Origin of the sequence: Novosphingobium subterraneum, assembly GCF_000807925.1 — a bacterium.
GTDB classification, from domain to species: Bacteria; Pseudomonadota; Alphaproteobacteria; order Sphingomonadales; family Sphingomonadaceae; genus Novosphingobium; species Novosphingobium subterraneum.
In genome coordinates this window covers 1-53,461 of the sequence record NZ_JRVC01000017.1, presented here as the reverse complement: position 1 = coordinate 53,461, position 53,461 = coordinate 1, and the positions used below count along the sequence as shown (strand labels likewise).

General features: G+C 65.4%; 59 protein-coding genes, 1 tRNA gene and 1 other RNA gene (1 of these 61 cut by a window edge). 24 read left to right on the top strand and 37 right to left on the bottom strand.

The features are described 5' to 3' along the window. The 9 genes in view from NJ75_RS15815 to NJ75_RS15775 are tightly spaced (at most 30 nt apart) and all read right to left on the bottom strand, a layout consistent with a single transcriptional unit that may run on beyond the window. On the bottom strand, positions 1-560 hold the 5' portion of the coding sequence (locus tag NJ75_RS15815; protein ID WP_039336187.1) for a flagellar basal body-associated FliL family protein. It extends 40 nt beyond the left edge of the window; the window shows 560 of its 600 coding nt (coding positions 1-560); the start codon lies at positions 558-560; its stop codon lies off the left edge, out of view. A gap of 30 nt (positions 561-590) precedes the next feature. Beyond that, positions 591-1,844 carry a hypothetical protein gene (locus NJ75_RS15810; RefSeq protein ID WP_169745732.1) on the bottom strand — a complete coding sequence of 418 codons (1,254 nt, stop codon included), beginning with the start codon at positions 1,842-1,844 and terminating at the stop codon, positions 591-593. A gap of 27 nt (positions 1,845-1,871) precedes the next feature. Next, complete coding sequence (locus NJ75_RS15805) at positions 1,872-2,303, bottom strand: hypothetical protein (RefSeq protein ID WP_039336183.1); 432 nt, start codon at positions 2,301-2,303, stop codon at positions 1,872-1,874. Beyond that, positions 2,300-3,637: a FliI/YscN family ATPase gene (locus NJ75_RS15800; RefSeq protein ID WP_174544611.1), complete on the bottom strand. Its 1,338-nt coding sequence runs from the start codon at positions 3,635-3,637 to the stop codon at positions 2,300-2,302. The genes NJ75_RS15805 and NJ75_RS15800 overlap by 4 nt, the downstream gene beginning before the upstream one ends. After that, entirely contained in the window at positions 3,631-4,245 is a 615-nt protein-coding gene (locus NJ75_RS15795) for a FliH/SctL family protein (protein WP_039336182.1), read from the bottom strand. The genes NJ75_RS15800 and NJ75_RS15795 overlap by 7 nt, the downstream gene beginning before the upstream one ends. Further along, positions 4,238-5,257 (bottom strand): flagellar motor switch protein FliG, encoded by a 1,020-nt coding sequence (gene fliG, locus NJ75_RS15790; RefSeq protein ID WP_052242569.1) that lies wholly within the window; start codon positions 5,255-5,257, stop codon positions 4,238-4,240. The genes NJ75_RS15795 and fliG overlap by 8 nt, the downstream gene beginning before the upstream one ends. Further along, positions 5,254-6,975, bottom strand: coding sequence for a flagellar basal-body MS-ring/collar protein FliF (gene fliF, locus NJ75_RS15785; RefSeq protein ID WP_039336181.1), 1,722 nt, complete (start codon positions 6,973-6,975; stop codon positions 5,254-5,256). The genes fliG and fliF overlap by 4 nt, the downstream gene beginning before the upstream one ends. A gap of 4 nt (positions 6,976-6,979) precedes the next feature. Beyond that, positions 6,980-7,354: a flagellar hook-basal body complex protein FliE gene (fliE, locus tag NJ75_RS15780; protein WP_039336180.1), complete on the bottom strand. Its 375-nt coding sequence runs from the start codon at positions 7,352-7,354 to the stop codon at positions 6,980-6,982. Next, on the bottom strand, positions 7,351-8,634 hold the full coding sequence (locus tag NJ75_RS15775) for a sigma-54 interaction domain-containing protein (RefSeq protein WP_039336178.1): 1,284 nt from the start codon (positions 8,632-8,634) through the stop codon (positions 7,351-7,353). The genes fliE and NJ75_RS15775 overlap by 4 nt, the downstream gene beginning before the upstream one ends. Before the next feature lie 238 nt (positions 8,635-8,872). Here NJ75_RS15775 and NJ75_RS15770 point away from each other — a divergent pair, with 238 nt between their 5' ends. Continuing rightward, entirely contained in the window at positions 8,873-9,700 is an 828-nt protein-coding gene (locus tag NJ75_RS15770) for a flagellin N-terminal helical domain-containing protein (RefSeq protein WP_039336176.1), read from the top strand. 145 nt (positions 9,701-9,845) lie between these two features. On the opposite strand, the gene NJ75_RS15765 is transcribed toward NJ75_RS15770, so the two are convergent. From NJ75_RS15765 to flgB, 14 genes are all read right to left on the bottom strand, one after another. After that, positions 9,846-11,072 carry a S8 family serine peptidase gene (locus tag NJ75_RS15765; RefSeq protein ID WP_082013425.1) on the bottom strand — a complete coding sequence of 409 codons (1,227 nt, stop codon included), beginning with the start codon at positions 11,070-11,072 and terminating at the stop codon, positions 9,846-9,848. Positions 11,073-11,219: 147 nt separating this feature from the next. Next, entirely contained in the window at positions 11,220-12,059 is an 840-nt protein-coding gene (locus NJ75_RS15760) for a flagellar motor protein MotB (RefSeq protein WP_039336174.1), read from the bottom strand. A gap of 12 nt (positions 12,060-12,071) precedes the next feature. Next, a complete protein-coding gene (gene motA / locus NJ75_RS15755; RefSeq protein WP_039336172.1) occupies positions 12,072-12,935 on the bottom strand; it encodes a flagellar motor stator protein MotA in 864 nt (287 codons plus the stop codon). A gap of 28 nt (positions 12,936-12,963) precedes the next feature. Beyond that, positions 12,964-13,884 (bottom strand): flagellin N-terminal helical domain-containing protein, encoded by a 921-nt coding sequence (locus tag NJ75_RS15750; protein WP_039336170.1) that lies wholly within the window; start codon positions 13,882-13,884, stop codon positions 12,964-12,966. A 6-nt stretch (positions 13,885-13,890) separates the two neighbouring features. Continuing rightward, on the bottom strand, positions 13,891-15,234 hold the full coding sequence (gene flgK, locus NJ75_RS15745; protein WP_039336168.1) for a flagellar hook-associated protein FlgK: 1,344 nt from the start codon (positions 15,232-15,234) through the stop codon (positions 13,891-13,893). A gap of 3 nt (positions 15,235-15,237) precedes the next feature. Then, a complete protein-coding gene (locus NJ75_RS15740; protein WP_039336165.1) occupies positions 15,238-15,549 on the bottom strand; it encodes a hypothetical protein in 312 nt (103 codons plus the stop codon). After that, positions 15,546-16,646, bottom strand: a complete 1,101-nt coding sequence (locus NJ75_RS15735; RefSeq protein WP_039336163.1) for a flagellar basal body P-ring protein FlgI — start codon at positions 16,644-16,646, stop codon at positions 15,546-15,548. Before NJ75_RS15735 ends, NJ75_RS15740 begins: the two co-directional genes overlap by 4 nt. An 11-nt stretch (positions 16,647-16,657) precedes the next feature. Beyond that, entirely contained in the window at positions 16,658-17,398 is a 741-nt protein-coding gene (locus NJ75_RS15730; protein WP_052242568.1) for a flagellar basal body L-ring protein FlgH, read from the bottom strand. A gap of 5 nt (positions 17,399-17,403) precedes the next feature. Next, positions 17,404-18,192 carry a flagellar basal-body rod protein FlgG gene (flgG, locus tag NJ75_RS15725; RefSeq protein WP_039336161.1) on the bottom strand — a complete coding sequence of 263 codons (789 nt, stop codon included), beginning with the start codon at positions 18,190-18,192 and terminating at the stop codon, positions 17,404-17,406. Positions 18,193-18,210: 18 nt separating this feature from the next. Next, positions 18,211-18,963, bottom strand: coding sequence for a flagellar basal body rod protein FlgF (locus tag NJ75_RS15720; protein ID WP_039336159.1), 753 nt, complete (start codon positions 18,961-18,963; stop codon positions 18,211-18,213). 26 nt (positions 18,964-18,989) lie between these two features. Next, positions 18,990-19,817, bottom strand: coding sequence for a flagellar hook-basal body complex protein (locus NJ75_RS15715; RefSeq protein ID WP_039336157.1), 828 nt, complete (start codon positions 19,815-19,817; stop codon positions 18,990-18,992). 18 nt (positions 19,818-19,835) lie between these two features. Further along, positions 19,836-20,180, bottom strand: a complete 345-nt coding sequence (locus NJ75_RS15710; RefSeq protein ID WP_039336156.1) for a flagellar hook assembly protein FlgD — start codon at positions 20,178-20,180, stop codon at positions 19,836-19,838. After that, the gene (gene flgC, locus NJ75_RS15705; RefSeq protein ID WP_039336154.1) at positions 20,180-20,590 is read right to left on the bottom strand and encodes a flagellar basal body rod protein FlgC; all 411 of its coding nucleotides are present in this window, start codon (positions 20,588-20,590) and stop codon (positions 20,180-20,182) included. The genes NJ75_RS15710 and flgC overlap by 1 nt, the downstream gene beginning before the upstream one ends. Positions 20,591-20,593: 3 nt before the next feature. Next, positions 20,594-20,941 carry a flagellar basal body rod protein FlgB gene (gene flgB, locus NJ75_RS15700; protein WP_039336152.1) on the bottom strand — a complete coding sequence of 116 codons (348 nt, stop codon included), beginning with the start codon at positions 20,939-20,941 and terminating at the stop codon, positions 20,594-20,596. Between flgB and NJ75_RS15695 the strand changes: the two genes are divergently transcribed. The 12 genes from NJ75_RS15695 to NJ75_RS15640 all read left to right on the top strand — a co-directional run bounded on the left by NJ75_RS15695 (position 20,940) and on the right by NJ75_RS15640 (position 30,122). After that, entirely contained in the window at positions 20,940-21,140 is a 201-nt protein-coding gene (locus NJ75_RS15695; RefSeq protein WP_039336150.1) for a hypothetical protein, read from the top strand. The two genes, flgB and NJ75_RS15695, sit on opposite strands and share 2 nt — an antisense overlap. Positions 21,141-21,157: 17 nt before the next feature. Continuing rightward, a complete protein-coding gene (locus tag NJ75_RS15690; RefSeq protein WP_082013424.1) occupies positions 21,158-21,880 on the top strand; it encodes a MotA/TolQ/ExbB proton channel family protein in 723 nt (240 codons plus the stop codon). Then, entirely contained in the window at positions 21,877-22,338 is a 462-nt protein-coding gene (locus tag NJ75_RS15685) for a hypothetical protein (RefSeq protein ID WP_052242567.1), read from the top strand. Before NJ75_RS15690 ends, NJ75_RS15685 begins: the two co-directional genes overlap by 4 nt. 54 nt (positions 22,339-22,392) lie before the next feature. Then, on the top strand, positions 22,393-22,917 hold the full coding sequence (locus NJ75_RS15680) for a flagella basal body P-ring formation protein FlgA (RefSeq protein ID WP_039336148.1): 525 nt from the start codon (positions 22,393-22,395) through the stop codon (positions 22,915-22,917). 108 nt (positions 22,918-23,025) lie between these two features. Further along, entirely contained in the window at positions 23,026-23,325 is a 300-nt protein-coding gene (flgM, locus tag NJ75_RS15675) for a flagellar biosynthesis anti-sigma factor FlgM (protein WP_039336146.1), read from the top strand. Continuing rightward, positions 23,325-23,672, top strand: a complete 348-nt coding sequence (locus NJ75_RS15670; RefSeq protein ID WP_052242566.1) for a hypothetical protein — start codon at positions 23,325-23,327, stop codon at positions 23,670-23,672. The genes flgM and NJ75_RS15670 overlap by 1 nt, the downstream gene beginning before the upstream one ends. A gap of 82 nt (positions 23,673-23,754) precedes the next feature. Then, positions 23,755-24,648 carry a lytic transglycosylase domain-containing protein gene (locus NJ75_RS15665; protein WP_231735589.1) on the top strand — a complete coding sequence of 298 codons (894 nt, stop codon included), beginning with the start codon at positions 23,755-23,757 and terminating at the stop codon, positions 24,646-24,648. A gap of 3 nt (positions 24,649-24,651) precedes the next feature. Continuing rightward, a complete protein-coding gene (locus NJ75_RS15660) occupies positions 24,652-26,760 on the top strand; it encodes a flagellar biosynthesis protein FlhA (protein ID WP_039336142.1) in 2,109 nt (702 codons plus the stop codon). Then, complete coding sequence (locus NJ75_RS15655; RefSeq protein ID WP_039336140.1) at positions 26,757-27,491, top strand: sigma-70 family RNA polymerase sigma factor; 735 nt, start codon at positions 26,757-26,759, stop codon at positions 27,489-27,491. Before NJ75_RS15660 ends, NJ75_RS15655 begins: the two co-directional genes overlap by 4 nt. Positions 27,492-27,557: 66 nt before the next feature. Further along, positions 27,558-28,538 carry an NAD(P)H-dependent flavin oxidoreductase gene (locus NJ75_RS15650; RefSeq protein WP_039336138.1) on the top strand — a complete coding sequence of 327 codons (981 nt, stop codon included), beginning with the start codon at positions 27,558-27,560 and terminating at the stop codon, positions 28,536-28,538. Next, positions 28,535-29,317 (top strand): SDR family oxidoreductase, encoded by a 783-nt coding sequence (locus NJ75_RS15645; RefSeq protein ID WP_039336136.1) that lies wholly within the window; start codon positions 28,535-28,537, stop codon positions 29,315-29,317. The genes NJ75_RS15650 and NJ75_RS15645 overlap by 4 nt, the downstream gene beginning before the upstream one ends. Before the next feature lie 10 nt (positions 29,318-29,327). Further along, positions 29,328-30,122 carry an SDR family oxidoreductase gene (locus NJ75_RS15640; RefSeq protein WP_039336134.1) on the top strand — a complete coding sequence of 265 codons (795 nt, stop codon included), beginning with the start codon at positions 29,328-29,330 and terminating at the stop codon, positions 30,120-30,122. A 45-nt stretch (positions 30,123-30,167) separates the two neighbouring features. On the opposite strand, the gene NJ75_RS15635 is transcribed toward NJ75_RS15640, so the two are convergent. From NJ75_RS15635 to NJ75_RS15625, 3 genes are all read right to left on the bottom strand, one after another. Beyond that, positions 30,168-30,851 (bottom strand): L,D-transpeptidase family protein, encoded by a 684-nt coding sequence (locus NJ75_RS15635; protein ID WP_039336132.1) that lies wholly within the window; start codon positions 30,849-30,851, stop codon positions 30,168-30,170. Positions 30,852-30,964: 113 nt separating this feature from the next. After that, positions 30,965-32,191: a DUF418 domain-containing protein gene (locus tag NJ75_RS15630; RefSeq protein ID WP_052242565.1), complete on the bottom strand. Its 1,227-nt coding sequence runs from the start codon at positions 32,189-32,191 to the stop codon at positions 30,965-30,967. 4 nt (positions 32,192-32,195) lie between these two features. Then, positions 32,196-33,329, bottom strand: a complete 1,134-nt coding sequence (locus NJ75_RS15625; RefSeq protein WP_039336130.1) for an SPOR domain-containing protein — start codon at positions 33,327-33,329, stop codon at positions 32,196-32,198. Between the two features lie 335 nt (positions 33,330-33,664). Between NJ75_RS15625 and NJ75_RS15620 the strand changes: the two genes are divergently transcribed. From NJ75_RS15620 to NJ75_RS15610, 3 genes are read left to right on the top strand one after another with little or no spacing between them, the layout of a single operon-like run. After that, positions 33,665-34,390: a ParA family protein gene (locus NJ75_RS15620; RefSeq protein ID WP_039336128.1), complete on the top strand. Its 726-nt coding sequence runs from the start codon at positions 33,665-33,667 to the stop codon at positions 34,388-34,390. A gap of 13 nt (positions 34,391-34,403) precedes the next feature. Continuing rightward, positions 34,404-34,928 (top strand): hypothetical protein, encoded by a 525-nt coding sequence (locus tag NJ75_RS15615; protein WP_039336296.1) that lies wholly within the window; start codon positions 34,404-34,406, stop codon positions 34,926-34,928. A gap of 20 nt (positions 34,929-34,948) precedes the next feature. Then, complete coding sequence (locus NJ75_RS15610) at positions 34,949-36,250, top strand: SPOR domain-containing protein (RefSeq protein WP_052242564.1); 1,302 nt, start codon at positions 34,949-34,951, stop codon at positions 36,248-36,250. 257 nt (positions 36,251-36,507) lie between these two features. Here NJ75_RS15610 and NJ75_RS15605 read toward each other — a convergent pair whose 3' ends face one another. Then, positions 36,508-37,737, bottom strand: a complete 1,230-nt coding sequence (locus NJ75_RS15605) for a dihydroorotase (RefSeq protein ID WP_039336127.1) — start codon at positions 37,735-37,737, stop codon at positions 36,508-36,510. Beyond that, complete coding sequence (locus tag NJ75_RS15600; RefSeq protein ID WP_039336125.1) at positions 37,734-38,759, bottom strand: aspartate carbamoyltransferase catalytic subunit; 1,026 nt, start codon at positions 38,757-38,759, stop codon at positions 37,734-37,736. Before NJ75_RS15600 ends, NJ75_RS15605 begins: the two co-directional genes overlap by 4 nt. A gap of 87 nt (positions 38,760-38,846) precedes the next feature. Between NJ75_RS15600 and sppA the strand changes: the two genes are divergently transcribed. Both sppA and NJ75_RS24420 read left to right on the top strand, forming a co-directional pair. Beyond that, positions 38,847-40,730 (top strand): signal peptide peptidase SppA, encoded by a 1,884-nt coding sequence (gene sppA / locus NJ75_RS15595; RefSeq protein ID WP_039336123.1) that lies wholly within the window; start codon positions 38,847-38,849, stop codon positions 40,728-40,730. An 18-nt stretch (positions 40,731-40,748) separates the two neighbouring features. Further along, on the top strand, positions 40,749-41,036 hold the full coding sequence (locus tag NJ75_RS24420; RefSeq protein ID WP_156135834.1) for a hypothetical protein: 288 nt from the start codon (positions 40,749-40,751) through the stop codon (positions 41,034-41,036). Positions 41,037-41,045: 9 nt separating this feature from the next. Here the strand turns inward: NJ75_RS24420 and NJ75_RS23825 are convergent, their stop codons facing one another. After that, a complete protein-coding gene (locus NJ75_RS23825) occupies positions 41,046-41,228 on the bottom strand; it encodes a hypothetical protein (protein ID WP_082013422.1) in 183 nt (60 codons plus the stop codon). Positions 41,229-41,360: 132 nt separating this feature from the next. Here NJ75_RS23825 and NJ75_RS15590 point away from each other — a divergent pair. Further along, positions 41,361-41,445: transfer RNA gene (locus tag NJ75_RS15590), tRNA-Leu, on the top strand. A gap of 69 nt (positions 41,446-41,514) precedes the next feature. Continuing rightward, a complete protein-coding gene (tig, locus tag NJ75_RS15585) occupies positions 41,515-43,083 on the top strand; it encodes a trigger factor (protein WP_039336121.1) in 1,569 nt (522 codons plus the stop codon). 383 nt (positions 43,084-43,466) lie between these two features. Here tig and NJ75_RS24415 read toward each other — a convergent pair whose 3' ends face one another. Next, on the bottom strand, positions 43,467-43,709 hold the full coding sequence (locus tag NJ75_RS24415; protein ID WP_156135833.1) for a hypothetical protein: 243 nt from the start codon (positions 43,707-43,709) through the stop codon (positions 43,467-43,469). On the opposite strand from NJ75_RS24415, the gene NJ75_RS24410 reads away from it, so the two are divergent. Further along, on the top strand, positions 43,708-44,061 hold the full coding sequence (locus NJ75_RS24410) for a hypothetical protein (protein ID WP_156135832.1): 354 nt from the start codon (positions 43,708-43,710) through the stop codon (positions 44,059-44,061). The two genes, NJ75_RS24415 and NJ75_RS24410, sit on opposite strands and share 2 nt — an antisense overlap. A gap of 46 nt (positions 44,062-44,107) precedes the next feature. Next, the gene (locus NJ75_RS15575) at positions 44,108-44,824 is read left to right on the top strand and encodes a thermonuclease family protein (protein WP_039336117.1); all 717 of its coding nucleotides are present in this window, start codon (positions 44,108-44,110) and stop codon (positions 44,822-44,824) included. 5 nt (positions 44,825-44,829) lie between these two features. Here the strand turns inward: NJ75_RS15575 and NJ75_RS15570 are convergent, their stop codons facing one another. After that, positions 44,830-46,293: an amidase gene (locus NJ75_RS15570; protein WP_039336116.1), complete on the bottom strand. Its 1,464-nt coding sequence runs from the start codon at positions 46,291-46,293 to the stop codon at positions 44,830-44,832. A gap of 199 nt (positions 46,294-46,492) precedes the next feature. Between NJ75_RS15570 and clpP the strand changes: the two genes are divergently transcribed. Both clpP and clpX read left to right on the top strand, forming a co-directional pair. Continuing rightward, positions 46,493-47,185, top strand: a complete 693-nt coding sequence (gene clpP / locus NJ75_RS15565) for an ATP-dependent Clp endopeptidase proteolytic subunit ClpP (RefSeq protein WP_039336292.1) — start codon at positions 46,493-46,495, stop codon at positions 47,183-47,185. Positions 47,186-47,335: 150 nt separating this feature from the next. Then, complete coding sequence (clpX, locus tag NJ75_RS15560; protein ID WP_039336115.1) at positions 47,336-48,592, top strand: ATP-dependent Clp protease ATP-binding subunit ClpX; 1,257 nt, start codon at positions 47,336-47,338, stop codon at positions 48,590-48,592. Positions 48,593-48,689: 97 nt separating this feature from the next. Here clpX and NJ75_RS15555 read toward each other — a convergent pair whose 3' ends face one another. From NJ75_RS15555 to NJ75_RS15535, 6 genes are all read right to left on the bottom strand, one after another. Beyond that, positions 48,690-49,265 carry a fasciclin domain-containing protein gene (locus tag NJ75_RS15555; RefSeq protein ID WP_039336114.1) on the bottom strand — a complete coding sequence of 192 codons (576 nt, stop codon included), beginning with the start codon at positions 49,263-49,265 and terminating at the stop codon, positions 48,690-48,692. 351 nt (positions 49,266-49,616) lie between these two features. Next, positions 49,617-50,576: a cation diffusion facilitator family transporter gene (locus NJ75_RS15550; RefSeq protein WP_039336112.1), complete on the bottom strand. Its 960-nt coding sequence runs from the start codon at positions 50,574-50,576 to the stop codon at positions 49,617-49,619. 42 nt (positions 50,577-50,618) lie between these two features. Beyond that, positions 50,619-51,029: RNase P RNA component class A (gene rnpB, locus NJ75_RS23420), an RNA gene on the bottom strand. Positions 51,030-51,036: 7 nt separating this feature from the next. Beyond that, positions 51,037-51,741 (bottom strand): N-acetylmuramoyl-L-alanine amidase, encoded by a 705-nt coding sequence (locus NJ75_RS15545; protein WP_039336291.1) that lies wholly within the window; start codon positions 51,739-51,741, stop codon positions 51,037-51,039. A 6-nt stretch (positions 51,742-51,747) separates the two neighbouring features. Beyond that, positions 51,748-52,395, bottom strand: coding sequence for a histidine phosphotransferase family protein (locus NJ75_RS15540; RefSeq protein ID WP_039336109.1), 648 nt, complete (start codon positions 52,393-52,395; stop codon positions 51,748-51,750). 79 nt (positions 52,396-52,474) lie between these two features. After that, complete coding sequence (locus NJ75_RS15535) at positions 52,475-52,885, bottom strand: M67 family metallopeptidase (RefSeq protein ID WP_039336107.1); 411 nt, start codon at positions 52,883-52,885, stop codon at positions 52,475-52,477. Between the last annotated feature and the right edge of the window lie 576 nt (positions 52,886-53,461).

The window sequence follows — 53,461 nt, the reverse complement described above, 5'->3', positions numbered from 1 at the left end:
CCGCCAAAGCCTTCGTTCTCGGTGAGGACCTTGTTGATCGCGGCAGTCAGGCGCTTCTGCAGGCGTGCCTTGCCTTCCGGGCTGATGACCTCTTCCTCGGGCGTATCGGCAATGGCGATGAGCAGCGCCGAGCGGATTGCCAGCTCGTGCTTCTTCATCCACAGCACCACGCGATAGTCGCGGCGAGTGGAGGCCGAGATGTTCACCTGCAGCAGCGCATCGGTGTTCTTCAGGTTCGAGGTGAAGTCTTCGGCGAAGTTGTAATAGACAGTGCGGAACTCGCTGCCGCCTTCACCATCGGTTTCGCCAGCCCCGCCTTCGCCTTCACCTTCCTTGGCGACCGGGGCGTAGGGGTCTTCCTCGCCCTTGCGCACCAGCTTGGGATTGTTGTCCACCTTGACGACTTCATGCGTGCCGCCGCCGATGATGCCGGCAGCAACCAGTCCGAACACGCCGCCCGCGCCGACGCCCAGCAGTGCGACAGCGCCGACGATCTTGATGATCATGCCACCGCCCTTTTTCTTCTTGGGCTTGTCTTCCTTGTCGCTCTTGTCGCTCATCGGGGTTCTCTCAGGAAATGGGGATCAGGATCAGGCGTAGATGCCGCGATCGTCGCTGCGGCGGCGGGGCGCTTCTTCCTCGCGGGACGAAGTGCCATTGCCGGAGAATGGGCGGGTCGGAGCCTGCTCGGCCTGGCGCGGCTGCTGGCGCTGGCTTTCGCCCTGGCCGCCCTGCGTGCGCGAATCGGCTTGCGGCTGATGGTTCTGGCCGGCGCTTTCGCCGGAGGCACGCGCTGCTTCGGCAGTGGCGCTGACCGCGCGCGCAAAGCCGGGATCGGCGCTGGTCATCGCCACCGACATGCCGCGATCCTCGCCCTGGTCGAAGCGCAGGGTGACCCGGCCGAACTCGGCGTGGTTGATCGACGCGGTCACGGCACGCGGCGAGGCTTCCTCGCGAGCGCGGGCCAGATTGTCGACCAGCGCGGCGAAATCGACGCGCTCACTGCGGGCTTCGTGGCGGACCGACGACGGGGCAGTGTTGTCTGGCGTTGGGAGGGAACGGTCCGCGAGCAGGCTCGTGGTACTGGTCGCTTCGACGCGCGGTGTTTCGGCCCGTTCGCTGTCCATAAGTGGCTTCGCACCGGCAACCAGGGCAGGCTGCGCCGATGCTTCGGATGTTTCACCTTCTGCGCCCGTTGACTTGTTCTGGCGAACCTGACGTGCGGCCATGATCTGCGCGGTCGGCGTGGCTGCGACCGCTTCGGGCTGGACCGGGGCAGCAGCCGTCTCCGGCTCTGTCGTCAGTTCGATCTGTGCCGTGCGGGCCAGCGCAATTGCTGTCTGAGCGGGGGATTGCGGTGCAGTCGGTGCTGGCGCCGCCGAGGCAACGGTTGCGCAAGGGACTTCAGTTGAAGGGCGGGCACCGGCACCCTCGGCCGGCACCAGCCGATCCGGCGCGGCGAAGAGCGCAGCGATAAGGGCCGAGTCGGGCAGGGTGCCGTCCGGCAGTTCCGGTGCATCCCGGAAGTCGTCTTCGGCCTGCTCGGCATCGGTGCGCGCTTTCGTCGGCTGCGGGCGCACCTGAACATCAGTCGGGCGCACTTGCGGCAAGGCGGCAAGCAGCTTTGCCGCATCCGGCAAGATCTTGCCGCTTTCCGGCAAGGGCGCGTCTGCCGGTTCTGCCGAGGCGAACTGCATGGCAAGGAGTGCATCGAAGGCAATACCAGGGGCAGCAGTGATGCCATCCGCCGATTCCGGCCCATTTCCGCCATTCTGCAACGGCGCAGCCTGCAGGGCAGGAGCGGCTGTCGGCTGGGAAAGGGCGGCAAGATCAAACATCAGCAAGGCTCCGTGGCGGTGCGTTAACCGTGTTTATTCAAGACCCGTGCCAGATTGCCTTTTGCCGGTAGTAGGTGTTGTTGCGGATGCCACCTTGCGCGCGATCAGACGCTCCTGCGCCTCGGCGCGCTCTTCCACGGCGGCGCGCCGACGTTCTGCGGCGGCGGCCTCCTGCGCCTTGGCATCGGCGATCCTGCGCGCAGCATCGGCATCGGCGCGTGTGCCCGACGTGATCCGGTCGAGTCCGGCCACGAACTGCCGCAATTGCTGCAACCCGTGCGCGTCGCGCGCATCGGTGCGGGCGGCGTACTCCGTCGAAAGACGTTGAGTCCTGTCTGCCAGCCCCTGCAACTGCGCCAGCGTGCCCTCGGCCTTGCCCGCTTCGGCGAGCGCGGTCTGGCGGGCGATGTCCCGGATGCGCTCAAGCCGTTTCAGGCGCGCCAGACGCTCGCGCTCAGCCTTCATGCACCGATCAGCTGGCTGAGCGCGGCGACGCTTGCCGCCATCGACACGACTTCACGCTGCGGCTGGCTGATGAACCCGGTCAGCGCCTCATGCATGGCGATGGCCCTGTCGAGCTGGGGATCGGCCCCGCTGCGATAGGCGCCCATCAGGACCAGATCGCGGTTGGCCTCGTAACTTGCCACAAGCGCACGGAAGGTGCGGGCGGCGCGCTGGTGCTCGGGTGCAGTGATGTCGTTCATCACGCGGCTCAAGGATGCCGCAATGTCGATGGCCGGGTATTGCCCACGCTGCGCCAGATCGCGCGAGAGCACGATGTGTCCGTCGAGGATCGAACGCGCGGTGTCGACCACCGGATCGTCCTGGTTGTCGCCATCGGCAAGGACCGTGTAGAGCCCCGTCACCGACCCGCCGCTTTCCGCCGAATTGCCGGCGCGTTCGACCAGCTTGGTGATCGTCGCGAGGGCCGAGGGCGGATAGCCGCGCGCCGCGCCCGGTTCGCCCAGCAGCAGCGCGATTTCACGGCCCGCGTGGGCCACACGCGTCAGGCTGTCCATGATCAGCAGCACGCGCTTGCCTTGGGCTCGAAAGTATTCGGCGAGCGCCGTCGCCATCATCGCGCCGCGTATGCGCAAGTTGGGCGCATGGTCGGCAGGGACCGCGACAACGACGGAGCGTTCGCGCTTGGAGCCCTGCATGTGCCGCTCGACGAAGTCGGAGACTTCTCGTGCACGTTCGCCAATCAGGCCGACGATGACGATCTCGGCCTCGGCGCCGTGCGCGATCATGTCGAGCAGCACCGACTTGCCGACGCCTGATCCCGCCATGATGCCGATACGCTGGCCGATGCCGAAGGTCGTCAGCGCATTGAGCGCGCGCACGCCGGTATCGAAGCTCTCGCGCACTGGCGAGCGGTCGAGCGCGGCGGCCCGAATGCCGCCTGCCGGCCATTCGCGGCGGTTGTGGATCGGCCCCTTGCCATCAATCGGCTTGCCCTCGCCATCGATCGCGCGGCCGAGAAAAGCCTCGCCTACCGGCACCATCCCGGGGCGGCCTTCGGGCCTTACCCTGGCGCCGGGGCGCAGCAACACCGGATCGCCCAGAAGCATCATCAAGGTACGACCATTGCGGAAGCCGATGGTCTCTGCCGTCAGCGATCCCGACCCATGAGCGATGCGGCATTGCGTGCCAATGGGGACCGACAGCCCCGACACTTCAAGCATTCCGCCATCACACGCGGCCAGCAAGCCATAGCGCGCAGGCGTGAAGTCGGGTTCGCACAGTGCCAGGGAATCCAGCGCCCGGTCGAGCACGGAGAAAGTGGGCCCCATCAGCATTGGCGGAGCGCCTCATGGATGGCCCGGCGCCATTGTTCAGGTCCATCCTCGACTCCGCCGGTCGCGCCTTCCACGCGCAGAGCGCCGCGTTCGAGCGAAGCGTCGGGTTCGAAGTGCCAGTCTTCCGGCAATCGCGCGGCAATCAGGGCAAGGTCTTCGGGATGGAGCCGTATCACGCGCTGGTCTTCGGCGCGGGCGAGCATGGTGGCGGCGGCCTCGACCCGGCGGGTCAGCGCGTCGGGGTCAAGGGCCGCAGGCGCAATGGCAGCCTCGCACAAGGCGATCACCGTCTCGCGCAGTCGGTCTTGCAGTTCGGTCTGCATCGCCACATCCAGCTTGCCGAGCGCGAATTCGATCTTCTGACGCGCTGCTTCCTGTTCGGCAATGAGCTGCGCAGCGGCTTCCTGCGCCTCGCCCAGACCCTTGGCATAGCCATCGGCCCACGCCTCCGCGATAGGGTCGTGCGGCTCGCGCTCGTCTTCCACCGGCACCATGACAGGTTCCGGTTCGGGCGCTGCAAATTCGCGGAAGAAGCGGCGATCACGCGCGAAACCTGTGGGCACTTGCCCAAGGTCCGCCAGCGAGATCGCCCGCAAGCTGTCAGACATAGTCGTCGTCGCCCGCGCCGAACACGATCACGCCTTCGGCCGAGAGACGGCGGGCTGCCGTGACCATGGCCTTTTGCGCCTCGATCACTCCGGCCATCTTCATCCGGCCACGCGCGGCAATCTCGTCGCGCACGCCGTCCGCAGCACGGCTCGACATGGCGCGGAAGAAGCATTCGCGCTGCTCTTCGGGAATGCCCTTGAGCGCGGCGATCAGCGCATCGCTGTCTACCTCGCGCAGCAGTGCTCCCATCGACTTGTCGTCGAGCGCGAAGAGGTGCTCGAACTTGAACATTTCGTTCTCGATCGCCTTGGCAAGCTGGCGATCCTGCTTGGCGATCTCGGGCATGACGCGCTTTTCGACCGCCCGGACGGAGGCGTTGATGATGTCGGCCGCTTCGCGCGGCCCGCCCATGGCAAAGGCGCCCTGGCCGTGCCGTTCGCCGATACGCTGGTGCAGCATTTCCTCGAGCATCGCGATGGCTTCGGGTGCAACCGGTCCGAGCGTGGCGATGCGGTGGACGACCTGCGGTTGCACCTCGTCGGGCAAGCCATGCAGGACAGCCGCGGCCACTTCCGGATCCAGCTGAACCAGCAGCACGGCAATCGCCTGGGGATGCTCGTCACGGATCAGAGGCACGATCACTTGCGGAGTCAGCCATCTGGCAAGCTCGATGCTGGGCGTGCGCGAGGGGTCGTCAGGCAGGATGCGCTGCATCAGGCTGTCTGCCTTTATCTCGCCCACGGCGCGAGTCATGAGCGAGCGCACTTGTCCGACGCGATCGTGCGCGATCAGGCCAAGCCGCTCGGTCTTCTCGACAAAGCCGGCAATCGCCTGTGCGATCGCAACCGGGCCGATCTCGCCCAGCGCACACATCTTTTCGCCCAGCAGGCGAAGTTCTGCGGGCTCCAGCTGCGCGAGGATCTGCGCGGCCTGATCGTCCTCCAGCAGCATGACCATGACGGCTGCGCGTTCGGGATCGGAAATGGCGGGGGCTTCCATGAGATCGCTCATGCGCTGGCACCTTCCTCTTCAGGCTCTTTCAGCATCTGCTTGAGGGCAACCAGCGCACTGTCGGGCTTTTCGACGACAAGCCGCTGGGCAAGGCTGACCTGCCGGGCCAGTGCCTCGGCATCGACGACGCCCGTTTCGGGATCTTGCGCGGGCTGGATTGCCTGTGCGACTTCATCAGCGGTGACAGCCTCGATCGCCCCTTCTTCGGCCTCTCTGGCGTCCTCGTCCTCGTCGCCCGTCGCTTCACCTTTCTTGCGCTTCTTTGCAACCTTCACTTCGGCCGGCGCGGGTTCCTTCTTCAGCGCCTTGATCAACGGACGGACGCCGAGCAGCAGGACAAGCAGGACCGCGATCAGCGCCACGGCATTGCGCAGGATCGTGGCGAACCACGGCGTTTCCCAGAACGGTGCGGGGGCAACGTCTGCGGGCTTGAAGGCACGGACGGCCACGGCAACCTGATCGCCGCGGGCGGGGTCGGCGCCGACCGCAGCGCTGACCAGCTGCTTGATCTGCTCGATGTCCTGCGGCTTGGCCTTGGCCATGGTCTCGGCGCTCAGCGCGACAGCGACGGACAGGCGCTTGATCTTGCCAGGGGTCTGGTTCGATACCGCAACCTCGCGGCCGAGTTCATAGGTGCGCGAGGAACTGGATTCGCCGTTGGCGCCGGGCGTTGCCGCAGCCGCGGGCGTTCCTTGCGGGGCGCCGGGCTGGGCAGTCGTGGCAGGGGGCGGCGTGTTGGCGGTGACGCCGGGCACGCCCTGGGCAGTGCCGGCGCCGGTCTGCTGCGAGGCGCTTTGCGTTTCCTGCCGGACGACGCCTTGCTTGTCATAGCTTTCGCGCGCCGACGTCACCTGGTCCATGTCGAGATCGAGCTGGATCTCGGACGAGAAGTTCCCTTCGCCCAGCATCGGCGTGAGCAGTTGCGCGACCTGCTGGCGAAGCTTCTCCTCCATGCGCTGCTGGAGCTCGAGCCGGTCGCCATCGGGGCCGGAAGGGTCGGAGAGCAATGCGCCGTGCTGGTCAACGACCCGCACCGCGTCTATCGAAAGCCCGGGCACGGAACCCGCGACCAGGTTGACGATCGCGCGGACCTGGCTTTCGGAAAGCTGCCGTCCGCGCTTCAATTTGACCATGACCGAGGCCGATGGCGGCAGGTTCTCGCGCACGAAGACCGACTTTTCCGGTTCGGCGAGATGGACGCGCACGGCCTCCACGCCGTCGATCTCCATGATCGTCAGCTCAAGCTCGCGCTCGCGCGCGGCCTGCAGGCGCTGGCCCTCAAGCCCCCGGCTCGCGCCCATCGGCAGCTTGTCGAGCATCTGCGTTCCGGTTTCGGGCGTGGCGATCGCGCCGTCCGATGCGGCGGCCATGCGCGCCCTGTATAGGTCGTCCTCGCCCACCGTGATCGCACCGGTTGCGTTGTCGATCTGGTAGGCGATATTGGCCTTTTCGAGGCTGGCGGTAACTTCGGACCGCTCGCTGTCGGAAAGCTGGCTGTAGAGCATGCGCTGCGGTGCGGGCGCCATGGTCAGCCACAGCACGCCGGTCAGGCCGGCTGCGGAAACGCCGGCGAACCACGGAAGGGTGCGCCTCACGGGCGGCTGCGCCAGAAACGCCTTGGCCCGCGTGCCGAAGCTTCCGGCTGCGGGATCGGTCAGGACGCCGAAAGTGGATGGAGCTGGCGTGGCAAGGCCAGAGGCGGGAACGAGGTCAGCCATTCAATCACACTCCCATCCGCATGATGTCCTGGTAGGCGTTCAGCAGCTTGTTGCGCACCTGCAGCGTGGCCTCGAAGGCAACGCCAGCTTCCTGCCGCGCCAGCATCACCTTGGCCACGTCGACCACTTCGCCTTTTTCATAGGCTTCGCTGATCGCACTTGCCTTCTGCTGGCTGGCGTTGACGTTATCGAGCGCACCCTTGAGGCTCTCGGTAAAGCTACCAGCCGGGCCGGTGCTGGCCTGTGGTCCTTGTGCACCCTGCGTCGCTTCGGGTGACTTGACCTGCTGGAGCAGCTGCGAGCGCTCCATGATCTGCTGGCGCAGCGCCATGATGTCCTGGATGCCGGAAGCCCGGCCGCCGATGCCGGAAACGCTCATCGCCTGCCACCGACGGCTCTACCGTCCACTGACCGGCCGTTCACTTCAATCCCGGCCTCACGGAAGCTGGCGAGGCGATAGCGCAAGGTGCGTTCCGAAATGCCGAGCTGGCGGGCAGCGGCAACGCGGCTGCCGTTGCAGGCCTCGAGCGTCGAAAGGATCGCGCGGGCTTCGGACATCTGCACGATGTTGGAAAGCTTGGCATCGGCCGCGGCAGGAACCGCAACCGGTTCGTTGATCAGGCGGGCAGGGCGATCGAACACGATGTGCGAAGCCTTGATGACGGAGGCGTTCCCTGCAAGCACCAGAGCGCGACGCATCACGTTCTCGAGTTCGCGCACGTTGCCGGGCCAGCTATGCGCCGCCAACATCGCTAGCGCTTCGTCGGAAATCCAGGGAGCGACCTGCGAATGGCGCATCGCCATCGCGAAGGCGAGCGGCGCGATATCGTCGGGCCGCTCACACAGAGCGCGCAGGGCCAGCGGGAAGACGTTTAGGCGGTAATAGAGATCGGCGCGGAAGCGGCCTTCCTCGACTTCCAGCGGCAGATCGCGGTTGGCGCAGGCGATTACCCGCACGTCCACCTTTACCGGCTGCGTTGCCCCCAGCGGCACCACTTCGCCTTCCTGCAGCGCGCGCAGCAGCTTGGCCTGCAGGGTCAGCGGCATCTCGGCGATCTCGTCGAGGAGCAGCGTGCCACCGTCAGCCGCGCGGAAGAAGCCTTCGCTGGCTGCATTCGCGCCGGTGAACGCGCCCTTCTGGTGGCCGAACAGCAGCGCCTCGAGCATGGCTTCGGGCATGGCGGCGCAATTGATGGCGATGAACGGCTTGTCGGCGCGGGCCGAGTGTTCGTGAATGAAGCGGCTCAGCACTTCCTTGCCAGTGCCGGTCGGGCCGTTGATCAGGACGGGGATGTCGGTGGCGGCGATGCGTTCGGCCAGGGCAAGGACAGACAGGCTTTCAGGATCGGCGGCAATGGGCGCGCCTGGCTTCGCGGCGCAGGCCAGCAGTGCCGACAGCGCAGCCTCGCCCGCCCCATCGGTGTATCGCAGGGTCGCCGTCCGGCTGCCGGGCTGGCGCTCGATCGCTGGCACAGCCGAACGCTCCAGCAGCACCACCTGTTTGCGCGGCGGGAGCTTCGCGTCCTCGAAGGCATCAGCCAGCATCGACTGTCCTTCCGCACCGTAGCTCGAAAGCACCGAAGCTGCGCGCTGGACAAGCGCTGCGTGGGCTTTCGCCGCCGCTTCGGTGAACTGCAGTGCCCCGCAATCGCGAATCATTTCAAGACCCCTGTTAACCATCCTGTCTGTGACCTTCTTTCGCGCGGGACCGACAAACAGGTTGAAACTTTAAGGGGACGGGTAACCCTAAGGGCGACTACCTAAGTCCGGCATTCTTTTGCCGGGCGGCAACTTAAAACCGGCTGCCATTTGCCGGTCTTAGTCCCGACAGCCGTGTCGATCCTCTGACCCGGCGGTCCTTTCGGGAACGACACACCACCCTACCGGAGAATGGAAAATGGCGGTTATCAATACAAACATCAGCGCCTTGAAGGCGACGAACTCCTCCAACACGGCCAACAAGATGCTTGGCCAGGCGATGGAGCGACTGTCGACCGGCAAGCGCATCAACGGCGCCAAGGACGACGCGGCCGGTCTGGCAATTGCCACCAGCATGACTGCCCAGATCAAGGGCATGAACCAGGGCGTTCGCAACTCGAACGACGGCATCTCGCTGGCACAGACCGCGGAAGGCGCGCTGAACGAAGTTTCGAACATGCTCCAGCGTGTCCGCGAACTGGCCGTGCAGTCGGCTTCGGGCACGTATCAGGACGCCACGGACCGTGCCTACATGCAGACGGAAGTTGACGAACTGACCGCGCAGATCGGCCAGATCATCGACAACACCAAGTTCAATGGCACTCAGCTGTTCGACGGCTCGCAAGCGACCGTGACCGTTCAGACTGGTGCGAACGGTTCTGACACCGTCGACCTGACCATGGCAGACCTCACCACCCTTTCGGCGAACGGCGGTGCTGCAGGGTCGTACGACGTGTCCAGCGCAACGGCGGCGAACACGCTCCTCGGCACGCTTGACACCGAGCTGGACTCGATTTCGAGCGCCCGTGCAACGCTCGGTGCCGGCATGAACCGCCTGGAATCGGTGGTGAACAACCTCAACGACAACATCACCAACCTGTCGGATGCCCGTTCGCGCATTCAGGACACCGACTACTCGACCGAAACGACGCAGATGGCCAAGGCCCAGATCCTTTCGCAGGCATCGACCGCGATGATCGCCCAGGCCAACCAGAGCCAGCAGAACGTGCTGTCGCTGCTGCGCTAAGCCATGACCTCCGCCTGTCTCCACCAGGCGTGATCACAAGCCCGGCGGCCCATCCCAGGCCGCCGGGCCTTCGTGCGTTCCCCGGTAAAGAAGAAGGGCGGCCCCTTGCGGGGCCGCCCTTCGACGTTTCAGCAAGGCACCCTGATCATTTCACGCCGATCGGGAACCTGACGCCATTCGGCGCTGCGGTGGACAGGCGCCCGTCGCTGCGCGGGCCACCGATGAGGACAAGACCGGCAAGGTGCGGTGTCGCCATGGATGTGCCGGAGATCGTGTTGTAGCCGCCGTTGAGCCACGTCGAGAGGATCGATACGCCCGGTTCGGCAAAGTCCACCGGATCGTTGATCACGGAGTAGTTCGAGAAGCTGGCAAATGTGTCCGAGCTGTTCACCGCCGCCACGGTGTAGATATACGGGCCATCGGCGCGCGCGGGCGAGTGATTGTTGGCATCATCGGTTTCGTTACCGGCGGCAAGGGCAAAGATGACCTTGCTGCTGTTGGAGGCGTTGATCACTGCCGTGTCGAGTGCGTCGGATACTGGTCCGCCAAGGCTCATGTTGGCGACGTCGCCCGCCTGGCCCACCGAGGCGACGTAATCGACTCCAGCGATGACATCGGAATAGGCACCGCTGCCACGGCGATCGAGCACGCGCACCGCGACGACCTTTGCCCCGGCTGCTACGCCGACGACGCCGGCGCCATTGAGCTTGGCGGCAATCGTACCGGCTACGTGCGTACCATGGCCGTTCAGGTCATTCGGCGAGGTTTCGCGCGCCACGAAGTTGCGGCTGAGGGCGGTGTCGACGTTCAGATCGGGATGCGTCAGGAAGATGCCGCTATCGATCACGAATGCCCGTCCGGAGCCGGCATAAGCCGCTCCACCACCAACTCGCGTGATGCCTGCGGGCGTCGTCTCGGTGGTTGAACCGCCGCCGCCGCCCGGCTTCGCCAACGCATTGATCGGGTCGATCACGGTGGCGACCTGGTCGGCCTCGCAATACTCGATGTTCGGGTTGTGCTTGGCGACGGCTGCGGCACCTTGCGCTGGCAGATTGATCGAGAAGCCCTGCAGTGCGTAACGGTAGACGTGCCCGATCTTGCCGCCAGCCTTGCCGGTGACCTTGCTGGCCTCGGCCTGCTCGGCACCCGGCGCGACGCTGCCCTTCTTGAAGACACAGATCCAGCTGTCGGGGATGGCCGATTCGGCGACTGCCGCTGCAGTGGGCCGGGCTGAAACTGCGGCAATAGAACCCGACGTTGCGGGCAGCAGCACCGCTCCCGAACCCGTGGCCTTCCCGCCCCCCGCGGCGGCAAAAACTATTCCGGCCAATGCCACCGCCGATACGGTGGCCAAAGCTGCAAACTTGCGCATCTGGATTGAACTCCCTGTCCCTTGGGTGTTGCGGTTCGTGGCTTGCGCACGACGCACCCCGCAATGACAGGAAGCTGCAGTGAAGCAGTTGCACTTGCAACCGGAACTTTCACCAATATTTCATGATAGTGTCAGTTTATTGCTTAATCAGCCGGTAATCAAAATCGACATACGCCGATTGCGCGGGTCGGCCGGATTGTTCTGCACCAGCGGTTCGCGGTCGGCAACGCCCTCGATCCGGCGGAAGCGGGGCTCGGCAATGCCCTGGCGCATCAAGGTCTGGCGTGTCGTTTCGGCGCGACCGGCTGACAGCGACCAGTTGTTGGCCACGCCGTTCTTCCACGGCAGGGAGTCCGTGTGGCCGCGGATCGTCAGCTGGGTCGGGTCGGGCGCGATGGCCTGGCCGATCGCGCGGAGAAGTTCGGCGGCGTCAGGCGTCAGCACGGTCGTGCCCAGCAGGAACATCGAGAAATCCGCATCGTCCACCAGATCCAGGCGGACGCCTTCGGGAGTCTCGGTCATGCGAACCTGCCGGGCCAGCTTCTTGAGCTTTTCGGATTGCGCGAGCTTCTGGGCGATACGTTCCTTCATCACCTGGGAGCGCTTGATCTTGCTGCCTCCCTCCTTGGGGCCGCCTGTGGCATCGCGGGGCACCGACAGGGTCTTGTTGCCGGTCTGGCCGGCGCGATGCGGATAGTCGTCGGCATCGGTCAGCGATGATCCGCCGAGTACGCCATACCCGCCGGCACTTCCCTGCCGCATCTTGACGAGTGTAGGAGTGAAGTAGTCGGCAATGCCCTTGCGCTGCTTTTCGGTCGTTGCGCCCAGCAGCCACATCAGCAGGAAGAACGCCATCATCGCGGTCACGAAGTCGGCATAGGCCACTTTCCAGGCGCCGCCGTGATGCCCACCGGCAACGATGGTGATCTTCTTGACGATGATGGGCTTCGGGGGTTCGTTCTTCCCCTTGGTCGGTGCCTTGGCCACGTGCAGGGCTCCTTAGCGGCCGCGCATCGCGTCGAGCAGTTCGGAAAGTCCCGGGCGGAAGGCATGCCCCAGACCGGAGCGCGCGCTTTCGACGACGAGGGGTTGCGGCCAGCCGTGGAGGCTGGCGATGATGACCTGCTTTACCGCCTGGAAAATCATCTCGTCCTGCTCGAGCACCTGCTTGAGCCGGCCTGCGATCGGGCCAACCATCCCGTAGGCGAGCAGAATGCCGAGGAACGTGCCGACGAGCGCCGAACCGATCATCGCGCCGAGAATGGCCGGCGGCTTGTCGATCGATCCCATGGTCTTCACCACGCCGAGTACTGCCGCGACGATGCCCAGCGCCGGCAGCGCATCCGCCAAGCCCTGGATGGCGTGCTGGGCTTCGTGCTCCTCATGGAAATGCGTCTTCATCGCATGATCCATCACCTCCTCCACCGCATGCACTTCCAGCGTGCCCGAAGATACGACGATCAAGGTCAGCGTGTCGCAGATCAGCGAAGTCAGGGCAGGGTTGGCCAGTAGGCGGGGATACTCGGCGAAGATCGGAGAGTTCTTCGGATCGGTGACATGGCTTTCAAGCGCGACCGGTCCATCGCTGCGCAAGATCTTCATCAGTTTGGTGCACAGCACGATAACGTCTACGTGATCCTGCTTGTTGTGCTTGGGGCCCTTGAAGGTCTTGGTGAAGCCAGCGCCGATGCCTTTGAGTTCGTGCATCGAGTTTCCAGTGACGAGCGCGCCGACGGCGGCCCCGCCGATGATGAGCATCTCGTGGGGAAGTGCATGCAGGACCGGTCCAAGGTCACCGCCAGTGATGGCGAAGCCGCCGAAAACCATGGCGAGCAGGATGACGATGCCGACAATCACGAACATGAAACAGGTTCCCGGTGAGCTTGCGCGCTCAGTTCAGCACGCTGAACAGCGAAAGGTTGGCGAGCTTGGCAAAGCTCGCCTGGCTGGCCTGCAGCACCAGCATGGTGTTCTGCAGGTGGGCGATGGATTCGGTCAGGTCCGCGCCGCCGACCTCGGTTTGTTCGGTGGTGCGCATCTCGGAAAGCGTGGTGCGGCGCTCGGTGTTGAGGTCGATCCAGTTGAGCCGCGATCCGACCACGGTCTGCGCCGTGGTGATTGCATTGAGGCCATCACCCAGGGCGGTGAGGGCGGCATTGGCCGTGGCCACGCCACCGGCACCGGATTTCAGGTCGTCCGCCAGGGCCTTGGTCATTGCCAGCAGGTCAACCGTTCCGCCTCCTGACTGGAACTGCAGGAACTCGGGTCCTGTCACCCCCCGCGCGACAGATTGACCGCCGCCGATAGAGATGGTCCCTGCCGCGCTGGTGCCGGCATACGTGGCGTTGCCCGAAGCATCGAGGGTGTAGGCATCGGCTGCACTTTCGCCACCGAACAGGGCGTTACCATTGCCATCCCGCGAATTGGCGAGTGCGACGAGGCTGTCCCGCAATTGCGCTATTTCCTCGCCGATGCCCGCGCGCTGGCTGTCGTTGACGGTCGAGTTCGCGGCCTGCGTCGTCAACTCCTGCAGGCGGGTGACGATGCTGGCGAACTGCGACAGTGCGGTGTCGGTCAGCGTCAGGTCAGTCGTGGCGCGGTTGGTCGCGGCGGTGTCGATGTCGTCGAAAACCCCTGCGCGGGCGAGCTGGCGCAGCCGCGAGGCGGCGACCGGGTCGTCGGAGGAGCGCTGCAGGCGTTCTCCGGTCGACATCTCGGCCTGCGTGTCCTCGGCCTGCTTGCGCAAGGCAGTAAGGTCCATGAGGGACCGCTCGAAGAACGCGGCTGTAGATGTGCCAAAGATCGTGCTCATGGCCGGTTACCTGATTCCCAGAAGGGTGTCGAAGATGTCGGATGATACCTGCATGACCTTGCCGGACGCCTGAAAGGCCTGCTGGAATCTTACTAGGTTGACCGCTTCCTGATCGAGATCGACGCCCGATTGCGCAGAGAGGGCAACTTTCGCGGTGTCGGCAATCGTCTGTAGCGCGCCCAACGTCACGTTGCGCCCGGCCAGCGTGCCTGAAACGTCGAACAGGATCGCATCCATCGTGCCCGACGGATTGACGCCCGCCAGCGCTGTGCGGATCGCGGTAAGGTTTGCCGCATCGCGGCTGCCCGGCGTCGTCTCGCTGGCAGGAGCGGTGGCGATCTTGCGGCCGTCCTCGACAGCGAGTGCCATCGTCGCGGCGCTCGTGCCCGAGAAGATTGCGACACCCATCGCGCCGTCGAGATCGCGACCCCCGGTCTGGGCCGTGTTGAAGGCATCAACGATGTCACCGGCAAGCGTGTCGAGATCGGTCTTGAGCTGTGCGCCCTTCGCCAATGCGAGTTGCTGGCCTGCCAGCGATCCGCCAGCGAGAGTCAGCGCCGTGCTGCCGACAGTGAAGCTGATGGTGCCGTCAGTTGGAGATGTGGTCATACCCAGGGTGGCGGCAGTGTTGCCCGTCACGAGGTCCGCCCCGCTGCTCCCGCCGATCTTGATCGCAACCTGCCCATCGGCGGAGAATTCGGTCGAGATGTTCGCAAAGCCGCTCAATTCCTCGAGCAATTGGTCGCGCTGATCGAGCAGGGCGGTCTTGTCGCTGCTGGCGTCGGACGCCCGGGCAAGGCGGGTGTTGGTGCGGGCAAGCTCCTGGGCAATGCGGTTGACCTGCGTCACCCCGTCCGAGGCCAGAAAGCGCAGACCGTCGGCCGCCGCGTCCAACTCCTGCGAGGCGATCTGGAACGTGCCGGCCATGGTGCGCGCCTTCTCGATCACCGAGGCGCGCAGGCTCGTATCCGTGGGGTTCTGCGTCAGTTGCTGGAGGGAGGACTCGAAGCCGACAATTGCGTCATAGACGCCCGACTGCTCGATCGCGGCTTCGATGTTCTCCAGCCCAGAAACTTCGGCACTGGCTCGCGCCACGTCCGAATTGGTACGGCGGACTTCGGCCTGGCGAAAAGCATCGGCATTGCGCACGATGCTGTTCAGCCGCACGCCTGAAAGGGAAAGATCGCCAATACGATAGGCGCCGCCAGTCGAAGCCACTTCGCTGAACGCGGCCGAACGCCGGACATAGCCGGTGGACGAGGCATTGGCGATGTTCTGCGCCGTGATGTCTAGGCCGATGCGGGCAGCCTGGACGCCGCTGCGAGCGATCGAGAGGAGATCGGATGCCATGGCTTAGGCGCCTCCCTCTGGCGTAGTGCCTTGGGGCAGGAGCGCGGCGAGGTGGTTCTCGATCTGCCGGGCAAAGCCGAGCGCGCCGGTTTGCGAGGCGATTTCGGCAAAGCGGTCGTCGCGCATCTGCACGAAAGTCTGGTCCATCTTTCCGAAGACGTCATCGTCCCCGAAGTTGCTGGCGCGCGCGGCGGACAGCATCTGGCGCACGAAGATCGCCTCGAACTGCTTCGCCGCGCCCGAAAGCTTTTCCCGCTCGGTCTGCGCCTTGGGCGTGAGCGAAAGGTTGGCGGCGGATGTGGAAATCGTGGTCATATCACCACCATCTCCGCCTTGAGCGCACCTGCCTGCTTGAGCGCTTCGAGGATTGCGACGAGGTCCGAAGGGCTGGTGCCGAGCTTGTTCAGCGCATCGACCAGTGACGAGAGCGAGGCACCCGGCTTGAACAAGGCAACCTTGGCCTCCTTCTCGACCGCGTCGATCTGGCTGTTGGGGACCACGGCCGTCTGGCCGCGGCTGAATGGAGCGGGCTGGGAGACCTGCGGCTTCTCGTCGATCTTCACCACCAGCTTGCCGTGGCTTATCGCTGCGGGAGAGAGACGCACCGCGCTGTTGATCACCACCGTGCCGGTGCGGCTGTTGACGATGACCTTGGCCGCGGTTTCGGCAGGCGTCACCTCGAGCATCTCGATCGCCGCCATCGTCGTCGCGCGGCTGTCGGCGCCTGCAGGCAGGCGCAGCGCCAGCGTTACGCCGTCCTCGATCGTCGCAGACTGGGGAAAGCGGGCGTTGATCGCGTCGCGCACGCGCTGGGCGGTCATGAAATCGGCGTCGAACAGGTTCCAGCGCAGCACTTCGCCACTGTCGAACCCGGTGGCGACGGCGCGCTCTACACTGGCCCCTTCGGCGATGCGGCCCACGGTCGGCACGTTGACGGTCAGCTGCGAGCCATCGCGGGCGGCAATGCCGAGGCCGCCGACGGCAAGGTTGCCCTGCGCCATCGCGTAGATCTGGCCGTCCGCACCATAGAGCGGTGCGAGGATCAGCGCACCCCCGCGCAGGGACTTGGCCTTGCCGATGGTCGAGACAGTCACGTCGATGCGCTGGCCGGGCTTGGCGAAGGCGGGAAGTTCTGCCGTCACCAGCACGGCGGCGGCGTTCTTGAGGCCGGGCGAGATGCCGGCGGGGAGCTGCACGCCCAACCGGCCTGCGGTGCCCTTCATCGCCTGGGTCAGGTATTCGAGATTGTCGTCGCCCGTTCCGGCAAGGCCAACCACCACGCCATAGCCGGTGAGCTGGTTTGCGCGCACGCCCTGGAACTCGCCAAGGTCGCGCACACGCTCGGCCAGGGCGGGCATGGGCAGGGCCGCCGCGAAGGCTGCAAGAACAGGGAGGATGTACCGGACCAGCATTGCATCAACCTTCAGAAGGGCGAAATCGCGTTGAAGAACTTCGAAAGCCAGCCTTCGCGGCTTGCCCGGCCGACCGACCCGTTGCCGGTGTATTCAACCCGCGCATCCGCGACCTGGCTGGAAAGAATGCGGTTCTCCTGATCGATGTCACCAAGTCGCACGATGCCCGAGAACTGCACCCATTCCTGTCCCTGGCTCAGCATCATGCGCTTTTCACCGCGTACCAGTGCCGTGCCATTGGACCTCACTTCCGCGATCGTCACCGCAACCTCGCCGGCAAGCGTGCTCGTCTGCGAGGCATTGCCCTGACCATTGAACGACGAACCGCCCGAAGCATTAAGGGCGCTGGGCTTGATGAACGACAGCGGGCCGGTGGTTGGCGGTGTCACGGAGAACTGGCCGGACTTCTGCGTCTTCGATCCGGCCGTCTTGGCGCTGGTCATGTTCTCGACCAGCATGACCGTGACCAGATCGCCCACCGCATGGGCACGGCGGCCCTCGACAAAGCCGGTGTAGCCGGCGCTGGCATTGAAGATCGAACCAGCGGTCGGTGCTGCGGTCTGGACCGGCAGAGGCGGCGCGACCACCGGCTCGAAGCCTTTCTTGGGCTTGGCGGCAGAGGCCGGCTCCATGCCGAAAACGACAGCAGCGGCCACCAGCGATCCCACCAGCAGCGCGCGCAGGGCGGTTCGGCGGCGGCGAGGGCTGCCGAAGCGTTCGGAGGTGAAATGGCGATCGAAGGGCGTTTGCATCGGTGTCACAGAGTCTGGTTCGCGTTCTGGAGCATGTCGTCGACGGCCGAGATCATCTTGGAATTGATCTCGTAGGCGCGCTGGCATTCGATCATGTCGACCAGTTCCTCGACCACGTTGACGTTCGAACCCTCAAGGTAGCCCTGGCGAATGTTGCCGCGTCCCAGTTCTCCCGGAACGCCCACCTGTGCCGCGCCCGAGGCTGCGGTTTCCTGCAGGAAGTTGTCACCCATCGACCTGAGGCCGCCCGGGTTGGCAAAGCTGGCGACGGTGATCTGGCCAAGCTGCGCGGGCTCGTTCTGCCCGGCAATGGTTGCAGATACGGTGCCGTCATTGGCGATGGTGATGGCGCTCGCGCCCTCGGGAATGGTGATCGCGGGGTTGAGCGGATAGCCCTGCGCGGTCACCAGCACGCCTTCCGCCGAGCGCGAGAAGTTTCCGGCGCGTGTGTAGGCCAGCTGTCCGCCCGGCATCGTCACCTGAAAGTAGCCGTCGCCATCGAGCGCAAGGTCGAGCGCGTTGCTGGTGCTTTGCAGCGTGCCCTGGCTGTCGATGCGGGTGGTCGCCTGCACGGCAACGCCGGTGCCGAGGTTGAGGCCCGTGGCATAGGCGGTCTCGTTCGACGATTGCTGACCGGCCACGCGCGCGTCCTGATAGGCAAGGGTGGCAAAGTTGGCGCGGTCGCGCTTGAAGCCGGTGGTGCCGACGTTGGCAAGATTGTTGGCAATCACGCGCATCCGCGTGTCCTGTGCCTCGAGACCGGTGCGGGCGACGTGAAGAGCGGAGCTGGGCATCGTGGGTTACCTTTGCGATCAGGAAATGCGCATCAGCGATGCGCTGGATTCGTCGACTTCCTTGGCCTGGGCGACGACCTTGGTGCGCATGTCGAACAGGCGCTGGGCTTCGACCATCTCGACAAGGATGCGGGTGGGATCGACATTGGACTGTTCAAGGCTGCCGACCATCAGCTTGGCCTCTTCGTCCTGCGGCAGGATGCCGGGCTGGCCATTCTGGCCGGGGACGCGGAACAGGCCATCAAGGCCTTTCTCGATCCTGCTGCCGGTGGTCGATGCGATCTTGATGCGCCCGACCAGCTGGGGGGGCTGGTCGGGCGTCTCGGGATTGGCGACGGAAACGCCGCCATCGGGGGAAATCGTGACCTTCGAGCCGAGCGGAACGGTGATCGGCCCGTTTTCGCCGATGACCGGTCGGCCATCGCCGTTTTCCAGAACGCCGCCCGCGCTGACCGCCAGATCGCCGCGCCGCGAATAGGCTTCGCTGCCATCTTCTGCCTGCAGTGCAAGCATGGTGTCGCCGGTGAGCGCAACGTCGAGCGGCTTGCCGGTGGAGATCAGCGTGCCCTGCGCCATCGACGATCCGCGCACTTCGCCTTCGGTCATTGCCCGCGCTTCGAGGCTGGGGCCCTTCAGTGTCATCGGCGTGGCGGTCAGCATCTCGGCGCGAAAGCCGATCGTCTGTGCGTTCGCCATGTTGCTGGCGATCACGCGCTGGCGCACGGTCGAACCGGTCATGCCGGAATAGGCGGTGTAGATCAGGCGGTCCATCGGTCAGGCTCCGGGAGCGTTCAGGATCAGCTTTGCAGCTGGATCACCGTCTGCGAGATCTGCGTTGCCGTATCGATCGCCTTTGCGTTGGCCTGGAAGTTGCGCTGCGCGGTGATCAGGCTGACCAGTTCTTCGGCGATGTCGACGTTCGAGCGTTCAAGAGCGCCCGAAAGCAACGAGCCGTACTGACCTGTGCTGGGCTGGCCAAACGTTGGGGCACCCGAGATGCCGGTCGTCACCCAGTTGGACGAGCCGACCTGCTTCAGCCCTTGCGGCGCGATGAAGCTGGCCAGAGCGACCTTGCCGATGATCACGTTGGAACCATCGGCGTACGAGGCGGTCACGGCCCCATCGTCGCCCACGGTGATGCCGGCGAACTCGATCGGATTGCCGTTGGCGTCGGTTCCGTTGGTCGCTGGGATCAGCGCATCGGCAGGGGTGGTCGAGGTGATCGTGCCCACCGCATCCGTCGGGAAAACCTGCAGCCGGTTGCCCGAGCCATCGCTGATGTATCCTGCGCCATCGACCGTCAGGCTGCCGTTGCGGGTAAACAAGGTCTGGCCGGTGACGACATTTTTCGTGGTAAAGAAGCCATCGCCGTTGATGGCAAGGTCGAGCGCCGAACCCGTCTGCTCGACCGGACCGAGCGCGAAGTTCTGGTTAATCGATTCCACCGCCGCGCCGATGCCGACGACCAGCTTCGGGTTGGTGAAGGCGCTGCCCACCACGATGTCGGCAAACTCGGTGCGGCTCTTCTTGAAGCCGGTGGTTTCGGCATTTGCGATGTTGTGGCTGATTACGCCAAGATCGGTCTGGGCATTCTTGAGGCCGTTGAGCGAGGTGTAGAAGGACATGCGCGTCTCCTGCGGGGCTTAGGCGTTAGTCGAGGTCGAAGTGGGCTGGCTGGCTAGCAGTTGCGCCACGGTGCTGTTCAGCGTGTCGAGCTTGGTCGCGATGGCGGAAAGCGTTTCGGACTGCCCGGTAATGGTGCCGAGCGAGTCCTTCATGTCGTTGAGGTTCGACAGCGACGAGAACTGCGCCAGCTGGGCCAGCATCTGGGTGTTGTCGACCGGCTCGGTCGGGTCCTGGTTCTGCAACTGCGTGGTCAGCAGCTTGACGAAGTCCTCCGCGCCCATTGCGCCCCAGCCTTGGCCGGCTTTCGAGGAGGTAGTGGCGCCGTTGACGCCGGTGCTGGAAGTGACGGAAGCGATCGACATTATTTCATCCTCATCGTTTCGAGCATGAGCTGCTTTGCGGTCTGCATCGCCTCGACCACGTTCTGGTACTGGCGCGAGCTTTCGAGCATCTCGACCATCTCGGCGTTCTCATCGACCGGTGCGGTCCAGACATCGCCATTGGCATCGGCGAGCGGGTGGCCCGGATCGTGCTGGCGAATGGGCGTGGCGTCCGAGCGCTGGACTGCGGCAACGCGCACGGTCGAAAGGCCATTGGCCTGATCGAGCTGCTCGGCAAAGACCGGACGCAGGGGGCGATAGGCCTCCTGTTCGGTCGTGGTGACGGTTCCGGCATTCGCGAGATTCGACGCGGCGGCGTTCATCCGCACGAGTTGCGCCGACATCGCCCGGCCGGTGACCTGGAACAGGGTAAGGGGAGTGCTGCCAGCCATGGCTTATTCTCCCTTGATCGCGCGGGTGATCGTCTCGACCCGGCCCTTGAGGAAGTTGAGCGTGGCCGAGTATCCCACGGCATTTTCGGCAAATGCCGTCTGTTCGGTCGCCATCTCCACCGTGTTGCCATCAAGGCTCGGCATTACCGGCACGCGGAAGCGCGTGGCCGAGGCGATCGCCTTGTCCTCGCTCATGCCGGCGTTGCGGGCCTTGAGCGCAGCTGCGAAGTCTATGTCCTTGGCCTTGAAGCCGGGCGTCGCGGCATTGGCGATGTTCGAGGTCAGCAGGCCCATGCGTTGCGAACGCAATTCCAGCGCCGCGCCGTGAATGCCGAAAAGGGAGTTGCTCATGGGGTTGCCTTCACTGGCTGTCAAAACTCTGCCGGTGTTTCAGCAAGGGGCGTGCCAATTGCCCGAAGGCGCCGGAAACCGGCACCATTCGAGGTACTGGCAGGCGATGACCGGCAAGGGCTTGCCGGATGGCGGCAGAAACGCGCCCGTCGCTTTGCAACAGACTGAAATTCCTGAAGGCGCGGCCGTTCTCTTGTGACAGGAGACGTTCCGCTCATGCCACCTGCCCTTCTTTTCGACGGCCTGTCATTGTCGATTGTCCTTGCCGGAACCGCGCTGGCCACCGTGCTGCGCTCGGGACGGCATGAACTGGTGGTCACTGCCCGGGCCATCGCCGGACTGTTTGCGAAGCGCTTCTCTGCGGTTCAGGCCAAGGCTGATCTTGCCGCACAGGTTTCGGCAATTCGCCGCGATGGGCTCCTGCGCGCCAGCACCAGCGCGATCGGCGACCGCGAGTTCGACGACGTGACCGACGTGCTGATCCGCTCGCGCTCGCTCGATGCCTTGATCGAACGACACCATGACCATCGCCGCAACAGGATCGCGGCAGCCAACGCGGCTGTCCGCACATTGGCCCAGGCCGCCGAACTCGGGCCGGTGTTCGGCATGGTCGGCACGCTGGTCTCGCTCAGCCGCCTGCCCGCGACCGGGCTTGAACAAGGCGCACTCAGCGGCGCGATCTCGATGGCCGTGCTGACCACGCTTTATGGCCTGCTGCTGGCCAATCTCGTGCTTGCGCCCCTTGCCCGGGCGGTTGAGCGGCGCTCCCAGGACGAGGAACGGCACCGACAGGAGGTGATCGACTGGCTCTCGGCGCAGATCGAACCGGCCTTGCCATCCTCGCTGCACCCAACATCGGTATCTCTGGTATCCGGCGCTTCGCATGGGCACGGCCATGGAATGCGCCCCCAGCACGGCCATGGCGGCACCGCCGCATGATCGTTCGCGCCGGAACTGGGTGGCAATACGCCCTTGCCGACCTTTCCCTGATCCTCTTTCTCGCCACTGCTTCCGCGCTTTCCCAGGCAGGTGACAAGGCTCACCAGTCGGCCACTGCCGTCCTGCCCGTTGCCGCTGTTTCCGAAAGCGAACCCGTTGCGGTCTGGAGCGCGGGCAGCAACGCGCCACCCTTGGACATATGGTTGGACCAGGTCGCCAAGGATCCTCGGCTCGAGGTGCGGATCGTCATCCGATATACTGGCGACAGCCGCTCAGCAGCGATGGCGCAGGCGGCGCAATTGGCTGAGAGTGGCGGCCCGCGCGCAAGTCAGGCGCGCATCTTCGTTGAGCCCGGCCAGCGTGCGGGGGCCAGCGTGACGCTGGTCTACACCAGCGAAGTCTCGGCCAGGCGGCAGACCAACGACGCGGCCCGTCCGGTGATCCAGTCTGGAACCTAGGGCTCTGGCACGATGATTGCTGGGCATGGGCATCTCCAGTCTGGATGCCTGAAAATGACCAATCGTAATCCTCTTGCCAGTACCCTTGTCGCCAGTGCGATCATTGCCTGCGCCGCTGCTGCGCCCTCTTCGGCGCAGAGCTCTCCGTTCCACGATCTCGTTGCGATCGACCGCGCCGTGGCGGCTTTTACCGGCGCCGGTATCGGTGAGCCAGGTGGCGCAACGCTGCCGGTTGACCGCCGTCTGCGCCTTGCTGCGTGCCGCTCGCCCTTGTCGCTAGACTGGCAGGGCAACCGGCAGGATACTGTTCTCGTCCAATGTCCCGATGCCGGAGGCTGGCGGCTTTTCGTGGCGCTATCCGGCAACGCCCGGCAAGCTCCTGCCGCTGCACCGGCAATCTCCCGCGGCGAAGCGGTAACGATCACCGCAGCGGGCGAGGGATTCTCGGTCGCGCAGTCAGGCGAAGCTTTGGATTCGGGTGCCTTGGGCAGCTGGATACGCGTGCGGACCAGTGCTCGCGCCACCCCGATCCGCGCGCGTATCGAGCGGCCCGGGCTTGTCGTCGTGCCTATCGACTGACGCCCGCGATCGCCAATTTTAACAAACCGGCAAAAATTTTCCGCTCCCACCCTTAAGAGATCGGCAAGACCACCGTTCTTGCCTGTATCAAACGCTAGGAGCGGAACCATGTCACCTATTGAAATCGGTGCATCGCGCCCGGTTGGGCCGGTGCAGGTCAGTACGCCCAAGTCCACGAAGGCTGCAGTGGCGGCCCCGACCGTCGACAATGCCCCCGTTGCCGATGCCGGCGCAGCTGCACAGATCGAACGCTCTGTCGCACTCGACGCAGGGCAGGCCGCGCCGGTCGATGCCGAGCGGGTCAAGGACATCCGGCACGCCATCGAGACCGGAAACTACCCCATCATCCCCACCAAGATCGCCGACGCCATGATCGCGGCCGGCATGCTGCTGAGGACTGCACAGTAATGGCCACCTCTACCGTTGCTCGCCCATCGGACCTTCGCGAGACGCTTCGGCAGATGCTTGCCGTCCTGCAGCAGGAGCGGCATGCGCTTGCCGGGCTCGATCTCGACATGATCATGGGCTGCGCGTCGAACAAGGCGGATCTGTGCGGCACGCTCGCCGATGTCGACCAGACCCTGGTGGACGAGGAATGCCGTGGCCTTCTTGAAGCCGCGCGCCGCCAGAACGAGGCCAATCGCAAGGTCCGCAACCTGATTGCGGCCAATGTCTCGGCCCGTCTCGACGCGCTTTCGGGATCGGCGCCGCTCTACCGCGCGAACCCGCAGGTCCACCGCCTTCGCACGGCCTGATTTCCGGGCGCTCCCAAATTGGCACGCCCCTTGCTGAACGCTCTCCGACACGCCGCCAACCTGCGGCCGGAAGGACAGTTCAGTGAGTTCAGCCGAGACCTTTGCCTTACCCCAATCCCCGGCCGCCATCAGCGGAGCCGGGGTAAGCGTGCGTGGGGCGATTGCCGGGGCCGCGCAGGCTACGGGCACCGACTTTGCCTATCTCATGGCGCAGGCCAAGCTGGAGTCGAGCCTCGATCCGTCCGCCCGGTCGCGCACATCGAGTGCTTCGGGGCTCTACCAGTTCACCACCGGAACCTGGCTGCGCACGCTCGAAAAGCATGGCGCCGAACACGGCCTCGCCTGGGCCAGTGACATGATCCGCAGCGGCGCGGCGAGCGATCCTGCTGCCCGCGCCCAGTTGCTTGCACTGCGTTTCGATCCGCAAGTCGCCGCAACGATGGCGGGTGAGCTGGCGGGCGACAATGGCGATTACCTGAGCGGGGTGCTCGGCCGACAGCCTGACCATGCCGAGCTTTACCTTGCCCATTTCTTCGGAGCCGAAGGGGCAGGGCGCTTCCTGACCGCCCTGGGCAACGATCCCTCGCAATCAGCCGCCGCCTTGCTGCCTTCGGCAGCGGCTGCCAATCGCTCCACCTTCTACGACCGCAGCGGATCGCCGCGCTCGGTCAGCGACGTCATGTCCCTTATCCGCAACCGCATGGCAGCAGCCAGCGAGGGTGCAAGCGGCGACGAAGCGCTGCAATGGGCCGCGAGCTTGGGCGTCACCCCGGCCACGGCGCAGGCGCAGCAATTCACCGGCGGACCGATCGCCCGCGAATTCCAGAGCGCGGCGGCAGGTAGCGGCAATCCTGTGCCGGCGGCAGCCAGCTCGATGGCCGATACACTCAAGCAGGCCTTCGCCCTCAACGACGGCGCATCGGCGCCCGCGCATGTGCGGCAGGCCTATGGCCGCCTTTCGGCAATGGGGCTCTAGGCCATGCTGAAGCGCTTCGGCTCCCCCGCCGCGATGGCCTTGCCCGCTGGCATCCTCATGCTCATCGTCCTGATGGTCGTGCCGATCCCGGCCATCCTGCTCGACGTATTCTTCGTGCTGAACATGGCGCTTTCGGTCGCCATCCTGATGGCGGCGATGAATGCTGAAAAGCCGCTCGATTTCTCGGCGTTCCCCTCGGTCCTGCTTTTTGCCACGCTGCTGCGTCTGGCACTCAACGTCGCATCCACACGCATCGTGCTGGTGAATGGCCATGAGGGCGGCGCGGCAGCAGGCCACGTCATCGAGGCCTTTGGCGCGTTCCTGATCGGCGGCAACTTCGCGGTCGGCCTGTTCGTCTTCATGATCCTGATGATCATCAACATGGTCGTCGTCACCAAGGGCGCGGGCCGCGTCTCGGAAGTGTCCGCGCGCTTCACGCTTGACGCCCTGCCGGGCAAGCAGATGGCGATCGACTCCGATCTCGCCGCTGGCCTGCTCACGGCCGATGAAGCCAAGGCACGCCGCCGCGAAGTTGCGACCGAGGCCGATTTCTACGGCTCGATGGACGGTTCGTCCAAGTTCGTGAAGGGCGATGCCATCGCCGCGCTGCTGATCCTGGGGGTGAACATCATTGCCGGCTTCTGCCTCGGCATGATCAGCCACGGCTTGACCGCATCCCAAGCCGCAGAGTTCTATATCACGCTCGCCATCGGCGATGCGCTGGTGGCCCAGGTCCCCTCGCTCCTGCTCTCGATCGCCGCTGCCGTGATCGTCACCCGCGTGTCGGACAGCCGCGACCTTACCGGCCAGATCGGCGGCCAGTTCGCCAACCCTGCCATCTGGCTGCCCGTTGCCGTGATCATGGGTGCGATCGGCGCGATTCCGGCGATGCCGCAGATCGTGTTCCTGCCTGCCGCCGCGCTTGCCGGTTGGCTGTGGTGGGCGCTCAAGAAGCGCGCCGAACGCCCGGTGGTCGAGCCCGTCGTCGCGCCAGAGCCGATCGATCCCAACCGCATCACGCTCGAGGATGTCAGCGACCACACCCTTGTGACCATCGAGATGGGCTATGGCCTGATCCATCTGGTCGACGAAAGGCGCGGCTCGCCGCTGGTCGCCAGGCTCACCGGCGTGCGCAAGCAGCTCAGCCAGGCCTTCGGCTTCATCGTTCCCCAGTTTCGCGTGCGGGATTCGCTGGAACTTGGCGCCAACGCCTACCGCATCCTGCTCGGCGGCGTGCCCGTCGGCGTTGCCGACATGCGCCCCGAAAAGATCCTCGCCATCGATGCGGGCGACGCCAGCCCGGACCATGGCCTGCGCGGCGAAGCCACCCGCGATCCCAGCTTTGGCTGCCCGGCTATCTGGATCGATCCGGCGCAGCGCGATCTGGCCATTGCCGAGGGTTTCCTCACGGTCGATGCCAGCACCGTGGTCGCCACCCATCTCAATCAGGTTCTGGGCGACCGTCCCTCGGCGCTGCTCGGCCCTGACGAGGTCAAGGCCATTCTCGAGGGCGTCAAGGAACGCGCCGCGGGCCTTGTCGAGACGATCCATCCGCAGCCGATGTCCCTGGGTGCGCTTACCCGCCTGTTCCATGCCCTGCTCGACGACGGCATCTCCATCGCCCACCCGCTCCCGATCCTTTCGGCGCTGAGCGAGGCACTGCAGCAGACCAACGACCACGATCGCTTGGTGGACCTGCTGCGCGCAGACCTTGGTGCCATGATCGTCGGGCGCATTTGCGGTCCTGACGAGTGCCTGCCTGTCGTCACGCTCGAAGCCGGGCTCGAACAGATGATCGTAGGCGGAATGCACGATCCTGCCACCGGCCAGCCGGTGATAGAACCCGATCTCGCGCGCGGCATCGGCGAGCGCATCTCCACGCTGATCGCCGAGCGCGGGCCCGCCGCGCCGTCGATTGCCCTGATCGTCCAGCCCCGCGCCCGCCGCCCGCTTGCCGCATTGCTGCGCCTGCGCGCGCCGAACTGCCTTGTCATGTCGATTTCCGAACTGCCGCCTTCGCAGCCGATCGAGGTCATCTCGGTCATCGGCGGAGAAGCACCGCCGCAACCTGCCCGTCCAGAGCTGCCTATCCCTGAGGGACTTGCCGCATGAAACACGACCATCGCGGTTTCGCCGCCGCCCGCGCCTATGCGAAGAACGAGGCCGCCGACAGAATCCGCCGCTTCCTGCCGCTGGTGAAGCGCCTTGCCTGGCACGTCCACGGATCGGGCCGAGCCGGGATCGAGATCGAGGACCTCATCCAGGCCGGCTTGGTGGCGCTGACCGAATGCGCCCAGCGCCACGATGGCCCCACCGAGGATGGCTTTGCCGCCTATGCCAAGCTGCGCGTGCGTGGCGCCATGGTCGACCTTGTGCGCCGCTCGACGCCGCTCTCGCGCTCGGCGACCGAACGCCGTCGGCTTCTGCGCGAGAAGATCACGGCGCTGACGAACGATCTCGGTCGTCCGCCCAGTGATGCCGAACTTGCCGCTGCCATGGGCCTGACCGAGCGCGAGCTGGCAGACCAGCAGGCCGCCGACGAACCCCTGCGCTTCGAAACCATCGACGATGCCTATTCCGACAGCAACGCTGCCTTTGCTGACGATCGCCCGGATGCCTTCGCCATGCTCGCGGATGACGAGATGCGCGGCGCGGTAGCGTCGGCGGTCGCCGACTTGCCGGAGCGGCTGCAGATGATCATTCAGCTCTACTTCGTCGAGGAACTGAACCTTGCCGAAATCGCCGAAGTCCTCGGCGTCAGCATCCCGCGGGTCCATCAGTTGAAGGCCCAGGCACTCGACAAGCTGCGGTCAGCGCTTGGCGAAGGCTACGATATTCTCTGACCCCGCTTGCCAAGTTCCCTGAGTCAGTTTAACCGATCAGTTAAACGTGCTTTGGGAGAGGCAGGAATGGCGATCAGGACCCGTATCACCGAAATGCTCGGCATCGAGCATCCGATCGTGCAGGGCGGCATGATGAATGTCGGCTATGCCGAACTGGCGGCTGCGGTCTCGAACGCCGGTGGCCTCGGCATCATCACGGCGCTGACCCAGCCCAGCCCGCAAGCCTTGCGCGAAGAGATCGAGCGCACCCGCGCAATGACCGGCAAGCCCTTCGGCGTGAACATGACGATCTTCCCGACCGTCAATTCGCCGGACTACAAGGCCTATGCCCAGGCGATCATCGATGGCGGCGTGAAGATCGTCGAAACGGCGGGCACGCAGGCCGTCCGCGAGATCTGGGAAATGCTCAAGCCGCACGGCGTGACGATCCTGCACAAGTGCACCGCCGTGCGCCACGCGCTTTCTGCCGAGCGCGCCGGGTGCGACATCATCTCGATCGATGGCTTCGAATGTGCTGGCCACCCCGGAGAAGACGACATTCCGGGCCTGATCCTGATTCCGGCGGCTGCCGACAAGGTGAAGATCCCGCTGCTCGCCAGCGGCGGCTTCGGCGATGGGCGCGGCCTTGTCGCGGCGCTTTCGCTCGGCGCCGAGGGCATCAACATGGGCACCCGCTTCTGCGCGACGGTCGAGGCGCCGATCCACGACAACGTCAAGCAGGCCTATATCGACAACGACGAGCGCGGCAGCTTCCTGATCTTCCGCAATTTCAAGAACACCGCCCGCGTCGGCCGCAGCGAAGTGTCCGAAGAAGTCGTCCGCCGCCTGTCGAAGCCCGATGCGAAGTTCGAAGACGTGCAGGAACTGGTCAACGGCCGCGCCGGCAAGCAACTGCTCGAGACTGGCGACTTGTCCAAGGGCGTGTTCTGGGCGGGCATGGTGCAGGGCCTGATTCACGATATCCCGACCTGCCAGCAACTGATCGACCGCATCGTCGGCGATGCCGAAAGCATCATCCGCGGTCGCCTCGGGGGCCTGCTGGCATGAAGATCGATGGTTCGATCAGCGCTGTCGTCACCGGGGGCGCATCCGGGCTCGGCCGCGCGACAGCACAAGCACTGGCCGCGGCGGGCGTGAAGGTCGCGATCTTCGACGTCAACGAGGAGCAGGGCGAAGCCGTGGCTCAGGCCATCAGTGGCCTGTTCTGCAAGGTCGACATTACCTCGGAGGACTCGGTCGTCGCAGGCTTCGCCACGGCCCGGGCGGCCCACGGGCAGGAGCGCGTCTGCGTCCACTGCGCGATGACCCATCGCAAGGGCAAGACCGTCAGCCGCAACCGCGAGACCGGTGAGTTCACAAGACTTTCGACCGAGGACTACGAGTACGCCGCGCAGGGCATCCTGATTGCCAGCTACCGTGTGGCCTCGCTCGCGGCGCTCGGCATGGCGAGCCTCGAACCGCTCGAAGATGGCGAACGCGGCTCGATCATCCTCACCGCCTCGGTCGCGGCGCAGGACGCGCAAGTGGGGCAGGTGGCCTACGGCTCGCTCAAGGCCGGGGTCAACGGCCTCGTCCTGCCGATGGCGCGCGATCTGATGGACCTCGGCATTCGCGTCAACGCGATCATGCCGGGGATCTTCGGCACGCCACTGCTGGGCCGGCTGCCCGACAAGGTGCTCGACAGCCTCAACGCTTCCGTCCCGTTCCCCAAGCGCCTCGGCAAGCCCGAGGAGTTCGCCAGCCTTGCCATGGAACTGGTCCGCAACAGCTACTTCAACGGCCAGGCGATCCGTCTTGACGGCGCGATCCGCATGGCCCCCCGCTGAGGATTTCCGCATGACCCACTCCCCGTTCCGTGACGACGTCCTCGCCGGAAAGACCGCGTTCATCGCGGGCGGCACCAGCGGCATCAACCTTGGCATTGCCAGGCGCTTTGCAGAACTTGGCGCCCGCGTGGCGGTGCTTGGCCGCAATCCCGAGAAGGCTGCCAACGCTGCTGCCAAGATCGGCCAGGACGCTGTATGGCGAGCCGCCGACGTGCGTGATTACGGCGCGATCTGCGAAGCGATGAAGTCCGTGGGCGATGAAATCGGCGCGCTCGACATTGTCATCTCGGGCGCGGCGGGCAACTTCCTCGCGCCCGTCCTCGGCATGTCGGCCAATGCCTTCAAGACCGTGGTCGATATTGATCTGCTCGGCACGTTCAACGTCTTTCGCGGCTGCCACGAACTGCTCAACCCCGGCGCCTCGCTGATCGCGATCACGGCGGGGCAAGCCGAACAGGCGATGGCGATGCAGGCCCATGCCTGCGCGGCCAAGGCCGGGATCAATCAGCTTGTCCGCACGCTTGCGATTGAGTGGGGCCCGGACGTGCGTGTCAACGGCATCTCGCCTGGGCCGATTGCGGACACCGAAGGCATGGCGCGTCTTGCACCCGACGAGACCACCCGGCAGGCACACTACGCCCGCATCCCGATGAAGCGCTGGGGTACAGCTTATGAGATTGCTGAAGCTGCAGTCTACCTGTCCACCCCCGCCGCCAGCTACGTGACCGGCGCAATTCTCGATGTCGACGGGGGCAGCTCGGTCGGCGATGCTTCAAGGACCAGCACGAGCAAAGGCCTGGCCTGATCTTGCTCCCCTCCCTCAAGCGGGAGGGTTGGAGGGGGGCACTCGTCAGCTGGCGTGTTCGCCCGTCAGGATCGGGTCGCCCACCTGCATGGTCCTGCCGTCGGTGACGATCACCTTGTCCCCAAGGCTGGCGATGCGGAACAGCTTTTCGGCAAAGGCATCGGGCACGCCAATGCAGCCATTGGTGGCATAGCCTTTTTCCACCTTGCTGCCGTGGATCGAGATACCGTCGTTGGTCAGGCGCATCATCCACGGCATTGGCGCGTCGTAGATGTTCGATACGTGGTCGGCGTCCTTTTCGGTGATCGGGAAAACGCCGGTCGGGGTCGGCTTCTCGCCATAGCCCTTGAGGATCGCCGCCGCACCGATCTCGTGCCCGTCGCGGAATACCGAGATGACCCGTGCGGCAAGGTCGACGGTCACCACCAGCGCGCCCGAAGCAGGTGCGCGGCTTTCGTCCCAGTAGAACTTGCCGAAGCGGATCGGCTCGTTGATCGGCAGGATCGACTTGACCACGAACGGCCCGTCGACCGGCTTTGGCGCCACGGCGGGAACGGGCTTGGGCACTGCGACAATGGCAGGCGCGGCTTCTGCAGTGCCGTTGCCAAAGGCGATTTGCGCGATGTCTTGTCCGGCGTGGAAGGCGAGCAGCGAAGCGGCGCCCGTGGCGATCATGCCCAACGGCATCCGCACCCAGCGCTTTGTCCACCAACCCGATTGCCCGGCCATTCGCGCCACTCCTTTCCCCTTAAGGAATAGGCGTTAACGCTTGGGGGTGCCAGTCCCGATCCGCCCGCGTCCCGCTGCGGGACGGCGGGGATTTGGCAGATTACCAAGCTTGGTTAACGCGCCCCAAGCGCCAGTCGGCGCCACGCCCGCTCCAGCGGACCTTGCCCGAAGCGCCGCAGCCACCACTGTGGCCAGGCCAGCATCGCCACCCAGCCCAGCAGCACGAACGCCGGGAGCCAGGCGCGCGGCATCTCCGGCCCAAGGCCAAGGCCGTACCCCGAGAAGATCGCCGTCATCAGCACGGTCGTCCCGAGATAGTTGCTGAACGCACAGCGCCCCGCGGCGGCCAGCGCCTTGCCGATCTGCCACTGCCGCACGGTTGGGAAGATCAGAACCAGCAAGGCGGCATAGCCCAGTGCCATCAGCAGGTGCGGCAGGGCCATGCCGTCCTCGATCGCCAGAAACATTGCCTGCGGCGGCCAGCCGTGCCCTTCCAGCCACCGCACCGCAATAACGGTCGGGACCCCACCGATGACAATGCCCGACCCGGCCAGCATTGCCAGCCGCCGGCGTGGCCAGCCCGTGAAGAACCCGCCGCGCACCATCGCCATGCCCAGCAGCATCAGCGGCACCGTCTCGGTGAAGGTTGAAAGCGTTGTGGTCAGAGGCTGGAGGGGGTTGTCGGTCAGCTTGAGCCAGATTGCCTGGAGGAACCCCGCGTTCAGCACAGCGGTGTCCTTTGCCACCGACGCGGCAATGCGCCCCACCATCGCGGCATGTCCGGCAACGTCGGGCTGGGACGCAGTGCCCGCCAGCACTGCCTGCTCGGTCAGCGCGCCGGGCAGGGCGGTCAGCGCTTCGATAACGTGAACCAGCACGTAGAAGGGCAGGGCGATCAGTACCAGCTGTCGCGGCTCCAGCCGGCGCAGCAGCAGCGCAGCCAAGCCGCACACCGCGTAGAGAAACAGGATGTCGCCCCACCACAGCAGCGCGAAGTGCAGGTAGCCGAACAGCGCGAGCCACAGCAGCCGCCGGATTTGCGCTACGTCAGGGTCCACGCCCTTGCGCTCCGCAGCTTGGGCGAACAGCACCATGCTGGCTCCGAACAGCATGCTGAACAGCGCCCGCATCTTGCCCTCGAACACCACGAAGGCAAACGCGAACCAGCCGTAAGAGGCAGGCTCGGCTCTGGGTATCGCCGGGGAGAAGGTGGCGAGCGAGGGCCCCCAGAACCCGGTGACATTGATCGCCAGAATCCCCAGCACGGCCACGCCGCGAAGGAAATCGATCGCGTCTATGCGGGCAGTGGCAGCGCGGGTAGGGGGAAGGTCTTCGTCCAAGTCATCAGGGCTTTACCACCAGGCAAGTGAAGCCACCAGCCTTGAGCGCGCCGCAAGCCCTGTCTGCCTCGGCCTGACCGGCAAACCCCCCGGCAAGCAGGCGCGTGACCGAACCGGACGGAAGATCGATGCGGCCGTGGCCTGCCAGTTCGGGTCGGGCCTTGACCTTGCTCCACAGCCCATCCGCATTGGACTTCACGCCGAATGCACCCAGCTGGATGCGCCAGTTGCCTTTGGCCTGTGGGGCAGGGGGAACAGGAGCAGCGGCAGCAGGCTTCGGCGCTTTGGGTGCGACCGGCTTTGCTGCCGGAAGTTCCGCCATTTGCGCAGCAGCCGATGGTGCCTTCACGATCGGCTTTGCTGCCGGGGCATTGCTGCCGACCACGCGCTTGGGGGCGGGCATTGGCACCGGATTGGCAAAGTCTGCGCCTGCGGTAATGATCGATGGCGGCACCTCTGTCTTCTCCAGCGAGCTCGTCGGGGTGCTCGGACGGACCGGCGCGGTCGGCATGGCCTTGGCACCCAGATCGGCCGCCGCAAACTGCTCCGCGCGCTTGGCTTGAGCCTTCTGTTCAAGGTCGGCCGCCAGCGATACGCCAAGCTGGCGCTGTTCGAGCGGAACCATGTTGTCCATCATGGCCAGCGCCCGCGTGGCCTGTTCCAGCCCGTTCGACGAGGCCCGGCTCATCAGGGCATAGGCGCGAACCCAGTCCTTGCCCACCGTGTCGCCATTGAAGTGCGCAATGCCCAGGATGTACATCGCGCGCGGCTCGCCGCGTTCGGCCGATGCCTGCAGGAAAGGCATGGCATCGGCCTTGCGGTTGTCCTGGAACAGCAACAGCCCCAGCGTGTCGGACGCCTTGATATGGCCCAGCTCGGCGGCCTTGCGATACCATGCTTCGGCGCGCTTCAGATCCTGCGGCACCCCTTTGCCCAGCTTGTAGGCCTGCCCCATGTTGAACTGCGCATCGGCATCACCCTTGGCAGCAGGGCCGAGCCATTCCTTCACCGCCGCTTCATGCTCCCCGCGCGACCACGCCTCGACGCCCGTCTTGGTATCGGCCTGTGCCGGAGCAGCGGCAAGCGTCATCGCCGCAGCGGTGATCGCCAGACTGGAATTGCGCTTGAAGTCTCTCATGGTCGCCAAAGTCCGTCCCGGTGGAATGCCAGTAAAAAGTCTTGTCCCGATCGTTCCTGCAACCCGCAGCCACCCCGTTCGGTCAGTGCCAGTTGCGATCCTGGCCTTGCTGCGCGAGCCGTATAGTCAACGAGGCGTTAGCGAAGTCTTAGCAACGGATTGTGGCTGAAAAGTGCAGTGGCCCCGACGTCTGGCCGTAGCACGTCGCCGATTGGCCATTCGCGGAATGGAACCGACGTTAACCGAAATTTCAGCCCGATCTGCGAATCCGGACGCGAAGAGAACGTGGCGTGCGCCTGCATCATTGCGAGGTGCGAATATCAGGGGGTTTGGCTTTGCGCGTACTGGCATTGGCATCGCAGAAAGGCGGATCGGGCAAGACTACGCTGTCCGGTCACCTCGCCGTCCAGGCCCAGCGCGCTGGAGCAGGGCCCGTCGTGCTGATCGACATTGACCCCCAAGGCTCCCTTTCCGATTGGTGGAACGAGCGCGAGGCCGAATTTCCGGCCTTTGCCCAGACGACTGTTGCCCGCCTCGCTTCCGACCTCATGATCCTGCGCCAGCAGGGCTTCAAGCTTGCGGTCATCGATACCCCGCCCGCCATCACCATGGCCATCCAGTCGGTGATCTCGGTCGCCGAACTGATCGTCGTGCCAACCCGCCCGAGTCCGCACGACCTGCGCGCCGTCGGTGCCACGGTTGACCTGTGCGATCGCGCCGGCAAGCCGCTGATCTTCGTGGTCAACGCCGCCACGCCCAAGGCGCGCATCACCTCGGAAGCCGCCGTGGCACTTTCGCAGCACGGCACGGTAGCCCCGGTGACGCTGCATCATCGCACCGATTTTGCTGCCTCGATGATCGATGGCCGCACCGTCATGGAATGCGATCCCGGCGGCAAGTCGGCGGCGGAAGTGGCTGCATTGTGGACCTACATTTCCGAGCGACTCGAAAAGAACTTCCGCCGCACCGTCTTTGCCGTGCCGCAGCAGGCCGCTGCCATCCCGATGGCAGGCGCGCCGCGCCCGATGGGTGGCTTCGGCCGCCGCGTCGTCGGTTCCTGAGGAGGCGCCGCCCATGAGTGCCGCCAAGCCTCTCGCCTCGCTTTCGCCCAGCCTGCTTGCCCGCAAGGGGGCTGCCCGTCCGGCGATGCGCCCGCAACTGGCCATCAGCTACGATGAGCAGAGCCGCTTCCTCTCGCAGGACGATCTCGGCTGGAATGACCTTGGCGAAGACATCGCCGAAGTCGCCGCTCCGGCTCAGGTGGAGCAGCCCGTGGTCGTCCAGCAGATCGAAGCGCTGGCCGAAAAGGTCGCCGCCTTCGAGAAGCCTGCGCCGTCGAACGAATTTGCCTCGGCAGCTTCGATAAAGATCGTCCGCAATCGCCTGAAGGGCGGCAAGCCGGTCCGGTCCGCACTGCAGGAAGGCCGCAAGGCCGCTTTCACGCTACGCCTCGATAACTACCGCCACATGCGCCTTCGCCTGGCCTGCACGCTCGAAGATCGCAGCGCGCAGGAACTGGTGACCGAGGCGCTCGACCGCTTTCTGGCCGAACTTCCCGGGCTTGAAGACCTCGCCCGCCGCGCCGTGACGCGCAACTGACGCCTGAGGGGACCATGGACATGATCACCGCATTCGCACCCAACCGCGCCGCCCGCCTGGTGATGTCCACCGCGCTGGCCGCCGGCGTCCTGACCGGCTGTGCCAGCGGCGGCGCCCACCCCGACAAGTACGCATCGTCGGCCCAAGCCGCACTGGCCAAGGGCACCACGACGGCCGCGATCGACAATGCCGAGAAGGCTGTCCTCGCCGATCCGCGCAACGCCGCATACCGAGTGCTGCTCGGCAATGCCTACCTCAAGGCCGGGCGCTTTGAATCCGCGCGTCAGGCCTATGACGATTCAATGGAGCTTGGCGAAGACTCGAGCCGCACCGCGCTCAGCCTGGCGCTGGCTGACATTGCCCTTGGCCGCCATGCCGAGGCGATCGACACGCTCAATTCCTACCGTGACAGCATTGCCGCTTCGGACTACGGCCTCGCGCTGGCGCTCGCCGGCCAGCCGCAGCAGGGGGCACAAGTGCTTGCCCAGGCCCTGCGCGGTGGTGAGAACACGCCCAAGGTTCGGCAGAACCTCGCGCTTGCCTATGCGCTGGCCGGCCAGTGGCGCGAAGCGCGCACCATGGCCGCGCAGGACGTGCCTGCCAGCGAGCTTGGCGACCGCATGGAGCAGTGGGCGCTCATGGGCTATTCCGAACGCACCCGCCATCGCGTGGCCGGTCTGCTCGGCGTGCCGCTGCGGGGGGACGCTGGCCAGCCGCAGGCGCTGGCGCTGGCAAACTTCCCGGCGACCGAACAGCTGGCCGCAGAAGCCGCCACCCGCGCGGAACCTGCCGCCGCTCCGGCACTGGCCGAAGCCGCGGTCAGGGAACTGCCTGCAACAGAGCCTGAATCACCAGCCCCTTCGCTCGCCGATTCCTCGTCGCAATCGCAGCAGGCGCAGCTTGCCCTGATTGACCTGCCTGCTTCGCAACCGGCTGCGTCGCAGCCTTACGCCCGCCCCGCCGCCGTTCCGGCGCGCAAGAAGGTGCCGGCTGCAAAGCCCGTCGCGGCCCCGGCAAAGGCTGGCACCCATCTGGTCCAGCTCGGCTCCTTCTCGACGCCGGAGGGTGCCCGCCGCGCCTGGCGCCATTACACCGCGCGCAATCCCGAACTGAAGGGCTTCACGAACGTGACCACCAAGGTCTCGGTCAATGGCAAGGCGTTCTGGCGCGTGCAGGCTGCCGGCTTTGGCGGACAGGCTTCCGCCAACAGCATGTGCGGGTCGGTCAAATCGCGCGGCGGCGTGTGCCTTGTCATGCGTGGCAGCGGTGCAGCGATGCCCGGCCCGCAGCGCCCGACCGAAAGCCGCATGGCCAAGCGCTGAGTTTCTAGAGCACTTTCCGACCAATCGGGCTTACCGTGATTGTCGCAGGGAGCTTCTCGGCAAGGAGCCTTGTGCAGGGCGGGCTGGTTGCCCGTCCAAGCAAGGCGACGCTGTCCGAGGGGCTCCCTCCTCGATCCTCGCGCTCGGCCAAAATCGGCTCCGTCACGGTGAGCCCGATTGGTCGGAAAGTGCTCTAAAGTTACCGTGTGAGAGCGGGCGGGGGGCGCGGTACCGAAAGGTTCCGCGCCCTGGCCGTATCAGTCGATCCGCGCGCCGCCCTTGAACAGCGCGGTCACGCGGCCTTCCACGGGCCTGCGATCGAACGGGGTGTTCCCGGCAGCCGCTGCCATCTTGTCGGAATTGACGATCCACGGACGTGCAGGATCGACAATCGCGATGTCCGCTTCCGTGCCCACCTCAAGCCGCCCGGCCTCCACGCCCAGCAGCCGCGCCGGGTTGGCGCAGAGCAGTTCGAATGCGCGGGCCATCGTGATCACGCCATCGCGGACCAGCGTGAGCGTCAGCGGCAGCAGCGTTTCGGCCCCGGCCATGCCCGGTTCCGCATCCGCGAAGGGCAGGCGCTTGTCCTCCGGCCCGCGCGGATCGTGGCCGGATGAGATCACGTCGATCGTGCCGTCGCCGATCGCCGCGATCACCGCCTTGCGGTCCGCATCCTGCCGCAGCGGCGGGGACATCCGGCAGAAGGTGCGAAACCCGACGAGTTCGAGGTCAGACAGGATGAAGTGCGCCGGCGTAACCCCCGCCGTCACCTTCACCCCACGCGCCTTGGCTGCGCGCACCAGATCGAGCGCCCGCGCGGTCGTCACCTGCCGGAAATGGACGCGCGCGCCGGAAATCTCAGCTAGCGCGATGTCGCGCGCCACGGCCAGTGCTTCGGCTTCGGCAGGGGCGCTCGGCAGGCCCAGCCGCGTCGCCACGTCGCCCGCCGTCGCCACCGCGCTGCCGGTTATGCCTGCGTCCTCGGCATGGGTGACGACCACCAGCCCCAGCATCGCGCAATAGCGCAGCAACCGAAGCATCACGCCCGAATCCGCGATCCAGCCGCGCCCGGTCGCCACCGCCTTGGCCCCGGCATCGCGCATCAGAGCCAGCTCTGCCAGCTCGCTGCCTTCAAGCCCGCGCGTTGCCGCGGCCAGCGGGTGAACCCACATGTCCGGCTTGCCAGACTGTGCGGCGAAGCGCACCCGCGCCGGATGGTCGAGCGGCGGCCCCTGGTCGGGCATCAGCGCCGCCCGAGTAATCCCACCGAAGTGGAACGCGGGCTTGTCGATGGCGAAGACGCCCAGATCAACGAGGCCCGGCGCGATCAGCTTTCCACCAGCGTCGAAGACCTCGTCCCCTTCCTGCGGCGTCACATCGCCGAGCGCCACGATGCGCCCGCCCTCGCAGCGCACGGCTCCGGCTACAGGCTCGCCTGTGCCCAGCACCAGCCTTCCGCCGGTGATCGTCAGAGGCCGCGCGATCATGCCGGAACTCCTTCCGTTTCCCAGCCCGGCACGCCGCGCGTCCGGCGAGTCAGCACTTCCAGACAGGCCATGCGGATCGCCACGCCCATTTCCACCTGCCGCGTGATCAGGCTGCGCGTTGGGTGGTCGGCCACGGTCGAATCGATCTCGATCCCGCGGTTCATCGGACCCGGATGCATCACGAAGGCATCGGGCTCGGCCTTCGCCAGCCGCTCCGGCGTAAGCCCGTAAAGATGGCGGTATTCGCGGGGCGAGGGGATGAACTGCCCGCTCATGCGCTCCTGCTGCAGGCGCAGCATCATCACGATGTTGGCGCCCTTCAATGCCGCATCGAAATCGTGGAACGGGGTCACACCCATTGCCTCGACCTCGGCCGGCATCAGCGCGGGCGGCGCGCAGACCCGCACGTCCGCGCCCAGTGCGGTCAGGCTCAGGATGTTGGATCGCGCCACGCGGCTGTGCAGGATATCCCCGCAGATCGTCACCTTCAGCCCGTTGAGGTCTGACCCCACCGGCAGCCCCAGCGCGTGGCGCATCGTCAGCGCATCCAGCAGCGCCTGCGTCGGATGCTCGTGCTGGCCATCGCCCGCATTGAGCACCGGGCAATCGACCTTCTCGGCAATCAGCCGCACCGCGCCGGAACTCGCATGGCGGATCACGATGGCATCGGCGCGCATGGCGTTGAGGGTCATCGCCGTGTCGATCAGCGTCTCGCCCTTTTTCACGCTGCTGGTGGCGGCGTGCATGTTGACCACGTCCGCGCCCAGCCGCTTGCCCGCGATCTCGAAGCTCAGGAGCGTGCGGGTGGAGTTCTCGAAGAAGGCGTTGATGATCGTCAGACCGTTCAGCAGATCGGTCTTCTTCTTCGGCTGCCGGTTCAGCTCCACCCACTGCTCCGCCTCGTCGAGGAGGTAGAGAATCTCGTGGCGCGCGAGCTGGCCGATGCCGGTCAGGTCACGGTGCGGGTAGGCGAGGCCGCCCGCTGGATAGCGGCCCGCTTGGGATTTGGTTGAGCTTTGCATTAAAGCCAGTTCCCTAGAGGGCAGGCCCACCATTCTCAAGCCGTTTCCTGCTGGCAAAGCGCGCCCGTCCACAATAGTCTGCGCCCCATGAGCTTTGCCAAATCGGTCTGGAAGATCCTCGTCGCCATCAAGGACGGTCTCGTCCTGCTGTTCCTGCTGCTTTTCTTCGCAGGCCTTTACACCGTCCTCACGCTGCGGCCCGCTCCCGGCATGGTCCGCGAAGGTGCGCTCTACCTGCCGCTCGAAGGCCGCGTGGTGGAAGAAGCGAGCGAGATTTCGCCCACGCAATTGCTGTCAGGCCAGACGCCCGAACCGGAATACACCGCGCGTGACGTCTCGCGCGCCATTGCCGCTGCGGCAGACGACAAGCGCATCAAGGCCGTCGTGCTCGATCTCGAAGCCTTCGGCGGCGGCTCGGCCGTCCACCTCAGCCAGATCGGCGCAGCGATGGACAAGGTGCGCGCGGCAAAGAAGCCCGTGCTCGTCCGCGCGCTGATCTACACCGACGATGCGATGCAACTGGCCGCGCATTCGTCCGAAGCGTGGGTCGATCCCATGGGCGGCGTTGCCATCAGCGGCCCCGGCGGCACGCTGCTGTTCTACAAGGGCCTGATCGACAAGCTGAAAGCCAACGTCCACGTCTTCAAGGTCGGCACCTACAAGAGCGCGGTGGAGCCCTACATCCGCGCCGAAATGTCGCCCGAAGCGCGCGAGGCGATGCAGGCAGTCTATGGCACGCTGTGGCAGAACTGGCAGGACGAGGTGAAGAAGGCCCGCCCCAAGGCAGACCTGACCCTCGCCACCACCGACCCGGCCAAGTGGGTGCGCGACAACGGAAACGACGCTGCACAAGCCGCGCTCAAGTCCGGCCTTGTCGACAAGATCGGTGACCGCGTGGCCTTCGGAAAGCGCGTGGCCGAGATTGCCGGCGCAGACGAAGACGCCGGGCTTGGCGCCTTCAAGGCCACCGAACTCCTGGTCTATCTGGCTGACAAGCCCGTCTCGAAGCAGGGCAGGGCCGTCGCCGTCGTCACCGTCGCGGGCGAAATCGTCGATGGCGATGCCGGCCCCGGCACCGCGGGCGGCGATCGCATCGCCGATCTGGTCGACGGCGTGGCGCAGAGCGATGACTATGCGGGCCTCGTCCTGCGTGTCGATTCGCCGGGCGGCTCGGTCATGGCGTCCGAACGCATCCGCGCGGCGGTGGAGCGGGTGAAGGCCAAGGGCCTGCCGGTCGCCGTCTCGATGGGCAGCCTTGCCGCCAGCGGCGGGTACTGGGTCTCCACGCCCGCCCAGCGCATCTTTGCCGAACCCAGCACGATCACCGGCTCGATCGGCGTTTTTGCCGTGCTGCCCACGCTCGAACAGACTCTGCCGCAATATGGCGTCACCACCGATTCGATCCGCACCACCCCTCTTTCGGGCCAGCCGGATCTCCTGGGTGGCCTCAGCCCGCAGGTGGAGGCGCTGTTGCAGGGCCAGGTCGAACAGACCTACAGCCGCTTCCTCGGCCTCGTCGCCAAGGCGCGCGGCAAGTCATCGGCCGACATCGACAGAATCGCGCAGGGTCGCATCTGGGACGGTGGCACCGCCCGCCAGCTCGGCCTCGTCGACCAGTTCGGCGGCCTCGATGATGCGGTGGCATGGGTCGCCAAACAGGCCAAGGCAGAAACCTTCCACGCTGCCTACATCGAAGACGAACCCAGCCCCTTCGCCCAACTCCTCCGCCAGATGGAAACCGGCGAAGCGCCCGAGGCACGGGCGCATGACCTCGCGGGCGCGCTGGCGGCGCAACAGCAGGGCTTGGTTGCGCGGATGCAGGCTGACGTGATGCGCCTGATGGAAGGCGGCGGGATTAGGGCTTATTGTCTGGAGTGTGGGGGGGACATCCCTCGGGCGTCCGCAGACAAGATCGGGGCGGCGAGCCAATCTTCGGGCTTTTGGGGCACGCTGATGAGACTGCTAGCCTAGTTGTCCTGAGGCTTTGCCATGGCTCATACCGACCTGCTGATTGTCCCTCGTGATATTTCCAGCCGGGAGCGCTGGAAGAAAGATCGCTTCGATTGCGAACGATCCGGTGCTGAAAATTCTTTCAACGTTACCTGTCGTAGCGATACTGGTTTGATAACTACCACTTACAGCTTCAATCCGACTGTCGGGATCACATCCGCCAAAGTGAGCTGCCGTGGATGCGCCAACAGGGCCGTAAAGTTGGTAAGCAGGCAGGGCATGGGTGCGCTTTGTTCCGACAATATCTCGCAACCAGCTACACTTTGAGGGCCGTGATCAATCCGGCGGCGCTGGCACCTCCTGCGGGGCACCGGGCTGCACCTGATCCGGCTCGACCACCGGCGTCTCATCGGGCTGGATGACGGGCGGAACGCCGTCCGGTTCAATCACCGGTGGGCTTTCGGGCGGGGACTGGGGTTCGATTCGGTCTGGTTGCGGGGAATCGGGGGTCGTGGCCATCGTGCGGCTCCTTGATAGGTTTGCGCTTTCTTCCCCAACTCAGGCCCTCATACACTGTTCCGAGCCGTAATTCCAAGGCGCTTGCCCTTTTCCGGCCACTGCGATAGGGGCACCGCTCGCTTTTCGCCGGATGCGGGCGTGGCGGAACTGGTAGACGCGCTGGATTTAGGTTCCAGTATCGCAAGATGTGGGGGTTCGAGTCCCTTCGCCCGCACCAGTCCGCGCGCCGGCGTCCGAGTCAGCTTTTCCCGCGCAAGCGCGTGACATACATGAAAGTTGGATCAGGATGCAGATCGTCGAAACCACCAACGAGGGCCTGAAGCGCGCCTACACCGTCACCATCCCCGCGGCCGACATCGCCGCCCGGGTCGAAGGTGAGGTCAAGAAGATCGCGCCGCAGGTGCGCATGCCCGGCTTCCGCCCCGGCAAGGTGCCCGCCAACCTCGTCCGCAAGATGCACGGCCCGGCGCTCCACCAGGAAGCGCTGCAGACCACCATCCGCGAAGCGATGGACAAGCTGGTTGCCGACAACAAGCTGCGCCCCGCGATGCAACCTGCCGTCTCGCTCGGCGAAGGCTATGACGAAGGCAAGGACGCCGAGCTGACAGTCGAGCTGGAAGTCCTGCCGCAGATCGAAGCGCCGTCGCTCGATGGCCTGAAGCTTGAAAAGCTGACCGTTCCCGTCACCGAAGCCGAAGTCGACGAAGCCGTTGCCCGCATCGGCGCTGGCCAGAAGTCCTTCACCGACGCCAAGAAGGGCGCGAAGGCCAAGGACGGCGACCAGATCATCATCGACTTCCTCGGCAAGGTCGATGGCGTTGCCTTCGAAGGCGGCGCGGCTGAAGACACCCCGCTGGAACTCGGCGCTGGCCGCTTCATCCCCGGCTTCGAGGAACAGCTTGTCGGCGTGAAGGCCGGTGACGAAACCGTCATCACCGTGACCTTCCCGGAAGACTACCCGGCCGAGAACCTCAAGGGCAAGGAAGCCACCTTCGACATCAAGGTCAAGGCGGTGAAGAACCCCGGTGAGTTCGAAGCCAACGACGAATTCGCCAAGATGCTGGGCCTCGAAAGCCTCGAGCAATTGAAGACCCTGCTGCGCGGCCAGCTGGAGCAGGAAACTGCCGGCCTGACCCGCACCCAGATGAAGCGCGCGCTGCTCGATCAGCTTGCCGCCGGTCACGATTTCGCCGTGCCGCCTTCGATGGTCGATGCCGAGTTCGAGCAGATCTGGGCCCAGCTTCAGCAGGAAGCCCAGAACGAAGAGAACCCTGAAGAGGCCCTGAAGGAAATCGAGGCCGAGAAGGACGATTACCGCAAGATCGCCGAACGCCGCGTGCGCCTCGGCCTGCTCCTGTCGGAAATCGGCCAGGCCAACGGCGTGACCGTTTCTGCCCAAGAAATGGAAATGCTGATCCGCCAGGCTGCCCAGCAGTACCGCGAACAGGACCGCCAGCGCTTCGTCGACTACGTGCGTTCGGAACCGCTTGCCGCCGCCCAGCTGCGCGCGCCGCTCTATGAGGACAAGGTCGTCGACTTCCTGTTCGACAAAGCCGAAGTCACCGAGCGAGAAGTGACCAAGGAAGAGCTGCAGGCCGCGATCGAGGCTGAGGAAGGCGCTGCCGCCGCTCCGGCCAAGGCCGCCAAGAAGGCTCCGGCCAAGAAGAAGGCTGCCAAGGACGAAGCTCCGGCCGAGGAAGCTGCTGCTCCTGCTGAAGCTGAAGCCGAAGCGCCGAAGAAGAAGGCCGCTCCCAAGAAGAAGGCCGCCGAGGAAGCCCCTGCTGCCGAAGCCGCCGCTGAAGAAGCGCCTGCTCCGAAGAAGAAGGCTGCACCGAAGAAGAAGGCCGAAGGCTGATCTCCATTTCGGATTGATCCGGCTTGCGAAGGCCGGATTTCGGACGGCCCGGCGCGCATCAGCACGCCGGGCCGTTGGCGTTTCTGGCCATGCGCTACGTAATTGCGCGCCGCTTGAATGCGTATTTCGTTAGGAAAAGTGCAGACCATTCGGTTTCCGATCCATCTCCCGTTCGCACCCGAGTCGCATTGTGCCAGCATCCATCGGCAAGGAACCTCGTCTGGGGGAACTGCCATGCACACCGTTCGCAATCGTGTTGCCTCGCGTCCACGTCCGCCCCGCGCTTCCATCAGGGGGAAAGCGCCTCGCTCCAAAGTGTCGGCAGTCTCGCTGCGAGAGCCTTCCTTCCTGCTGCGCCAGGCAAATCCGCCAGCCTTTCCCGATCACCTTATCCTGCCAGCACCGCGCGGCGCGGTGATCGCCAGCATCCCGTGGCCTGAAGCGCCAGCCACGCCCTCATCGAAGAAGCCCCGCAAGGTCGCCAAGGGGAAGAGCGCAAAGCGCCGCCCCACCACCGCCCGCAAGGCCAGCCGCAAGAAGCCCGCAAATCGGACCAGGGCCTCCGCGAAGCGAGCTTCGGCTGCAGCAATCGCTGCGCTGCCGTCCACGGAGGCTCCGGCTGCCATGACCACGATCGACCTGCTCGACCGCGCGCTCGCGCTGGAGCCCGAAGTTCCCGAAGCACTGCCTGCACGCCATTCGGCCACAGCCTCCGCAACCGTGGCCGAACCCACCCCGCTGCCGCGCTCGCACGCCCCCATGCGTCCGCGCGGCAGCGGCCTTCTGGAAGTCATCTCGCAGTGGTTCCACAGCCTGGCGGTCTGGCGCAGGATGCGCAGGGACACCGCGCAGAAACGCAGCAGCCTCGCTCGCGCCAATGCCCGCCAGCGCGCGCTGCAATCGCAATTCGAAGCCCTCGAAGCCCTGCAGTCGCAGACGCAAATTCAGGCGCAATTTCAGGCGCAAACCAAATCCTAACCCTGCTTGCGCGAAGGAATGGCCTGCCCCGGTCAGGAGATTCCCTTTGCGCGCCTTCATAGCCCTGCTGCTCGCCACGACCCCGCTACCCGCTGCCGCGCAGATCATCAGCGGCAATGCCACGGCACTCGATGGCGACACGATCGACATGACCGGCCAGCGTATCCGCCTGTTCGGCATCGACGCGCCCGAACTCGGCCAGAAATGCGCGCGCGGCGGCACAAACTGGGACTGCGGCGCAGATGCGAAGCGTCATCTTGGCCTGCTGTTGCAGACGGGTGAGGTGAAATGCAGCGTCCGGGCGCAGAACGCGCAAGGCCTCGCGGTTGGCCAGTGCATGATTGACGAACGGGACCTGTCCGAAGCCATGGTCGCCGCCGGGTTTGCCGTTGCCATTGAAAACAGCCCCGGCGACGCGCCCTATCTGGAAGTGGAGCAGGCCGTGAAGACCGCGAAGGCCGGCATCTGGGCGGGCACATTCGATCCGCCATCAGACTGGAGGAAGGCCCATCCTCAGGCCGGTATTGCGGCCAGCGCCAGCCAGAGGGCGCAAGGGGTTGCGCGATCGACGCGGACTGGCGGGGCCCAGGTCTATCGCAACGCCTTCGGCTGCGCGATCAAGGGCAATGTCAGCCAGCGCAATGGCGAGTACATCTATTACCTGCCCGGCATGAAGTACTATGACGGGACCCGGCCCGAGCGGCTCTTCTGCACCGAGGAAGAGGCCCAGGCCGCAGGCTTCCGCCGGTCCCGCGGCGGCTAGGGACCTTACTCCCCCCAGCGCTTGAACGAGGGGACAGGCACTGCGGCGGTCCGGGCGCGTTCGTAGGCAGCGCCCGCTTCCAATACGCGCTTGTCGTCCCACTTCGCGCCCATGATCGAAAGGCCGATGGGCAGGCCCTCTACCGCGCCCATCGGCACGGACAGATGCGGATATCCCGCAATGGCCGAGAGATTGCCGGCGCCCACGCCAACGAAGTGATCGCCCAGCACCAGGTCGATCGGCCAGGCCGGGCCCTCTGTCGGCGCGACAAGGAAGGTCACCTTGTTCTCGCGCAGCAGCCTGTCGATGCCTTCGGCCCCGGCGAGCTTGAGCGAATTGGCGCGTGCGGCGGTATAGCCGATCTGGTCGGTCGTCGCTTCGGCCTGCTCGAAAACGTCCTGCCCGAACCAGCGCAGTTCCTCTGGATGCGCCTTGTTGAAGGCGATCAGGTCGGCAAGCGACTTCGGCCCCTGCTTGGCGGGCAGGGAGCGCAGGTAGGCGCCCATGTCCTCGCGCAATTCGTAGAGCAGCACGGTGAACTCGTCGCGGCCCATCTCGGGCGAGGGTTCGAACGCGATCTCGACCAGCTCTGCGCCCGCCGCCTTCAGGTCGGCCAGCGCCTTGTCGAACAGGGCAAGCAGGGCAGGGTGGTTGCCCGCCTGCTTGCGCAGCACGCCGATGCGGACGCCTTTCAGGTTGGCGGTGGCGAGGCCTGCGGTGAAGTCTGCCTTGCGCTTGTCGGCCTCGGCGGTGGCGCTATCGGCGGGGTCGGTCCCGGCGAGCGCGTTCATCAGCAGCGCGGCATCGGCTACGCTGCGGGTCATCGGTCCCGCGGTGTCCTGACTGTGGCTGATCGGGACCACATGGGTGCGGCTGACCATACCGACGGTAGGCTTGAAGCCGACGATGCCATTGACCGAGGCCGGGCAGGTGATCGACCCGTCGGTCTCGGTGCCGATGGCTGCCCAGGCAAGACCCGCGGCAACAGCCGAGCCGCTGCCTGATGACGATCCGCACGCCGTCCGGTCGATCGCGTGGGGGTTCTTCGTCTGTCCTCCGATCGCGCTCCAGCCGCTGGACGAGGAGGACGAGCGGATGTTGGCCCATTCCGAAAGGTTGGTCTTGCCCAGGATCACCACTCCCGCCTTGCGCAGCCTTGCGACAAGCGGAGCGTCGCGGCCGGTGACGTTGTCTTTCAGGGCCAGGCTTCCGGCGGTCGTGGCCATTGGGCCTGCAACCTCGATATTGTCCTTGATCAGCACTGCCTTGCCCGCAAGCGGTCCCTTGACCTTCCTGGCGGCAGCCTCCTCCTTCGCCGCATCGGGGTTGATCGCCAACACCGCGTTGAGCTTCGGTCCGGAGTCGTCGACCGCCGCGATCCGTGCCAAGTAATCGGACACACTCTGCGCCGCGCCGCATGAAGGTAGTGCAGCAGCGGCCATGGCAGAGCAAAGAAACAGCATTCTCATCAAGCCGACCCCACGCCAGAATCTCCGCCGGATGCTGCGCACGGCCCGCCGCACTTGCAAGCGCCTTGATGGCGGCAGCACCTTCGGGCGTGTCACCAAACCGGCTTTCGACCCGCAAATCCCCGGATTCGGGGTTAACGCCCTTGAACATCGCGTCGTGGCACGCGACATAGCGAAGCCTAACCATATGAGGATTTCCATGCTCGACCTGTTCGGCGCATCGAGTGCGCAAGGCAAATTCACCACCGATCCCGTCACCGGCGCGCTGATCCCGGTCGTGGTCGAACAATCGAGCCGCGGCGAACGCAGCTTCGACATCTATTCGCGCCTGCTGCGCGAACGCATCATCTTCGTGACCGGCGAAGTCGAGGACCACATGGCCTCGGTGATCATCGCCCAGCTCCTGTTCCTCGAATCGGAAAATCCGTCGAAGGACATCTCGATGTACATCAACTCGCCGGGCGGCGTGGTGACGGCAGGTCTCGCGATCTACGACACCATGCAATACATCCGCCCCCGCGTGTCGACCGTGTGCATCGGCCAGGCTGCGTCGATGGGCTCGTTCCTGCTTGCTGCCGGTGAGCCGGGCATGCGCATTGCGCTGCCCAACGCGCGCATCATGGTCCACCAGCCTTCGGGCGGCGCACGCGGCATGGCCTCGGACATCGAGATCCAGGCGCGCGAGATCCTGCGCATCCGCAAGCGCATGAACGACCTTTACGTCAAGTTCACCGGCCGCTCGCTCGACGAGATCGAGAAGGCGATGGACCGCGACACCTTCCTCGAAGCCGAGGAAGCGAAGAACTTCGGGCTCGTCGACAAGGTGTTCGAATCGCGTCCGGTGACCGATTCGGTCGGCGGCGAAGAAGGTTCGGGCGGCGCACCCGCATAAGGAATAACCCTGAGGGTCAAGGCCTTAAGCCCAGCGAAAGGCTTTGCCCCTTAGGATCACGTTACTGTAATCGAGTCCGGTTGATTAATGCCCTTGCGGTAGTAGGATGATCGGGCCCGCCTCTCGTGGAGAGGCGCCTGGGATGGACGAATGACCAAGCTTTCCGGATCGGATACCAAGAGCACCCTCTACTGCAGCTTCTGCGGCAAATCGCAGCACGAAGTGCGCAAGCTCATCGCCGGGCCGACCGTGTTCATCTGCGATGAATGCGTCGAACTGTGCAACGACATCATCCGTGAAGAGACCAAGGCCGGCATCGCCGGCAAGAAGGATGGCGGCGTACCAACCCCGCGCGACATCTTCGAGACTCTGAACGACTACGTGATCGGCCAGGACCGCGCCAAGCGCGTGCTCTCGGTGGCGGTCCACAACCACTACAAGCGCCTCAAGCACAGCGGCAAGGGCGGCGATGTCGAACTGTCGAAGTCGAACATCCTGCTCGTCGGCCCGACCGGTTCGGGCAAGACGCTGCTGGCACAGACGCTTGCCAAGACCTTCGACGTGCCCTTCACCATGGCCGATGCCACCACGCTGACCGAAGCCGGTTACGTGGGCGAGGACGTGGAGAACATCATCCTCAAGCTGCTGCAGGCGTCCGACTACAACGTCGAGAAGGCGCAGCACGGTATCGTCTACATCGACGAGATCGACAAGATCAGCCGCAAGGCCGAGAATCCATCGATCACGCGCGACGTTTCGGGCGAAGGCGTGCAGCAGGCGCTGCTCAAGCTGATGGAAGGCACCACCGCCTCGGTTCCCCCGCAGGGCGGGCGCAAGCATCCGCAGCAGGAGTTCCTGCAGGTCGACACCACGAACATCCTGTTCATCTGCGGCGGCGCCTTTGCGGGCCTCGACAAGATCATTGCCGACCGCCTGCAGAAGCGCTCGATTGGCTTCGGCGCGCACGTTGCCGATCCCGAAAAGCGCCGCGTGGGCGAACTGCTCCAGAAGTCGGAACCTGAGGATCTCCTCAAGTTCGGCCTGATCCCCGAATTCGTCGGCCGCCTGCCGGTGATCGCGACCCTGAACGACCTCGACATCGAGGCGCTGGTCAAGATCCTCAAGGAGCCGAAGAACGCGCTGATCAAGCAGTACGCCAAGCTGTTCGAGCTGGAAGACGTCACGCTGACCTTCACCGACGACGCCCTGGAAGCGATCGCCAAGAAGGCCATCGAACGCAAGACCGGCGCGCGCGGGCTTCGCTCGATCGTCGAAGGCCTGCTGCTCGACACCATGTTCGACGTGCCGACCGAGACCGACATCAACGAGGTCGTGGTCGACAAGGACGTCGTCGAAGGCCGCAAGGAACCGATCCGCGTCCACAAGGGCAAGGAAGAAGCGGCCTGATTTCTGGCTTCGACTGAACATGAAAGAGGGCGGGTACCGAGAGGCACCCGCCCTTTTTGTTGGCCACTGCCCCCCTGTTTGGAAGGGGCAAGCAAGATCAGTTCGGCAGCGAGACCGCGTCGGTCACATGGATCACGCCGTTCTTCTGCATCACATCGGCTTGCGTCACGTGGGCCATGCCGCCCTTTTCGTCGGTGAGCATGACGGTATCGCCCATCAGCGAGGCGGTGAGCTTGCCGCCCGCGACGGTGGTGAGTTCGGTCTTGCCGCCATCGGCCTTGATCTTGGCGACGAGCTGCGCCGCCGTCACCTTGCCCGGTACCACGTGGTATGTCAGGACCTTGGTAAGCGTGGCCTTGTTCTCGGGCTTGAGCAGGGTGTCGACAGTGCCCGCAGGCAGCTTGGCGAAGGCAGCGTTGGTGGGAGCGAAGACGGTGAACGGACCGGTGCCATTCAGCGTATCGACGAGGCCGGCGGCCTTGACCGCGGCGACCAGCGTGGTGTGATCGGCGGAGTTCACCGCGTTCTCGACGATGGTCTTCGAGGGATACATCGCTGCGCCGCCGATCATCTTGGTCTCTTCATGGTGGTTGGCGAAGGCAGGCGTGACGAACGCGGGTGCTGCAGTGGCGGCAGTAGCGGCGAGGGCCGCGATCAGGAACTTCGAGCTCATCGGTAACTCCTTGGTCGAAACGTGGCTGTATCCGGCGCAAGATCTGAGGCTGCCGGCCCGCCCCTCCGCGACCAGAGGTGGTAGCTGCCCGGGGCGATTCCACATGGCCCATGGTGCATGTGCTTGATTACGAAGTGTAATTGGCAAAAAATAGGCGCGCTGCGTGGGGCAGCGCGCCTGAAGAATTGGTACCCCCGGCCGAAGGGAACGAGTAGCCGGGGATCAAGGGAGGAACCGGGGCGGAGGGGTAAGTCTGCCCCGATCGGAACGTCTCCTGATGCCGATATGGCCCTCTGTGCCGTGCCCTGCGACCTGTCTCTTGGGACATTGAGGGATGCACGATGGGGCTGTTTACACCACGTTATCGTGCAACAGCGCGCATTCGTGGCCATCGATCGTCTCGACCTGGACGGTTGCGTGGCCAATGCCGAAATCATGGTCCAGTTCATGCGCGAGCTGGTGGAGGAAGCTGTCACCCGGATGGCCGCCCGGCATCACGAGGTGCGCGGTCAGCGCGGTCTCGGTCGTGCTCATCGGCCAGATGTGCAGATCGTGCACCGCCTCGACCCCGCTCAGCGAGTTGAGGAAGTGCCGCACTTTCTGCTCGTCGATTCCGGGCGGAACGGCGTGCAGGCCCATGCGCAGCGAATCCTTGAGCAGCCCCCATGTGCCTGCGGCGATGATGCCGACAATGACAAGGCTGGTGACCGGATCGATCCATTGCGCACCTGTCAGCGTGATCAGCAGGCCTGCGACAACGACGCCGGCCGAAACCGCAGCGTCTGCAGCCATGTGCAGGTAGGCGCCGCGGATGTTGATATCGTGCTTGCGCCCCCGCATGAACATCAGCGCCGTGACGGTGTTGATCACGATGCCGACGGCGGCTACCGCCATGACCGGACCACCCGCAACCGGCTCGGGCTCTATCAGCCGGCGGATCGTCTCGACCAGGATGGCGCCCAGCGCGACCAGCAGGAACGCGGCATTGCCGAGGGCGGCCAGGATCGAGCTGGACTTGAAGCCATAGGTGAAGCGGGCCGAGGGCGGCCGCGCTGCCAGCACGCTGGCGGTCCAGGCGATGACGAGGCCGAGCACGTCGGACAGGTTGTGTCCGGCATCTGCCACCAGCGCCATCGAACCGGCAATCACACCGTAGACCGCCTCGACCACGACAAAGCCGAGGTTCAGCGTGATGCCGACGGCAAAGGCCCGGCCGAAGCTGGCGGGAGCGTGGGAATGGCCATGGCCATGGTGGTCATGCCCGTGCCCATGCCCATGATGATCGTGATGGTGATGATGGCCGCCGGACATGGACCCGTCCTAACAACTTGCAGCGTTGTAGGAAACCATCGAAGCGCCAGGGGGCCTGTAAGCCGGGTTCTGTAGCGCCGACGGTATCCCACAAGTGGACCGTATCGCCGCTGGCAGCCATTCCTCTAGGCGGACCGTTGCCGGAACGCTCAAGCAATCAACCCGGACTGCTGGCCCGAAACAAGCCTGCTCGGAAGAGCGCGCAGTCCCTATTCGATCTTGCTCCGGGTGGGGTTTGCCGTGCCGCTTCCGTTGCCGGTCGCGCGGTGCGCTCTTGCCGCACCCTTTCACCCTTACTCGTCCTTGCGGACTAGCGGTCTGCTCTCTGTGGCACTTTCCCTTGACCTTCCACCTTGCGGTGTCAGGCCCGGCGGGCGTTACCCGCCACCCTTGTTTCGTGGAGCCCGGACTTTCCTCGGGATCTTGCGATCACGCGGCTGCCCGGCCCCCTGGCGAGCGGTCACCTAGCATGACCGAGATCGCGTTCCAACAGGAGTTCGAACAGCAATGCGCCGATCTGGCCATCGACCTGCCCATCGATCCGGTGTGGCCGCCAGCGCCGCTGGAAGGCGCGCACTGCGGCTTCCTGATCGGAAATGTCATAGCCGAAGCGTTCGAGGGCGAGGAAGAACGCAGCCTCGTTGTCGTAGAGCAGCCGCATCGAGAGCTTGGGTGTGGGCAGGCAGAGTCGGTGCCGTGCGAGCAATTCCCACGGGAACAACTCGCCCGGATCTTCCTTGCGCGCCGGGGCGACGTCGGAATGGCCGACGACGTTGGCGCGGGGCACGTTGTGCCGCTTGACGATATCGGCGAGCAGCGGCAGCAGCGCCTCGATCTGGGCGTCGGGGAACGGGCGGTAGCCGAATTCGTGGCCGGGATTTACCAGTTCGATCCCGACGCTCGCCGAGTTTATATCGGTGATCCCGCGCCAGGAGGACCGCCCGGCGTGCCAGGCGCGCTTGTCCTCGTCCACCAGGCCGGTGACGGTGCCGTCCTCGTCGATCATGTAGTGCGCCGAGACTTCCGCTGCCGGATCGCAGAGCCGATCAAGCGCCGCCTGTGCGGTCTCCATGCCGGTATAGTGCAGAACCACCATGGTGACCGGCAGCTTGCGCTCGTTCCAGTTCGGCGATGGCACCTCGCGATGGACGAGCCAGCGGCGCATCATGGATCAGGCTGCCGGGAGCACTGCGCCCATGACCAGGCTTTCCGCCGTGACGTGGACCTGCACCCCGCCGCCGACGGAGGCGGCAAGCTGCTGGACCATCGCGGCGGGCGCCGTCTTGCTGGACAGTTCGCTTGCAGCCAACGTGCCTTCAAGCGCCTGACCGACCGCCGGATCAAACGCCACGCGCTGCCCGGCGGCGCGCACGACGATCTCGATCGCGCCGCCGTTCACTTCTGCACCGATATCGAGCGTGCCGCCGCGGACCAGCGCGTCGAGCCCGATCAGGGCGAGATTGAGCAGGGTCTTCACCGCGGGCTTGGCCAAGGCATCGACGCCGAACATCCAGTTCACCGCGACACGCCCGTTGCTGCCGGCCAGCGCATCGATCAGGGCGCGCGCCTCGTTCACCGGCACGGAATCGCCGAAGCCGCCTGCCGCACCGAAGGCGAGACGGAAGAACTTGAGCTTGTCTGCCGATGCCTTCGCGCTCTGTTCGAGCAGTTCGAAGCAGCGCTGGCGCATTTCGGGGTCCTTCTCCTCGACGAGGAGTTCGAGACCGTTTGAAAGCGCGCCTACCGGGCTGAGCATGTCATGGCAAAGGCGCGAGCAGAGCAGGCTGGCGAGATCGAGCGCGGAAGCAGGTGCTGTCATGTTCTGATGGAAGGCCTTTTTGGATCAGTGGTCTGCGCAAGGGGCTCTGTGCGAGCAAACGGGTTGATGCCTTACAGCCTTAGCCAGCGATGACCGCATAGGAAAGCGCTTCGAACCCGTTCGGGCCATCGTGCCAACACGTAATTGCCCACGATCCGTCGCGGACCGGCGCGGCAATCGCCCAGACCTTGCCATCGTGCGCGGCGCTGGCTGCGTCGGTGGATGACGGGCAGGCAAGGCCGTTGGGATGCGTGTGAAAATAGCCGAGAACGTCCGGCCCGCCAGCCCGCGCCGCCTTGTGCGCGGCGATGAGGGCGGCGGGATCGATCTCGAAATGGCGCGCCGGGTCGGCCGCGACATTGGCGGTGCGAACGGCGGTTTCCACGCGGGTGCCACAGCCAAGCAGTAGGCCGCACGCCTCGTCGGGGCAGGCATCGCGGGCCGCAACCGTCATCGTCGCAATTGCGCTGCTGGCTATCTCAAACGGCATGGCGTTGCTGTGGCGGGGAGAGGCGGTGGTTGCAAGGGGGGCGCCTGATTTGCCACCCCCGCTCTCCCGTCCTTCGGCTCGTCGCGCAGGCGGGGAGGCTCGGGCGACTCGCGCTGAGGTTCCGTGAGGACACCGAGGTCCCCGCCTGCGCGGGGAAGCGGGGGTGTCATGAGTAGGCATCCGCTGGCGAATGCGGACGGTAACGCCTGTGGGAGGTGCAGATCGCGCGACCGGTGCGGTGCCGTTTGGCACGCAAAGGATGGGGCGCGGGACCGGGTGCGAGTGGCCGGGGGGCGGTGCCGGACCCCTGATCGGCTCAGCCTGATGGTCGGACATTTGTGAAAGGACGAAGCCTTGGCAGCGGCTCGCTTGCTGCCTTGGCTTCTGGCAAGCGGCTGCGTGAAAAGAACCTGTCGTTTGTGCTGACACAGTCGCACAATCATGGCGGGTTCCGCATCCGCAGCGTCGCTCAGGGTTCGGCGCCGTGCTATCAGCCCTGGGTTGTCCTGTCTGTCCTTGGGTAACGGCAGGGTTTGCCCGGTGGGTCTTGGGCTTTACGCCCCTCGTTGAACCCGC

What these genes read in the sequence shown, in the direction of transcription:
- NJ75_RS15805 (WP_039336183.1), bottom strand. Translation starts at nt 2,303, where the DNA reads ATGAAGGCTGAGCGCGAGCGTCTGGCGCGCCTGAAACGGCTTGAGCGC.
- NJ75_RS15800 (WP_174544611.1), bottom strand. Translation starts at nt 3,637, where the DNA reads ATGCTGATGGGGCCCACTTTCTCCGTGCTCGACCGGGCGCTGGATTCC.
- NJ75_RS15795 (WP_039336182.1), bottom strand. Translation starts at nt 4,245, where the DNA reads ATGTCTGACAGCTTGCGGGCGATCTCGCTGGCGGACCTTGGGCAAGTG.
- fliG (WP_052242569.1), bottom strand. Translation starts at nt 5,257, where the DNA reads ATGAGCGATCTCATGGAAGCCCCCGCCATTTCCGATCCCGAACGCGCA.
- fliF (WP_039336181.1), bottom strand. Translation starts at nt 6,975, where the DNA reads ATGGCTGACCTCGTTCCCGCCTCTGGCCTTGCCACGCCAGCTCCATCC.
- fliE (WP_039336180.1), bottom strand. Translation starts at nt 7,354, where the DNA reads ATGAGCGTTTCCGGCATCGGCGGCCGGGCTTCCGGCATCCAGGACATC.
- NJ75_RS15775 (WP_039336178.1), bottom strand. Translation starts at nt 8,634, where the DNA reads ATGATTCGCGATTGCGGGGCACTGCAGTTCACCGAAGCGGCGGCGAAA.
- NJ75_RS15770 (WP_039336176.1), top strand. Translation starts at nt 8,873, where the DNA reads ATGGCGGTTATCAATACAAACATCAGCGCCTTGAAGGCGACGAACTCC.
- NJ75_RS15765 (WP_082013425.1), bottom strand. Translation starts at nt 11,072, where the DNA reads ATGCGCAAGTTTGCAGCTTTGGCCACCGTATCGGCGGTGGCATTGGCC.
- motA (WP_039336172.1), bottom strand. Translation starts at nt 12,935, where the DNA reads ATGTTCGTGATTGTCGGCATCGTCATCCTGCTCGCCATGGTTTTCGGC.
- NJ75_RS15750 (WP_039336170.1), bottom strand. Translation starts at nt 13,884, where the DNA reads ATGAGCACGATCTTTGGCACATCTACAGCCGCGTTCTTCGAGCGGTCC.
- flgK (WP_039336168.1), bottom strand. Translation starts at nt 15,234, where the DNA reads ATGGCATCCGATCTCCTCTCGATCGCTCGCAGCGGCGTCCAGGCTGCC.
- NJ75_RS15740 (WP_039336165.1), bottom strand. Translation starts at nt 15,549, where the DNA reads ATGACCACGATTTCCACATCCGCCGCCAACCTTTCGCTCACGCCCAAG.
- NJ75_RS15735 (WP_039336163.1), bottom strand. Translation starts at nt 16,646, where the DNA reads ATGCTGGTCCGGTACATCCTCCCTGTTCTTGCAGCCTTCGCGGCGGCC.
- NJ75_RS15730 (WP_052242568.1), bottom strand. Translation starts at nt 17,398, where the DNA reads ATGCAAACGCCCTTCGATCGCCATTTCACCTCCGAACGCTTCGGCAGC.
- flgG (WP_039336161.1), bottom strand. Translation starts at nt 18,192, where the DNA reads ATGCCCAGCTCCGCTCTTCACGTCGCCCGCACCGGTCTCGAGGCACAG.
- NJ75_RS15720 (WP_039336159.1), bottom strand. Translation starts at nt 18,963, where the DNA reads ATGGACCGCCTGATCTACACCGCCTATTCCGGCATGACCGGTTCGACC.
- NJ75_RS15715 (WP_039336157.1), bottom strand. Translation starts at nt 19,817, where the DNA reads ATGTCCTTCTACACCTCGCTCAACGGCCTCAAGAATGCCCAGACCGAT.
- NJ75_RS15710 (WP_039336156.1), bottom strand. Translation starts at nt 20,180, where the DNA reads ATGTCGATCGCTTCCGTCACTTCCAGCACCGGCGTCAACGGCGCCACT.
- flgC (WP_039336154.1), bottom strand. Translation starts at nt 20,590, where the DNA reads ATGGCTGGCAGCACTCCCCTTACCCTGTTCCAGGTCACCGGCCGGGCG.
- NJ75_RS15695 (WP_039336150.1), top strand. Translation starts at nt 20,940, where the DNA reads ATGGGGTTGCCTTCACTGGCTGTCAAAACTCTGCCGGTGTTTCAGCAA.
- flgB (WP_039336152.1), bottom strand. Translation starts at nt 20,941, where the DNA reads ATGAGCAACTCCCTTTTCGGCATTCACGGCGCGGCGCTGGAATTGCGT.
- NJ75_RS15690 (WP_082013424.1), top strand. Translation starts at nt 21,158, where the DNA reads ATGCCACCTGCCCTTCTTTTCGACGGCCTGTCATTGTCGATTGTCCTT.
- NJ75_RS15685 (WP_052242567.1), top strand. Translation starts at nt 21,877, where the DNA reads ATGATCGTTCGCGCCGGAACTGGGTGGCAATACGCCCTTGCCGACCTT.
- NJ75_RS15680 (WP_039336148.1), top strand. Translation starts at nt 22,393, where the DNA reads ATGACCAATCGTAATCCTCTTGCCAGTACCCTTGTCGCCAGTGCGATC.
- flgM (WP_039336146.1), top strand. Translation starts at nt 23,026, where the DNA reads ATGTCACCTATTGAAATCGGTGCATCGCGCCCGGTTGGGCCGGTGCAG.
- NJ75_RS15670 (WP_052242566.1), top strand. Translation starts at nt 23,325, where the DNA reads ATGGCCACCTCTACCGTTGCTCGCCCATCGGACCTTCGCGAGACGCTT.
- NJ75_RS15660 (WP_039336142.1), top strand. Translation starts at nt 24,652, where the DNA reads ATGCTGAAGCGCTTCGGCTCCCCCGCCGCGATGGCCTTGCCCGCTGGC.
- NJ75_RS15655 (WP_039336140.1), top strand. Translation starts at nt 26,757, where the DNA reads ATGAAACACGACCATCGCGGTTTCGCCGCCGCCCGCGCCTATGCGAAG.
- NJ75_RS15650 (WP_039336138.1), top strand. Translation starts at nt 27,558, where the DNA reads ATGGCGATCAGGACCCGTATCACCGAAATGCTCGGCATCGAGCATCCG.
- NJ75_RS15645 (WP_039336136.1), top strand. Translation starts at nt 28,535, where the DNA reads ATGAAGATCGATGGTTCGATCAGCGCTGTCGTCACCGGGGGCGCATCC.
- NJ75_RS15640 (WP_039336134.1), top strand. Translation starts at nt 29,328, where the DNA reads ATGACCCACTCCCCGTTCCGTGACGACGTCCTCGCCGGAAAGACCGCG.
- NJ75_RS15635 (WP_039336132.1), bottom strand. Translation starts at nt 30,851, where the DNA reads ATGGCCGGGCAATCGGGTTGGTGGACAAAGCGCTGGGTGCGGATGCCG.
- NJ75_RS15625 (WP_039336130.1), bottom strand. Translation starts at nt 33,329, where the DNA reads ATGAGAGACTTCAAGCGCAATTCCAGTCTGGCGATCACCGCTGCGGCG.
- NJ75_RS15615 (WP_039336296.1), top strand. Translation starts at nt 34,404, where the DNA reads ATGAGTGCCGCCAAGCCTCTCGCCTCGCTTTCGCCCAGCCTGCTTGCC.
- NJ75_RS15610 (WP_052242564.1), top strand. Translation starts at nt 34,949, where the DNA reads ATGATCACCGCATTCGCACCCAACCGCGCCGCCCGCCTGGTGATGTCC.
- NJ75_RS15605 (WP_039336127.1), bottom strand. Translation starts at nt 37,737, where the DNA reads ATGATCGCGCGGCCTCTGACGATCACCGGCGGAAGGCTGGTGCTGGGC.
- NJ75_RS15600 (WP_039336125.1), bottom strand. Translation starts at nt 38,759, where the DNA reads ATGCAAAGCTCAACCAAATCCCAAGCGGGCCGCTATCCAGCGGGCGGC.
- sppA (WP_039336123.1), top strand. Translation starts at nt 38,847, where the DNA reads ATGAGCTTTGCCAAATCGGTCTGGAAGATCCTCGTCGCCATCAAGGAC.
- NJ75_RS24420 (WP_156135834.1), top strand. Translation starts at nt 40,749, where the DNA reads ATGGCTCATACCGACCTGCTGATTGTCCCTCGTGATATTTCCAGCCGG.
- NJ75_RS23825 (WP_082013422.1), bottom strand. Translation starts at nt 41,228, where the DNA reads ATGGCCACGACCCCCGATTCCCCGCAACCAGACCGAATCGAACCCCAG.
- tig (WP_039336121.1), top strand. Translation starts at nt 41,515, where the DNA reads ATGCAGATCGTCGAAACCACCAACGAGGGCCTGAAGCGCGCCTACACC.
- NJ75_RS24410 (WP_156135832.1), top strand. Translation starts at nt 43,708, where the DNA reads ATGACCACGATCGACCTGCTCGACCGCGCGCTCGCGCTGGAGCCCGAA.
- NJ75_RS24415 (WP_156135833.1), bottom strand. Translation starts at nt 43,709, where the DNA reads ATGGCAGCCGGAGCCTCCGTGGACGGCAGCGCAGCGATTGCTGCAGCC.
- NJ75_RS15570 (WP_039336116.1), bottom strand. Translation starts at nt 46,293, where the DNA reads ATGAGAATGCTGTTTCTTTGCTCTGCCATGGCCGCTGCTGCACTACCT.
- clpP (WP_039336292.1), top strand. Translation starts at nt 46,493, where the DNA reads ATGCTCGACCTGTTCGGCGCATCGAGTGCGCAAGGCAAATTCACCACC.
- clpX (WP_039336115.1), top strand. Translation starts at nt 47,336, where the DNA reads ATGACCAAGCTTTCCGGATCGGATACCAAGAGCACCCTCTACTGCAGC.
- NJ75_RS15555 (WP_039336114.1), bottom strand. Translation starts at nt 49,265, where the DNA reads ATGAGCTCGAAGTTCCTGATCGCGGCCCTCGCCGCTACTGCCGCCACT.
- NJ75_RS15550 (WP_039336112.1), bottom strand. Translation starts at nt 50,576, where the DNA reads ATGTCCGGCGGCCATCATCACCATCACGATCATCATGGGCATGGGCAC.
- NJ75_RS15545 (WP_039336291.1), bottom strand. Translation starts at nt 51,741, where the DNA reads ATGCGCCGCTGGCTCGTCCATCGCGAGGTGCCATCGCCGAACTGGAAC.
- NJ75_RS15540 (WP_039336109.1), bottom strand. Translation starts at nt 52,395, where the DNA reads ATGACAGCACCTGCTTCCGCGCTCGATCTCGCCAGCCTGCTCTGCTCG.
- NJ75_RS15535 (WP_039336107.1), bottom strand. Translation starts at nt 52,885, where the DNA reads ATGCCGTTTGAGATAGCCAGCAGCGCAATTGCGACGATGACGGTTGCG.